50 protein-coding genes (1 of these 50 running past the window's edge) are annotated in these 56,810 nt (G+C 73.5%); 10 read left to right on the forward strand and 40 right to left on the reverse strand.

What is annotated here, in order from left to right; all coding sequences use genetic code 11:
- Positions 1–202: 202 nt before the first annotated feature.
- On the reverse strand, positions 203–1,024 hold the full coding sequence (locus ACIBW6_RS07970; RefSeq protein WP_399057885.1) for an ABC transporter ATP-binding protein: 822 nt from the start codon (positions 1,022–1,024) through the stop codon (positions 203–205).
- A gap of 224 nt (positions 1,025–1,248) precedes the next feature.
- Between ACIBW6_RS07970 and ACIBW6_RS07975 the strand changes: the two genes are divergently transcribed.
- Positions 1,249–2,445, forward strand: coding sequence for a helix-turn-helix domain-containing protein (locus ACIBW6_RS07975; RefSeq protein WP_399057887.1), 1,197 nt, complete (start codon positions 1,249–1,251; stop codon positions 2,443–2,445).
- Positions 2,446–2,871: 426 nt separating this feature from the next.
- Here ACIBW6_RS07975 and ACIBW6_RS07980 read toward each other — a convergent pair whose 3' ends face one another.
- On the reverse strand, positions 2,872–4,023 hold the full coding sequence (locus ACIBW6_RS07980; RefSeq protein WP_399057889.1) for a glycerate kinase: 1,152 nt from the start codon (positions 4,021–4,023) through the stop codon (positions 2,872–2,874).
- Positions 4,024–4,367: 344 nt separating this feature from the next.
- On the opposite strand from ACIBW6_RS07980, the gene ACIBW6_RS07985 reads away from it, so the two are divergent.
- Both ACIBW6_RS07985 and ACIBW6_RS07990 read left to right on the forward strand, forming a co-directional pair.
- Positions 4,368–5,336, forward strand: a complete 969-nt coding sequence (locus tag ACIBW6_RS07985; protein ID WP_399057891.1) for a nucleoside hydrolase — start codon at positions 4,368–4,370, stop codon at positions 5,334–5,336.
- A complete protein-coding gene (locus ACIBW6_RS07990; protein ID WP_399057893.1) occupies positions 5,333–6,775 on the forward strand; it encodes an MFS transporter in 1,443 nt (480 codons plus the stop codon). Before ACIBW6_RS07985 ends, ACIBW6_RS07990 begins: the two co-directional genes overlap by 4 nt.
- A 37-nt stretch (positions 6,776–6,812) precedes the next feature.
- Here ACIBW6_RS07990 and ACIBW6_RS07995 read toward each other — a convergent pair whose 3' ends face one another.
- From ACIBW6_RS07995 to ACIBW6_RS08060, 14 genes are all read right to left on the reverse strand, one after another.
- Positions 6,813–7,301, reverse strand: a complete 489-nt coding sequence (locus ACIBW6_RS07995; RefSeq protein WP_399057895.1) for a methylated-DNA--[protein]-cysteine S-methyltransferase — start codon at positions 7,299–7,301, stop codon at positions 6,813–6,815.
- A 12-nt stretch (positions 7,302–7,313) separates the two neighbouring features.
- The gene (locus ACIBW6_RS08000; RefSeq protein WP_399058778.1) at positions 7,314–8,780 is read right to left on the reverse strand and encodes an AlkA N-terminal domain-containing protein; all 1,467 of its coding nucleotides are present in this window, start codon (positions 8,778–8,780) and stop codon (positions 7,314–7,316) included.
- 200 nt (positions 8,781–8,980) lie between these two features.
- Positions 8,981–9,496, reverse strand: coding sequence for an O-acetyl-ADP-ribose deacetylase (locus ACIBW6_RS08005; RefSeq protein ID WP_399057897.1), 516 nt, complete (start codon positions 9,494–9,496; stop codon positions 8,981–8,983).
- Positions 9,493–10,914: a phytoene desaturase family protein gene (locus ACIBW6_RS08010; protein ID WP_399057899.1), complete on the reverse strand. Its 1,422-nt coding sequence runs from the start codon at positions 10,912–10,914 to the stop codon at positions 9,493–9,495. The genes ACIBW6_RS08005 and ACIBW6_RS08010 overlap by 4 nt, the downstream gene beginning before the upstream one ends.
- 101 nt (positions 10,915–11,015) lie before the next feature.
- On the reverse strand, positions 11,016–11,879 hold the full coding sequence (locus ACIBW6_RS08015; RefSeq protein WP_399057901.1) for an inositol monophosphatase family protein: 864 nt from the start codon (positions 11,877–11,879) through the stop codon (positions 11,016–11,018).
- Positions 11,880–11,983: 104 nt separating this feature from the next.
- Complete coding sequence (locus ACIBW6_RS08020) at positions 11,984–13,825, reverse strand: gamma-glutamyltransferase family protein (RefSeq protein WP_399057903.1); 1,842 nt, start codon at positions 13,823–13,825, stop codon at positions 11,984–11,986.
- Positions 13,826–13,833: 8 nt separating this feature from the next.
- A complete protein-coding gene (locus tag ACIBW6_RS08025; RefSeq protein ID WP_399057905.1) occupies positions 13,834–14,868 on the reverse strand; it encodes an ABC transporter ATP-binding protein in 1,035 nt (344 codons plus the stop codon).
- Complete coding sequence (locus ACIBW6_RS08030; RefSeq protein WP_399057908.1) at positions 14,865–15,902, reverse strand: ABC transporter ATP-binding protein; 1,038 nt, start codon at positions 15,900–15,902, stop codon at positions 14,865–14,867. The genes ACIBW6_RS08025 and ACIBW6_RS08030 overlap by 4 nt, the downstream gene beginning before the upstream one ends.
- A complete protein-coding gene (locus ACIBW6_RS08035; protein ID WP_399057910.1) occupies positions 15,899–16,783 on the reverse strand; it encodes an ABC transporter permease in 885 nt (294 codons plus the stop codon). Before ACIBW6_RS08035 ends, ACIBW6_RS08030 begins: the two co-directional genes overlap by 4 nt.
- Positions 16,780–17,733: an ABC transporter permease gene (locus ACIBW6_RS08040; RefSeq protein ID WP_399058780.1), complete on the reverse strand. Its 954-nt coding sequence runs from the start codon at positions 17,731–17,733 to the stop codon at positions 16,780–16,782. Before ACIBW6_RS08040 ends, ACIBW6_RS08035 begins: the two co-directional genes overlap by 4 nt.
- A gap of 104 nt (positions 17,734–17,837) precedes the next feature.
- On the reverse strand, positions 17,838–19,406 hold the full coding sequence (locus tag ACIBW6_RS08045) for an ABC transporter substrate-binding protein (RefSeq protein WP_399058782.1): 1,569 nt from the start codon (positions 19,404–19,406) through the stop codon (positions 17,838–17,840).
- Positions 19,407–19,749: 343 nt separating this feature from the next.
- The gene (locus ACIBW6_RS08050; RefSeq protein ID WP_399057912.1) at positions 19,750–20,151 is read right to left on the reverse strand and encodes a cold-shock protein; all 402 of its coding nucleotides are present in this window, start codon (positions 20,149–20,151) and stop codon (positions 19,750–19,752) included.
- Positions 20,152–20,211: 60 nt separating this feature from the next.
- On the reverse strand, positions 20,212–20,934 hold the full coding sequence (locus ACIBW6_RS08055) for a response regulator (RefSeq protein WP_399057914.1): 723 nt from the start codon (positions 20,932–20,934) through the stop codon (positions 20,212–20,214).
- The gene (locus ACIBW6_RS08060; RefSeq protein ID WP_399058784.1) at positions 20,931–22,079 is read right to left on the reverse strand and encodes a sensor histidine kinase; all 1,149 of its coding nucleotides are present in this window, start codon (positions 22,077–22,079) and stop codon (positions 20,931–20,933) included. Before ACIBW6_RS08060 ends, ACIBW6_RS08055 begins: the two co-directional genes overlap by 4 nt.
- A gap of 377 nt (positions 22,080–22,456) precedes the next feature.
- On the opposite strand from ACIBW6_RS08060, the gene ACIBW6_RS08065 reads away from it, so the two are divergent.
- The 3 genes from ACIBW6_RS08065 to ACIBW6_RS08075 all read left to right on the forward strand — a co-directional run bounded on the left by ACIBW6_RS08065 (position 22,457) and on the right by ACIBW6_RS08075 (position 25,006).
- Entirely contained in the window at positions 22,457–23,461 is a 1,005-nt protein-coding gene (locus tag ACIBW6_RS08065) for a carboxymuconolactone decarboxylase family protein (protein ID WP_399057916.1), read from the forward strand.
- Positions 23,458–24,246 carry a class I SAM-dependent methyltransferase gene (locus ACIBW6_RS08070; protein ID WP_399057918.1) on the forward strand — a complete coding sequence of 263 codons (789 nt, stop codon included), beginning with the start codon at positions 23,458–23,460 and terminating at the stop codon, positions 24,244–24,246. The genes ACIBW6_RS08065 and ACIBW6_RS08070 overlap by 4 nt, the downstream gene beginning before the upstream one ends.
- Positions 24,247–24,337: 91 nt before the next feature.
- Positions 24,338–25,006, forward strand: a complete 669-nt coding sequence (locus tag ACIBW6_RS08075) for a hypothetical protein (RefSeq protein WP_399057920.1) — start codon at positions 24,338–24,340, stop codon at positions 25,004–25,006.
- 60 nt (positions 25,007–25,066) lie between these two features.
- On the opposite strand, the gene ACIBW6_RS08080 is transcribed toward ACIBW6_RS08075, so the two are convergent.
- The 7 genes from ACIBW6_RS08080 to ACIBW6_RS08110 all read right to left on the reverse strand — a co-directional run bounded on the left by ACIBW6_RS08080 (position 25,067) and on the right by ACIBW6_RS08110 (position 33,170).
- Positions 25,067–27,421 carry a glycosyl hydrolase family 95 catalytic domain-containing protein gene (locus tag ACIBW6_RS08080; protein ID WP_399057922.1) on the reverse strand — a complete coding sequence of 785 codons (2,355 nt, stop codon included), beginning with the start codon at positions 27,419–27,421 and terminating at the stop codon, positions 25,067–25,069.
- A gap of 28 nt (positions 27,422–27,449) precedes the next feature.
- The gene (locus ACIBW6_RS08085) at positions 27,450–28,778 is read right to left on the reverse strand and encodes a glycoside hydrolase family 27 protein (RefSeq protein WP_399057924.1); all 1,329 of its coding nucleotides are present in this window, start codon (positions 28,776–28,778) and stop codon (positions 27,450–27,452) included.
- Between the two features lie 27 nt (positions 28,779–28,805).
- Positions 28,806–29,645 (reverse strand): carbohydrate ABC transporter permease, encoded by an 840-nt coding sequence (locus ACIBW6_RS08090; RefSeq protein WP_399057926.1) that lies wholly within the window; start codon positions 29,643–29,645, stop codon positions 28,806–28,808.
- Positions 29,646–29,649: 4 nt separating this feature from the next.
- Positions 29,650–30,627, reverse strand: a complete 978-nt coding sequence (locus ACIBW6_RS08095; RefSeq protein ID WP_399057928.1) for a carbohydrate ABC transporter permease — start codon at positions 30,625–30,627, stop codon at positions 29,650–29,652.
- A 5-nt stretch (positions 30,628–30,632) separates the two neighbouring features.
- A complete protein-coding gene (locus tag ACIBW6_RS08100) occupies positions 30,633–31,724 on the reverse strand; it encodes an ABC transporter substrate-binding protein (protein ID WP_399057930.1) in 1,092 nt (363 codons plus the stop codon).
- Between the two features lie 15 nt (positions 31,725–31,739).
- Positions 31,740–31,901, reverse strand: a complete 162-nt coding sequence (locus tag ACIBW6_RS08105) for a hypothetical protein (protein WP_399057932.1) — start codon at positions 31,899–31,901, stop codon at positions 31,740–31,742.
- 114 nt (positions 31,902–32,015) lie between these two features.
- Positions 32,016–33,170, reverse strand: a complete 1,155-nt coding sequence (locus ACIBW6_RS08110; protein ID WP_399057934.1) for an ROK family protein — start codon at positions 33,168–33,170, stop codon at positions 32,016–32,018.
- Between the two features lie 73 nt (positions 33,171–33,243).
- Between ACIBW6_RS08110 and ACIBW6_RS08115 the strand changes: the two genes are divergently transcribed.
- A complete protein-coding gene (locus tag ACIBW6_RS08115) occupies positions 33,244–35,316 on the forward strand; it encodes an alpha-galactosidase (protein ID WP_399057936.1) in 2,073 nt (690 codons plus the stop codon).
- A gap of 19 nt (positions 35,317–35,335) precedes the next feature.
- Here ACIBW6_RS08115 and ACIBW6_RS08120 read toward each other — a convergent pair whose 3' ends face one another.
- The 12 genes from ACIBW6_RS08120 to ACIBW6_RS08175 form a co-directional block, all read right to left on the reverse strand.
- Complete coding sequence (locus tag ACIBW6_RS08120; protein WP_399057938.1) at positions 35,336–36,055, reverse strand: aspartate/glutamate racemase family protein; 720 nt, start codon at positions 36,053–36,055, stop codon at positions 35,336–35,338.
- A 93-nt stretch (positions 36,056–36,148) separates the two neighbouring features.
- Complete coding sequence (locus tag ACIBW6_RS08125; protein WP_399057940.1) at positions 36,149–37,639, reverse strand: NCS1 family nucleobase:cation symporter-1; 1,491 nt, start codon at positions 37,637–37,639, stop codon at positions 36,149–36,151.
- A gap of 175 nt (positions 37,640–37,814) precedes the next feature.
- Positions 37,815–38,387, reverse strand: a complete 573-nt coding sequence (locus tag ACIBW6_RS08130) for a dihydrofolate reductase family protein (RefSeq protein WP_399057942.1) — start codon at positions 38,385–38,387, stop codon at positions 37,815–37,817.
- A 119-nt stretch (positions 38,388–38,506) separates the two neighbouring features.
- Positions 38,507–40,057 (reverse strand): NCS1 family nucleobase:cation symporter-1, encoded by a 1,551-nt coding sequence (locus tag ACIBW6_RS08135; RefSeq protein ID WP_399057944.1) that lies wholly within the window; start codon positions 40,055–40,057, stop codon positions 38,507–38,509.
- 39 nt (positions 40,058–40,096) lie between these two features.
- The gene (locus ACIBW6_RS08140) at positions 40,097–41,119 is read right to left on the reverse strand and encodes a TIGR03842 family LLM class F420-dependent oxidoreductase (RefSeq protein ID WP_399057946.1); all 1,023 of its coding nucleotides are present in this window, start codon (positions 41,117–41,119) and stop codon (positions 40,097–40,099) included.
- Between the two features lie 50 nt (positions 41,120–41,169).
- Positions 41,170–42,576 carry a dihydropyrimidinase gene (hydA, locus tag ACIBW6_RS08145; RefSeq protein ID WP_399057948.1) on the reverse strand — a complete coding sequence of 469 codons (1,407 nt, stop codon included), beginning with the start codon at positions 42,574–42,576 and terminating at the stop codon, positions 41,170–41,172.
- Positions 42,577–42,778: 202 nt separating this feature from the next.
- Complete coding sequence (locus ACIBW6_RS08150) at positions 42,779–43,621, reverse strand: nitrilase-related carbon-nitrogen hydrolase (RefSeq protein WP_399057950.1); 843 nt, start codon at positions 43,619–43,621, stop codon at positions 42,779–42,781.
- Positions 43,622–43,747: 126 nt separating this feature from the next.
- Entirely contained in the window at positions 43,748–45,304 is a 1,557-nt protein-coding gene (locus ACIBW6_RS08155; RefSeq protein ID WP_399057952.1) for a PucR family transcriptional regulator, read from the reverse strand.
- Positions 45,305–45,450: 146 nt separating this feature from the next.
- Positions 45,451–46,743, reverse strand: coding sequence for an aspartate aminotransferase family protein (locus ACIBW6_RS08160; RefSeq protein ID WP_399057954.1), 1,293 nt, complete (start codon positions 46,741–46,743; stop codon positions 45,451–45,453).
- A 251-nt stretch (positions 46,744–46,994) separates the two neighbouring features.
- On the reverse strand, positions 46,995–47,246 hold the full coding sequence (locus ACIBW6_RS08165; protein WP_399057956.1) for a helix-turn-helix domain-containing protein: 252 nt from the start codon (positions 47,244–47,246) through the stop codon (positions 46,995–46,997).
- Positions 47,247–47,313: 67 nt separating this feature from the next.
- Positions 47,314–47,976, reverse strand: a complete 663-nt coding sequence (locus ACIBW6_RS08170; protein ID WP_399057958.1) for a response regulator — start codon at positions 47,974–47,976, stop codon at positions 47,314–47,316.
- The gene (locus tag ACIBW6_RS08175) at positions 47,973–49,121 is read right to left on the reverse strand and encodes a sensor histidine kinase (protein WP_399057960.1); all 1,149 of its coding nucleotides are present in this window, start codon (positions 49,119–49,121) and stop codon (positions 47,973–47,975) included. The genes ACIBW6_RS08170 and ACIBW6_RS08175 overlap by 4 nt, the downstream gene beginning before the upstream one ends.
- Before the next feature lie 102 nt (positions 49,122–49,223).
- Here ACIBW6_RS08175 and ACIBW6_RS08180 point away from each other — a divergent pair, with 102 nt between their 5' ends.
- Positions 49,224–50,135: an ATP-binding cassette domain-containing protein gene (locus ACIBW6_RS08180; protein ID WP_399057962.1), complete on the forward strand. Its 912-nt coding sequence runs from the start codon at positions 49,224–49,226 to the stop codon at positions 50,133–50,135.
- Positions 50,132–50,941 carry an ABC transporter permease gene (locus ACIBW6_RS08185; RefSeq protein WP_399057964.1) on the forward strand — a complete coding sequence of 270 codons (810 nt, stop codon included), beginning with the start codon at positions 50,132–50,134 and terminating at the stop codon, positions 50,939–50,941. The genes ACIBW6_RS08180 and ACIBW6_RS08185 overlap by 4 nt, the downstream gene beginning before the upstream one ends.
- An 8-nt stretch (positions 50,942–50,949) precedes the next feature.
- Here ACIBW6_RS08185 and ggt read toward each other — a convergent pair whose 3' ends face one another.
- On the reverse strand, positions 50,950–52,767 hold the full coding sequence (gene ggt / locus ACIBW6_RS08190; protein WP_399057966.1) for a gamma-glutamyltransferase: 1,818 nt from the start codon (positions 52,765–52,767) through the stop codon (positions 50,950–50,952).
- 104 nt (positions 52,768–52,871) lie between these two features.
- Here ggt and ACIBW6_RS08195 point away from each other — a divergent pair, with 104 nt between their 5' ends.
- Entirely contained in the window at positions 52,872–53,630 is a 759-nt protein-coding gene (locus tag ACIBW6_RS08195) for a hypothetical protein (protein ID WP_399057968.1), read from the forward strand.
- A gap of 181 nt (positions 53,631–53,811) precedes the next feature.
- Here ACIBW6_RS08195 and ACIBW6_RS08200 read toward each other — a convergent pair whose 3' ends face one another.
- The 4 genes in view from ACIBW6_RS08200 to ACIBW6_RS08215 are tightly spaced (at most 18 nt apart) and all read right to left on the reverse strand, a layout consistent with a single transcriptional unit that may run on beyond the window.
- On the reverse strand, positions 53,812–54,681 hold the full coding sequence (locus tag ACIBW6_RS08200) for an amino acid ABC transporter permease (RefSeq protein ID WP_399057970.1): 870 nt from the start codon (positions 54,679–54,681) through the stop codon (positions 53,812–53,814).
- Complete coding sequence (locus ACIBW6_RS08205) at positions 54,678–55,322, reverse strand: amino acid ABC transporter permease (protein WP_399057972.1); 645 nt, start codon at positions 55,320–55,322, stop codon at positions 54,678–54,680. Before ACIBW6_RS08205 ends, ACIBW6_RS08200 begins: the two co-directional genes overlap by 4 nt.
- Positions 55,323–55,332: 10 nt before the next feature.
- Complete coding sequence (locus tag ACIBW6_RS08210; RefSeq protein WP_399057974.1) at positions 55,333–56,244, reverse strand: glutamate ABC transporter substrate-binding protein; 912 nt, start codon at positions 56,242–56,244, stop codon at positions 55,333–55,335.
- Between the two features lie 18 nt (positions 56,245–56,262).
- On the reverse strand, positions 56,263–56,810 hold the 3' portion of the coding sequence (locus tag ACIBW6_RS08215; protein ID WP_399057976.1) for an amino acid ABC transporter ATP-binding protein. The gene runs 196 nt beyond the window's last position; the window shows 548 of its 744 coding nt (coding positions 197–744); its start codon lies beyond the right edge, outside the window; its stop codon occupies positions 56,263–56,265.

The raw sequence follows: 56,810 nt of genomic DNA on the forward strand, positions 1-56,810 counted from the left end.
CGCGAGGCCGGGCCGCAGACGGGCGGCGAAACCGGGCCGTGTACGGGTGGCGGGACCGGGCCGCGCACCGGCCGCGAGGCCGGGCCGCAGACGGGCGGCGAAACCGGGCCGTGTACGGGTGGCGGGACCGGGCCGCGCACCGGCCGCGAGGCCGGGCCGCAGACGGGCTGGGGAGACGGGGTGGTCGTCGTGGGCGGTGGTTTCATCGGGTGCCTCCCCAGCGGCGCAGGACCGGGGCGTGCGTGGCGCCGCCGGAGGCGTCCGCGGCGGCGGTCTCGTCGACCACGCCCAGGTAGCGGCGGCGCACCTCGTCGGAGTCCGCGAGTTCGTCCGCGGGGCCGTGCAGGGTGATCTCGCCGACCTCCAGGACGTACGCGTGCGAGGCGAGCCGCAGCGCGAGCGCCGCGTTCTGCTCGACGAGCAGGACGGAGACGCCCTGGGCGTTGATCTCCCGGACGGTGTCGGCGATCCGGGCCGCCATCAGCGGCGCGAGGCCGAGCGAGGGTTCGTCGAGCAGGAGCAGGCGCGGGCCCGCCATCAGGGCGCGGGCGACCGCCAGCATCTGCTGTTCGCCGCCGGACAGCAGGCCGGCGCGCTGGTGGGCCCGGTCGGCGAGGACCGGGAAGAGTTCGTGGACGCGGCGCAGCGCCGCCGCCTTGTCGGCGCGCGAGCCGGTCGAGCCGAGCGCCCCGGCCCGCAGGTTGTCGGCGACGGTCATCCGGGCGAACACCCGCCTGCCCTCCGGTACCTGGCAGACCCCGGCGGCCACGACCCGGTCGGCGGAGTGGCCGCTGATCCGGCGTCCGGCGAACCGCACCTCCCCGGACGTGACCGTCCCACCGTGGAACCCCAGCGTGCGCGAGACGGCGCGCAGCAGGGTCGTCTTGCCCGCGCCGTTGCCGCCGAGCACGGCCACGACGGCGCCCTGCGGCACCTGTAGCGTCACGCCGCGCAGAGCGCGTACGGGACCGTAGCCGACCGACACGTCGTCGACGGCGAGGCCCTCCCTTTGTGCATCGGTCACTCTGTGTCCCTTCCTGGACCGGTGGCGCTCACGACAGCACCGCGCGGGCGGCCCGTCCACGGCCCGCCCGGGAATCGCTGCCTGGGCCCAGCGCCCGCCCGCCTCGGTTGTGCACGCGCACAAGACCCCGTGTCAGGGGCCTGCCCGGGACGGGCGCGGGGTGGCATCCTCCGCACAGGGACCGAGTCCTTTGCCGTCGCTTTACGGGCGCTTGAGGAGGAGCGATGGGCGGGCGCAGGCATCGCACCGGGCAGGACTGGAAGCTGCTGAAGGAGGCGTGCACGAGCCTGCTGGAGCGGGTGCCGGAGCTGGTCGACGAACACGTACGGCAGTTGTCGGCCTTCTCCGACGTCTACGCGCGGGTGCTCCCCCACGACGTGCAGTGGCGGGAGGCCGAGGAGGCCATGCGGATCGGCATCGAGACGATCTCGGCGCCGCGCGACTCACCCCGCCGCGACCTGGCCTACGCGGAGGAGGCGGGCCGGCGCCGGGCGGGCCAGGGCCTGCCGCTGGATCTGCTGGTGCACGCCTACCGCAACGCGGGCTACCTCGTCTGGGACGCCCTGATGGAGAGCGCGGGCGGCGAACCCGACCGGCTGTCGGCGCTGATGCGCTCCGCGACCATGGTGTGGGCGGCGGTGGACGCGCAGGCCGAGGCGGCGTCGGAGGCGTACCGGACCACGGAGCTGGAGCTGCGGCGGCGCACCGACGAACAGATGCAGGCGCTGCTCGACGCGCTCCTGGAGGGGCGTCCTGCGCCGGGGCTCGCGGCGCGGGCGGCGGCCGGGCTCGACCTGCCGGAGCACGGTCCGTACGCGGTGGTGGTGCTGCGGGCCGAGCGGCGCGACGGGCGGGAGTCGTTCCACCGGCGGGTGCAGGACCCCGGGTTCCGGTTCGTGTGGCGGATGCGGGCGGACTGCGAGGTGGGGGTGGTGGCGTTCGGGGCGGACCGGGAGCTGGACGAGCTGGCGGCGCTGCTCGACGGGCGCTGCCCTGGGCCCGGCGGGATGAGCCCCGTCGTCGCCGGGCTCGCCGAGCTGGGGCACGCGCGGCGCCTCGCCGAACTCGCGCTGCGTACGTGTCCGCCGGAGACCACGGGGGTCGTCCGGCTCGACCAGCGGATGCCGACGGCGCTCGTGGTGAGCCAGCCGGATCTGGCGCAGCGGCTCGTCTCGGGGGTCTTCGGTGAGCTGCTCGCGCTGGAGCCCGGGGATCGGGCGGTGCTGCTGGAGACGCTGGACGCGTGGCTGGCCTGTGAGGGGTCCGCGGGGCGGGCCGCCGGGCGGTTGTACTGTCACCGGAACACGGTCTTCAACCGCCTGCGACGGCTCGAACAGCTGACGTCCCGGTCGTTGTCCCGCCCCCGGGACCTGATGGAGATGACCCTGGCGCTTGACGCTTACCGCTTGACCCCGAGCTGACCTGGCCCGGGCCGGGTCCGGCGGGCGAAACAGCGCAGCCCTTCGCCTGCGGCCCGGTGGGGCTTCTCGCGCCGTCGTCCGGCTGACCCGCCGTGGGGGCTGGTCGCGCAGTTCCCCGCGCCCCTGAGAGGCGCACTGCGTGCGCCATCTCATCGCGCCCCTGGAGGCAGCGGCAAAGCCGCAAGCCTCCAGGGCGCGGGGAACGGAGGCAGCGGCGAAGCCGCAAGCCTCCAGGGCGCGGGGAACGGAGGCAGCGGCGAAGCCGCAGGCCTCCAGGGGCGCGGGGAACTGCGCGACCAGCCCCCACCGGGCCCGCACCCGAAGAACTACCCAGGGGCGCGGGGAACTGCGCGACCAGCCCCAACCGGGCCCGCGGACGAACAGGCCACGAGCCGACGCGGCGGCAGAACCCCGCCCCACCCAGGCTCAGGTCAGGAAATCCGTGCCGATCCGCTCAGCAACCGCCTCCAGAATGCCCCCCGCCTCCGTAATGCACCGCTCCACATCCGGCTCCACATCGGTCAACGCATAGGCCCGCCGAATCCCGGCCCGCCCCAGCACCGCAGGTGACAGCGCGAGCCGGCCGCACACCGCCACGACCTCGACCCCCGCGGCCCGCGCGGCCGCCGCCACCCCGGCGGGCGCCTTGCCGTGCAGGGTCTGCTCGTCGAGGGAACCCTCGCCGGTGATCACGAGCGTCGCCCCCTCCAGCGCGGGGGCAAAGCCGAGGACGTCGAGCATGACCTCGATCCCGGCCCGGAAGCTCGCCCCGAGCCCGACCAGGGCCCCGTACCCGATGCCGCCGGCGGCCCCCGCCCCCGGCGAATCGGCGTACTCCAGTGCCTTCGGGCCGACGCAGTCCCCCAGCACCTTCGCGAAGTGGGCGAGGGCGGCGTCCAGCGCGGCCACGTCCTCCGGCGTCGCCCCCTTCTGCGGGCCGTAGACGGCGGGCGCGCCCTTGGGTCCGGTGAGCGGGTTGTCGACGTCGCTGGCGAGGACGATCTCCACGTCGCCGAGGCGCGGGTCGAGACCGGACAGGTCCGCGGAGGCGAGCGCGGCGAGCGCGCCGCCACCGGGCCCGACGGGCGCGCCTGCGGCGTCCAGGAAGCGGGCGCCGAGCGCGGCCAGCATCCCCGCGCCGCCGTCGGTCGTGGCGCTGCCGCCGACGCCGAGGACGATCGAGCGGGCCCCCGCGTCGAGCGCGGCGGCGATGACCTCGCCGGAGCCGTACGTGGTCGCGGTGAGCGGGGCGAAGACGCCCTCGGGGAGCAGCTGGAGGCCCGAGGCCTCCGCCATCTCCACGACGGCCGTGCCCGCGCGCAGCGCGTACGCGGCCGTGACCGGTTCGCCGAGCGGCCCGGTCACCCGCACCTCGCGGCGCTCGAACCCGGCGGCGACCGCCGCCGCCACCGTGCCGTCGCCGCCGTCGGCGACCGGCACGGACGCGATCTCGACGCCGGGCGCGGCCCGGCGCAGTCCCGCGGTCACGTGCTCGGCGACCTGGACCGCGGTGAGCGATCCCTTGAACTTGTCCGCCGCGATCAACACGTGCCGCGCGGCCTGTGCAGCGTCCGCCACCTTGCTCCCCTTGCTGTTCTGGCCTTGCTCGCGTCAAGGCAGTCGCGCCGCTGCGACCTTAACCGCAGGAGGGGCCCGCTGCCCATGCCTGTCCGGCCCACGGGACGGACGGAGCGGGCCGGGAGGCGGGCGGCGGATGCCGTCCGAGCGGCGCCGGGCAGCGCCCCCGCGGGCGGCGGGAGTGTGGCGGATCACCCCAACCGGGGCATCTACGCGCGTTGACAAACCCGGGTCGCGAGAGGTGAGCTTGACCTGGACCGTTGTCCGGACCCGGGTCCGGACAGCCGCCCGCTCAGTATTTCCGACCGGAGCGACGGTGCTCCGGAGCAAAGGGGCTCATTCCGTTGGCCAGGAAGATCATTCTCGACTGCGACCCGGGGCACGACGACGCGATCGCCATGCTCCTCGCGCACGGCAACCCCGACATCGACCTGGTGGCCGTGACCACCGTCGTCGGGAACCAGACCCTGGAGAAGGTGACCCGCAACGCCCTGTCGGTGGCGGCGATCGCCGGTATCACCGGGGTGCCGTTCGCGGCCGGCTGCCCGCGGCCCCTCGTCCGCGAGATCGAGACCGCCGCGGAGATCCACGGCGACACGGGCCTGGACGGACCCGCCCTCGCGGAGGCCACCACCGAGCTCGACGACCGGCACGCCGTCGACCTCATCATCGACACCGTGATGGCGCACGAGCCGGGCGAGATCACGATCGTGCCGACCGCGGGCCTGACCAACATCGCCCTGGCCGCGCGCAAGGAGCCCCGCATCGTCGAGCGCGTGCGCGAGGTCGTCCTGATGGGCGGCGGCTTCCACGAGGGCAACTGGAGCCCGGTCGCCGAGTTCAACATCGTCATCGACCCCGAGGCCGCCCACATTGTCTTCAACGAGACGTGGCCGGTCACGATGGTCGGACTCGACCTCACCCACCAGGCCCTCGCCACTCCCGAGGTCGAGAAGAAGATCGCGGCCGTGGGCACGAAGCCCGCCGCGTTCGTCCTCGAACTCCTGGAGTTCTTCCGCGCGGCCTACCGCGAGAACCAGGGCTTCGAGCACCCGCCCGTGCACGACCCGTGCGCCGTCGCGTACGTCATCGACCCGGGCGTCATGACCGTACGCAAGGCGCCCGTCGACATCGAGCTGCGCGGCGCGCTCACCCTCGGGATGACCGTGACCGACCTGCGCTCCCCCGCGCCCGCCGACTGCCACACGCAGGTCGCCGTCGACCTGGACCACGGGCGCTTCTGGGACCTCGTCGTGGACGCCCTCGTGCGCATCGGGGACCCCACCGGGGAGACCGGAGAGAGCGCAGCATGACCGTCGCCGCCTCCCCCCACACCCCGGCCGGCGGCCCTCGCACGGGACGCCCGGCCCGGGTCGGCGCGCTGATGGCGGCGCTGCTCGCGGCCAGCTTCGCCTTCCAGCTGAACGCCTCGATGCTCAGCCCCGCCCTGACCACGATGGCCGACGAGCTGCACACGACGGCCTCGGCCGTCGGCGTCACGCAGACCGCCTTCTTCACGGCCGCGGCGCTCTTCTCGCTGTTCCTGCCGCGCCTCGGCGACCTGATCGGCCGCCGCAAGGTGCTCACCGCGATGATGGTCCTGATGGCCGTCGGCTGCGTGATCTCCGCCCTGGCCGGCTCCGTCGGCACGCTCGCCGTCGGCCGCGTCGTCCAGGGCGCCTCGGGCCCCACCATCCCGCTCGCGCTGATCATGCTGCGCGTCGAGGTGCCCGACCCGAAGCGGTACGGGACCCTGCTCGGCCTGGTCACGGCGGTCAACGGCGGGATCGCGGGCGTCGACTCGTTCGCGGGCGGCTCGCTGGCCGAGCACCACGGCTACGCGTCGATCTTCTGGGTCATGACCGCGTTCGCCGCGCTCGCCGCCGTCCTCGTGCGCCTTTTCGCCTCCGAGTCGCGGGCGGCGGAGCGGCCGCCCATGGACTGGCCGGGCGTCGCCCTGCTGGTCGTCTCCGTCGGCGCGCTGCTGATCGCCTTCAACGAGGCGGGCAAGCTCGCCGACGCCGACTGGGCGCTCGCCGTCGGCCTCCTCGTCCTGGCCGCGCTCGCGTTCTGGGCGTTCTGGCGGACGGAGACCCGCGCCCGCACCCCCCTGGTCGCCACGCACCTGCTGAAGCGGCGCGCCACCTGGTCGCTGCTCCTGTCGACCATGCTGACCATGACCGGCGTCTTCGCCATCATGAACGGCCTGCTGCCCGGCTTCGCCCAGGACACCGCGGCCGGTCTCGGCCTCGGCGCCGAGGGCGCCACCTGGTGGACGCTGACGCCGTACGCGCTCGCGGGCCTCGCCATGGGCCCGCTGGCCGGACGGCTCGCGGCGAGCTTCGGCTACGGCCGCGTCCTGCGCATCGGCCTCGTCGCGACCGCCGTCGCCACGGTGCTCGCCCTGCTGACCCTGCAGACCGACTCGTCGGGGCTGCTGCTCGCCTCGTCGATCCTGCTCGGCGCGACCTACGCGGGCACGGTCAACATCATGCTCAACGGCCTCGGCATCCTGCTGTCCCCCCAGGAGAACCCGGGCTTCCTGCCGGGCCTGAACGCGGGCTGCTTCAACCTGGGCGCGGGCCTGAGCTTCGTCGTCCTGTACGCCGTGATGGACGCGGTCACCCCCGACGGCGGGGCCTCCGTCGGCGGTTACAGCGCCGGTGTCGTGGCGGGCCTGGTCCTGATCGTGGCGGCCCTGTTCGCCTCGCTGCTCATCCCGAAGCCGGTGGACGCGGAGGCGACCTCGTAGCCACCCGCTCCGGCGGCGCCTGCTCGCCGGACGCGGCCTAGAACAGGGCCGCGCCGCGTTCGAAGTCGAGCAGGCGCCGTTTGCGTTCCAGGCCGCCGCCGTACCCGGTGAGGCCGCCGCCCGCGCCGATCACCCGGTGGCAGGGCACGATGACGCCCACCGGGTTCTTGCCGTTGGCCAGGCCCACGGCGCGGGAGGCCGCCGGGTTGCCGAGGGCCGCCGCGAGCTCGCCGTAGGTGCGGGTCTCGCCGTACGGGATGTGCCGCAGCTCTTCCCAGACGCGGCGCTGGAAGGGCGTGCCGCGCAGGTTCAGCGGCAGGTCGAACGTCGTCAACTCGCCCTGGAAATAGGCCGTCAGCTGGTCGATCACCGCGCCGAAGGGACGCTCGTCGCGGACGCCGAAGGTCTCCTCTGCGGGGCGGTGGCGCTGCTCGGTCATGTAGAGGCCGCACAGGGCGCCGTCGGCGGCGACCAGGGTGAGCGGGCCGTACGGGCTGTCGATGAGGGTGTGCTGCATGTGTTCCATGGTTCTGCGTCCTCAGGCGGGCAGGGAGTTGATGGGGTGGCTGTCGGTGGCCCACAGGTACTGGACGGCGTACGCCCGCCAGGGGCGCCAGGCCGCGGCGCGCGCGGTCAGGGCGGCCGGGGTGTGCGGCAGCCCCAGCTCCCGCGCGGCGCGCCGGATACCGAGGTCGGTGGGGAGGAAGGCGTCCGGGTCGCCGAGGGCGCGCATCGCGATGGCCTCGACCGTCCAGGGCCCGAAGCCGGGCAGCGCGGCGAGGCGGGCGCGGGTCTCGTCCCAGTCGGACTCGGGGCCCAAGGTGAGCTCCCCGTCGGCCAGTCGGCGTACGAGCGTGGTCAGCGTGGTCCGGCGGCTGCGGGGCAGGGCCAGGCTCTCCGGGTCGAGCGAGGCGAGCGCGGCGGGTGCCGGGAAGAGGTGGGTGAGGCCCCCCTCGGGGTCGTCGACGGGTTCGCCGTGGGCGGCGACGAGCCGGGCGGCGTGCGTGCGGGCCGCCGCGGTGGAGACCTGCTGCCCGAGCACCGCCCGGACCGCGAACTCGGCCTCGTCGACGGTGCGCGGCACCCGGCGGCCCGGCGCCGCGTCGACGTGCGGCGCGAGCAGCGGGTCGGCGCGCAGCCGGCCGTCCACCGCGACCGGATCGGCGTCGAGGTCGAGCAGGCGGCGGCAGCGGCTGATGGCGACGGTCAGATCGCGCCGGTCGCTGAGGACCAGCCGGCAGCCGATGTGCGTGGCGCCGGGCGTCAGGGCCACGACCCCGTGCCCGTACGGGAGCCGGAGCGTGCGCCGGTAGGCCCCGTCGCGCCACTCCTCGACGCCCGGGACGGCGGTCGCCGCGAGGTGGCCGAATAGGTTGTCGGGGGTGAGGGGCGCGCGGAACGGCAGCCGGAGCGTGAGCGCGCCGGGTGCGCTCGGCAGGCCCCGGGGGGCGCGGGTGCGCAGTTCGCTCGGGGAGAGCGCGAAGACCTCGCGGACGGTGTCGTTGAAGGTGCGGATCGAGGCGAACCCGGCGGCGAACGCGATGTCCGCCATCGGCAGCCCCGTGGTCTCGATGAGCAACCGGGCGGTCCCCGCGCGCTGCGACCGGGCGAGCGCGAGCGGTCCTGCGCCCAGCTCGGCGAGCAGCTGCCGCTCGATCTGCCGCGCGCTGTACCCGAGCCGGCGGGCCAGGCCCGGGACGCCCTCGCGGTCGACGGTGCCGTCGGCGATGAGCCGCATGGCGCGGGCGGTCAGGTCGGCTCGCTGGTTCCACTCCGGCGAGCCGGGGCTGGTGTCGGGCCGGCACCGCTTGCAGGCCCGGTACCCGGCCTGCTGGCAGGCGGCGGCGCTCGGGTAGAAGACCATGTTCCGCGGTTTGGGCGGCACGACGGGGCAGCCGGGCCGGCAGTAGATGCGGGTGGTCACGACGGCGGTGAAGAACACCCCGTCGAACCGGGTGTCCTTCGCCTGCACCGCGCGCACGCACCGCTCGGTGTCGGTGTGCATGCCGGTGGCGCGGGGCGCGCTCTCGGTGATGGGCATGATTCCAGGATCGGCCATGGTGAGCGGGGCGGCTGGCGGGAATCCGACATCATGGTGTCACGGCGGTGCCGGGCTCGGCGGCCCCCGGTGCGCGCCGGGACCGGCCGCGCGCGTGAGCCGGGGGCCGCTGAGTCCCGCCGCGTCCGGTGGGCAGCGGAATGCCGCTACTTCAAGGCCCGCGCGAACACCTCATGAGCCCGTTCGTCGAAGACCACGAAGCGGATCTCCTCGATGCCGGGCGCGGCCTCGGCGCGGACCGTGCGTACGGCGATCCGCGCACCGTCGTCCAGCGGCCAGCCGTAGATGCCGGTGGAGATCGCGGGGAACGCCACCGTACGGGCGCCCAGCTCGACGGCGGTCCTCAGGGACTCCCGGTAGCAGGAGGCGAGGAGGTCGGAGCGGTCCTCGGTGGCCGACCAGCGGGGGCCGACCGTGTGGATGACGTGGCGGGCCGGGAGGCGGCCCGCGGTGGTGGCGACCGCCTGGCCGGTGGGCAGCCCCCTGCCGTAGTGGGAGGCGCGCAGCGCGCGGCAGGCGGCGAGGATCTCGGGGCCGCCGGCGCGGTGGATGGCGCCGTCGACCCCGCCGCCGCCCAGCAGCGAGGAGTTGGCCGCGTTCACCACCGCGTCCACGTCCTGCCGGGTGATGTCGCCCTGGACCAGGACCAAACGGGCGCTCACCCGGCCGCCCGCAGCCGGCGCCAGACGGCCTTCGCCGCGTTGTGCCCGGGCATGCCGTGGACGCCGGGCCCCGGCGGGGTCGCCGACGAGCAGATGAAGACGGCCGGGTGCGGGGTGGTGTACGGGGAGAGGGAGAGCTTGGGGCGCAGCAGCAGCTGGAGGCCGCTGACGGAGCCGCAGGAGATGTCGCCGCCCACGTAGTTGGGGTTGCGCGCGGCCAGTTCGGGCGGGCCGGCGGTGGCGCGGGCGAGGACGAGGTCCCTGAACCCCGGTGCGAAGCGCTCCAGTTGGCGTTCGACGGCGTCGGTGAGATCGCCGCTCCAGCCGTTCGGTACGTGGCCGTAGGCCCAGAAGGTGTGCTTGCCCGCGGGCGCGCGGGTGGCGTCCACGACGCTCGGCTGCACGGTGATGAGGAACGGCGCGGCGGGGGCGCGGCCGCGGGCCGACGCGGCGCGCAGGGCCTCGTCGATGTCGGAGCGGTGGGGGCCGATCTGCACGGTTCCGGCCCGCCGGGCCTGCGGCGCGGTCCACGGCACCGGGCCGTCGAGGGCGTAGTCGAGCTTGAAGACGGCGGCCCCGTAGCGGAACCGGTCGTAGTAGCGGCCGAGGCCCGCGATCCGGGCGAGGGCGGTGGGCGAGGTGTCGAAGACGTAGGCGCGGGCGGGCGGCAGGTCGTCGAGTCGCTTGACCGCGTAGTCGGTGTGGATCGCGCCGCCGAGGTCCTTCAGGTACGCGGCGAGCGCGTCGGAGAGGGACTGGGAGCCGCCGCGGGCCACCGGCCAGCCGCGCGCGTGGGCGGCGAGCGCGAAGACGAGGCCGATCGCGGAGGTCGCGGGACCGCCGAGCGGGGCGATGGTGTGGGCGACCAGACCGGAGAAGAGGGCGGGGGCCCGCTCGTCGCGGAAGCGGCGCATCAGCCAGGTGGCGGGCGGCAGTCCGCGCAGGCCGAACCGGGCGAGCGTGACGGGGTCCCGGGGCAGCGCGCTGAGCGGCAGGGACATGAAGTCCCGGACGAGGGCGTCCCAGCGCGGCAGGAGCGGTTCCACCAGGCGCCGGTACGCGCCCGCGTCGCGCGGCCCGAAGGAGGCGGCGGTCTCGGCGACGGAGCGGGCGAGGACGGCGGCCGTGCCGTCGGGGAAGGGGTGGGCCATGGGCAGTTCCGGGTGGGCCCAGTCGAGTCCGTAGCGCTCCAGCGGCATCGCCCGGAACGCCGGGGAGTTGACGGCCAGCGGGTGCGCCGCCGAGCAGGGGTCGTGGCGGAAGCCGGGCAGCGTCAGCTCCTCGGTGCGGGCGCCGCCGCCGACGGTGGACCCGGCCTCGAAGAGGGCCACGGACAGGCCTCGCCTGGCCAGTTCGACCGCGGCGGTCAGCCCGTTCGGTCCCGCACCCACCACGACGGCATCGAGCATCGACGGCACCTTCGGACTCCTTTGTCAGCCGACGGCCACTGCCCGCACAGGATATGCCGGAGCACGGGCGACGCCGGGCCGGGGTGCCCCCGTCCGGCGCGCGGGTGCGGTCAGCCGCCGGCCGCGAGGAGGGCGGCGATCCGGCGCGCGGTCGCGGCGTCGCGCGCGGCGGTGAACGGCAGTGCGTTCCCACCGGTCAGCGCGAAGGGGACGCCGTCGCGGGTGAGGTGCGCGCCGCCGGTCTCCTCGACGAGGAGCAGGCCGGCCGCGTGGTCCCAGGCCAGCTCCCAGCCGAAGGCGACGGCGTCGAGGTCGCCGCGGGCGACCGCGAGGTACTCCAGGCCCGCCGAGCCGCACGGGCGCGGCGCGACGCCGTCCGTGCGCAGGCCGAGCAGGGTGCGCTTCTGCGCGTCGGTGGTGAAGTCGGGGTGCGAGGTGGCGACGCGCAGGTCGCGGCCGGGTGCGGGGCTGCCGGCGGGCAGGACCCGGCCGTTCAGCCGGGCGCCCCGGCCGCGCACGGCCACGGCGAACTCGCCGCGCGCGGGCGCGTACGTCCAGGAGGCGAGGACGACACCGTCGAGCGCGAGGGCGACGAGGGTGCAGAAGCCGGGGTCGCCGTGGACGAACTGGCGGGTGCCGTCGACCGGGTCGACGATCCAGACCGGGGCGGTGCCCCGGATCGCCTCGTACGTCGCCGGGTCGGCGGCGACGGCTTCCTCGCCGACCACGACGGAGCCCGGCAGCAGCGCGGGCAGTTCCCGGGTGAGGTACTCCTCGGCGCGCCGGTCGGCGACGGTGACGAGGTCGTGCGGGGCGCTCTTCTGCTGGATCTCGTGGGCGGCGAGCTGCCGGAAGCGCGGGGTGATCTCGGCGGCGGCAGCGGCGCGGACGGCGCGCTCGACGTCGGTGAGGAGCTGGTCGGTGACGTGACGGGTCAGAAAGTCATCGATGCTTTCTGTGACTGTTTCGATCATGCCTCCATGAGAACACGCCCCACTGACAACGCGGACTCATCGGATGAACTGTGGGTGGAATCACCGTGAAATCGGCGATTCCACAGTGATTCCCCCCACAGCGGTCACCGGCCGACCGCGTACCCCTGCATGCCGCGCGGGTTGGCCGCCGCCGACAGGACGCCGGTGCGCGGGTCGCGGGCGACGGCGCACAGGCGACCCTCGGACCAGGCGTCGCCGACGGTCACGTCGTGGCCGCGGCGGCGCAGCTCGGCGACGACCTCCCCGGCCGTGCGCGCCTCGACGGTCACCGAGCCGGGCCGCATGCCGCGCGGGAAGAAGGAGCCGGGGAAGGAGTCGTTGTGCCAGTTCGGGGCGTCGATGGCGCCCTGGAGGTCGAGGCCGCCGCGGACGGGGGCGCGCAGCGCCACCGCGAGGAAGAAGTGCAGCTGCCACTGGTCCTGCTGGTCGCCGCCGGGGGTGCCGAAGGCCAGCACGGGGACGCCGTCCTTCAGGGCGAGGGAGGGGGTCAGCGTGGTGCGCGGGCGGCGGCCGGGGGTGAGCGAGTTCGGCAGGCCCTCCTCCAGCCAGGCCATCTGCAGCCGCGTACCGAGCGGGAAGCCCAGTTCGGGCACGACGGGGTTGGACTGGAGCCAGCCCCCGGACGGCGTCGCGGCGACCATGTTGCCCCAGCGGTCGACGATGTCGAGGTGACAGGTGTCGCCGCGGGTGGTTCCGTCGGCGTCGACCTCGGGCTCGCCCGGCACCGGGGACGCGGGGCTCTTGGCGACCGTCGGCTCGCCCGCGCCGGCCACGCCCATGGCGTCGAAGCCCGGCTCTCCGGCGGCGACCGCGGTGGCGTGCGCGCTGAGCCGGGGCGCGGCGCCGAGCGGGCTGCCGGGCCGCAGGTCGTGCGAGGCCTTCGCCGGGTCGATCAGGGCGCGGCGCGCGGCGTTGTAGTCGTCCGACAGCAGGGCGTCGACGGGGACGTCCGCGGCGTCGCCGTACCAGGCCTCGCGGTCGGCCATGGCGAGCTTGCAGCCCTCGACGAGCAGGTGGACGTAGTCGGCGGAGCCGTAGGCGGGCAGTTCGGGCGGGAGCAGGGCGAGCTGCTGGAGGAAGGCGGGGCCCTGGCTCCAGCCGCCGGCCTTGCACAGGGTCCAGCCGTTCCAGTCGTAGGTCGCCGGGGCCTCGTACGTCGCTTCCCAGGCGGCCAGGTCGGCGTGGGTGAGGGTGCCGGTGTGCCGTTCGCCGCTGGTGTCCAGGGTGGGGCGGGCCGCCTGGCGGACGAGGGCGTCGGCGATGAAGCCCTCGCGCCAGACGCGCCGCGCCTCCTCGATCTGGGCGGTGCGGTCGTCGCCGGCGGCCTCCGCTTCCGCTATGACGCGCTTCCAGGTGGCGGCGAGCGCCGGGTTGCGCAGGAGTTCGCCGGGGGCGGGGGGCCTGCCGTCGGCCAGGTAGATCTCGGCCGACGAGGGCCACTCGGTCGTGAAGAGCTCGCTCACGGTCGCGACGGTCTCGCCGACGCGCTCGACGGGGGCGTGCCCGTCCTGCGCGTAGCCGATGGCGTACGCGAGGACCTCGGCGAGGGACTTCGTGCCGTGGTCGCGCAGGAGGAGCATCCAGGCGTCGAAGGCGCCGGGGACGGCGGCGGCGAGGGGGCCGGTGCCGGGCACCAGGTCGAGGCCGAGGTCCTTGTAGTGGGCGACGGTGGCGCCGGCGGGCGCGACGCCCTGGCCGCACAGCACCCGCACCTCGCCGCCGGCCGGGGCGAGGAGGATCGGCACCTCGCCCGCGGGCCCGTTCAGGTGCGGTTCGACGACGTGCAGCACGAAGCCCGCGGCGACCGCGGCGTCGTAGGCGTTGCCGCCGGACTCCAGGACCGCCATGGCGGACTGGGAGGCGAGGTAGTGCGTGGAGGACACCATGCCGAAGGTGCCCTGGAGGGTCGGCCGGGTGGTGAACAAGGGGGCTCCTAGCGGGTGGCGGTGCGGTTGTCCGGGATCGTACGAGAGGTCGGTGGAGGGGCTGTGGCGGCGTCGGGGGCCGTGCCGTCGTCGGTCACGAGGTGGCAGGAGACCTCGCGGCCGCCGGGCAGGGTGCGCAGGGCCGGCACCTCCGTGCGGCAGCGGTCGACGGCGAGCGGGCAGCGGGTGTGGAAGCGGCAGCCGGGTGGCGGCGCGAGGGGGCTGGGCAGTTCGCCGCTGAGGACGATGCGTTCGCGGGTGCGCTGGGTGACCGGGTCGGGGACGGGCGCGGCCGACAGCAGGGCCTGGGTGTAGGGGTGCTTGGGGTCCGCGAACAGCTCGGCGGTGGGGGCCTGTTCGACGATCTGGCCGAGGTACATGACGGCGATCCGGTCCGCCAGGTACTCGACGGCGGCCAGGTCGTGCGTGATGAACAGGCAGCCGAAGCCGCGGTCGCGCTGGAGGTCGGCGAGCAGGTTCAGGACGCTGGCCTGCACGGAGACGTCGAGGGCGGAGGTCGGCTCGTCGGCGACCAGGAGGTCGGGGTCGACGGCGAGCGCGCGGGCGATGGAGATGCGCTGGCGCTGGCCGCCGGAGAGTTCGTGCGGGTGCCGGTCGGCGTGCTCGGGGCGCAGCCCTACGTGGGCGAGGAGTTCGGCCACGCGCGCGCGGGCGGCGTCCTTCTTCGCGATGCCGTGCAGGAGCAGCGGCTCGGCGATGATCCGGCCGACGGTCATGCGCGGGTCGAGCGAGGACGAGGGGTCCTGGAAGACCAGGTGGAAGTCCTTGCGCAGGGGGCGCAGGGCGCGGCGCGACATTGTGGTCACGTCGGTGCCGTTGATGTGGACGGTGCCGCCGGTGGGGTCGTCGAGGCGCACGGCGCAGCGTCCGACGGTCGACTTGCCGCTGCCGGACTCGCCGACGAGGCCGACGACCTCGCCGCGGCCGACGGTCAGGGTGACGCCGTCGGCGGCGCGCACGGTGCCGCCGGCACTCGCGAAGTGCCGCTCCAGGCCGCGCAGTTCCAGTACCGGGGTGCTCATGGGGCGGTCGCCTCCTGAAGGGTGTGCGGGTGCCAGCAGGCGGCGCGGTGGGCGGCGTCGGCGCCCGCCTTCGCGGCGACGGCCTTGAAGCCGGGGCGGCTGGTGGTGCAGGTGGCGTCGGCGCGGGCGCAGCGCGGCGCGAACGTGCAGGCGTCGGGCTGCGCGTCGAGGCTCGGCACGAGCCCGGGGATCTCCGGCAGCCGCTCCTTGGCGGCGCCGGGGCGCAGTACGGCGGAGAGCAGGCCGCGGGTGTACGGGTGCCGGGGCGTGGCGAACAGCTCGGCCACCGGAGCCTGTTCGACGGGGCGGCCGGCGTACATGACGAGGACGCGGTCGGCGATGTCGGCGACGACGCCGAGGTCGTGCGTGATGAGCACGATGGCGGTGCCGAGGCGGGTCCGCAGCGACTGGAGGACTTCGAGGATGCCCGCCTGGACGGTGACGTCGAGGGCGGTGGTGGGTTCGTCGGCGATGAGGACGGCCGGGTCGCAGGCGACCGCGATGGCGATCATGACGCGCTGGCGCATGCCGCCGGAGAGCTGGTGCGGGTACTCGTCGACGCGCTGGGCGGGCGCCGGGATGCCGACGAGGCCGAGGAGGTCGACGGCCCGCGCGCGGGCCTGCTTGCGGCTCAGGCCCTGGTGGTGGCGGAGCACCTCGCCGATCTGCCGGCCGATGGTGAGCACCGGGTTCAGCGAGGTCATCGGCTCCTGGAAGATCATCGCGATGTCCTTGCCGCGGACCGTCCCGTACGCCGTGTCGTCGGCGCCCGCCAGCTCGCGGTCGCCGAGCCGGACGGAGCCGGTCACGTGCGCGGTGGGCGGCAGCAGCCCCATGACGGCGGTCGAGGTGACGGACTTGCCGCAGCCCGATTCGCCGACCACGGCGAGGACCTCGCCGGCCCGCAGGTCGAAGGAGAGGTGGTCGACGGCGTGCACGGTGCGGGTGCCGGAGGGGCCGGTGCGGAAGGTGACGGACAGGTCGCGCACGCTCAGCACGGGTGCGGCGGCCGGGGACGGGCTCGGCTGGCTCATCGGGTCGCTCCACGGGGGTCGAGGACGTCGCGCAGGCCGTCGCCGAGCAGGTTGAACGCCAGGGTCGCGGCGACCACGGCGAGGCCGGGGAAGACCGCCATCCAGGGCGCGGGCGCGAGGAAGGACTGGGCGGAGGAGAGCATCACGCCGAGCGAGGGCTCGGGCGGCTGCACGCCGAGGCCGAGGAAGCTGAGCAGGGCCTCGCCGAGGATGGCGGCGGGGATGCCGACGGTGGCCTGCACGGTGAGCGCGGAGGTCGCGTTGGGCAGGATGTGGCGGAACAGGACGGTCCCGTCGCCGCCTCCGTTGGCGACGGCGGCGGCCACGTAGTCGGCGTGCTTGAGGCGCAGTGTCTCGGCGCGGGTGATACGTATGACGGCCGGGATCTGCGAGATGCCGATGGCGATGGTCGCGTTGGACAGCGACGGGCCGAGGACGGCGGCGAGACCGACCGCGAGCACCAGGAAGGGGAAGGCGAGCATGGTGTCGGTGACGCGGGAGACGACGCTGTCGGTGAGGCGTCCGTAGAAGCCCGCGAGCAGGCCGAGCGGGACGCCGATGACGAAGGCGAGGACGACCGCGAGGACGCCGACCTGCATGGAGGCCCGTGCCCCGTGGACGACGCGGGAGAGCTGGTCGCGGCCGAGGTCGTCGGTGCCGAGCCAGTGGCTCCAGCTCGGCGCCCCCAGGACGTGGTCGAAGTCCGGCCGCGCGGGGTCGTAGGGCGCGATGAGCGGGGCGAACAGCGCGGCGAGCACGAAGACCGCGGCGATGACGGCGCCGGTCATGGCCAGCTTGTTGTCGCGCAGGGCGCGCAGCTTGGGGCTGCGTGCGCCCTTGAGCACCTGGGTGCGGATGCCTGACAGAGCCGGTGTGGTCACCGGGCACCTCCGAGCCGGATGCGCGGGTCGATGACCGAGTACGCCACGTCGACCAGCAGGTTGATGAAGATGTACGCGGCGGAGGTGCACAGCACCACGCCTTGCAGGGTCGCGTAGTCACGCGTGAAGACGGCGTCGATGGTGAGCTTGCCGAAGCCGGGGAGGACGAAGATCTGCTCCGTGACGACCGCGCCGGAGACCAGGTGGCCCAGTTGCAGGCCGAGCACGGTGACCACGGTGACCAGGGAGTTGCGCAGCGCGTGGCCGCCGATGACGGCGCGGCGGGTGAGCCCCTTGGCGCGGGCCGTGCGCACGTAGTCGGCGGAGAGGGAGTCGAGCATCGCGGCGCGGGTCTGGCGCATGACGACGGCGGCGAGCCCGGAGCCGAGGACGATCGCGGGCAGCACCATGCGGCGCAGGTTGTCGAGCGGGTCGGTGGCGAACGGGACGAAGCCGGAGGCGGCGAAGACGGGCAGGGCGATCGCGAAGGCGAGGACCAGCACGATGCCCAGCCAGAAGGTGGGGATCGACAGGCCGAGCAGCGCGAGCCCGTTGGCGATCCACTCGGCGGGGCGGCCGCGCCGCACGGCCGCGACGATCCCGGCGCCGATGCCGAGGACGATCGCCAGGAGCAGGGAGAGCGCGGCGAGTTCGAGGGTGACGGGCAGGGCCTGGCCGATGGCGTCGGCGACCGGCAGGCCGGTGCGCGAGGAGGTGCCGAGGTCGCCCTGGAGGGCGTGGCCGATGAAGCGCGCGTACTGGATCACGATGTTGTCGTCGAGTCCGTACTCGGCGCGGATCGCGGCGAGCGCCTTGGGGCTGCGCTCCTCGCCGGCGAGGGCGAGCGCCGGGTCGCCGGGCAGGGCGCGGATCCCGGCGAAGACGACGACGGAGACCAGGAAGAGGGTGATGACGGACTGGCGCAGGCGGGTGAGGACGTACCCGGCCATGGGGTGGCCGGTGAACCAGCCGGTCCGGGCGGCGGCCGGCTTCGCCGCCGGCCCGTCCGGGGTGGCCGGGCCCGGCCGGGCGGCTTGGGCGGTCTGGGCGGTCGTCACTTGGCGTACCCCGCCTTCTTCACGCGCACGAGACCGTCGCCGTAGACGCGCACGCCCGCGACGTCCTTCCCGGCGACGACGTAGTTCTTCTGGCGGTAGAGGTAGATCAGCGCGTGCGCGTCGTTGACGCGGCGGGTCACCTCGTCGTAGATGCGGGTGCGTTCGGCCGGGTCGGCCTCGGTGCGGCCGCGCTCGACGAGGGCGTCGATCCTCTTGTCGGAGAGGCCGTAGGCGTTCATCGCGCCGCGGGTCTGCAGGAAGCTGGCGATGTTGCCGTCCGGGTCGAGCCGTCCGGACCAGCCGCTGTTGAAGGCGGTGTAGTGGCCGTCGTCGGTCTCTTCGAGCATGGTGGCGTACTCGGTCGGACGCAGGGTGACGGCGAAGCCGGCGTCCTTGGCCATGGCCTGGACGACCTGGCCGATGCGGCTCCACTCGGGGGTGGTGGAGATCTTCAGCTCGACGGGCACCGGGGTGTCGACGCCCGCCTGCCTCAACAGCCGCTTGGCGGCGCCGACATCGCGCTTGGGGCACCGGGAGGCCGGGACGCCCGGGGCGAGGGCGGACTCCGGTGAAACGGGGCCGCAGGCCGGCTCGTACATGCCCTGGAAGACGACCTTGTTGATGAGGTCGCGGTCGATGGCGAGCTCGAAGGCCGCGCGGACGCGGACGTCGCGGGCCATCGGGGTGTCGATGCGGCCGGGCCGCTCGCCGAGCCCCTTGACGTTGCCGACGTTGATGCCGATGCCCTGGTAGCCGAGCGAGGGTGAGTTGAACAGCTGGAGCTTGTTGTCGGTGAGGGCGCTCTTCACGTCGACCGGCGCCATCTGGTCGCCGACCTGGAGGTCGCCGGAGCGCAGGTTGGCGAGGCGGACGCTGCCGTCGGGGATCGGCTTGTAGACCACCTTGTCCAGGTGGACCGCGTCCGCGTCGTAGTAGTGCGGGTCCCTGGTGAGGACGATGCGGTCGCCGCCGACGCGTTCGGCGAACTTGAACGGGCCGACGCAGGACGGGTGGTTGGTGAAGTCCTTGCCGTACTTCTTCAGCGCGGCCGGGGACATCACCATCCCGGCGCGGTCGGCCAGGACCGCCGTGAGCGGGACGTAGGCCTGCCTGAGGGTGAGCCGCACCCGGTACGGGCCGACGGCCTCGGCGTCCTTCAGCGGGGCGAGTTCGGTGGCCCGGGCCGAACCGGCGAGGTCGCGGTGGCGCAGCAGGGAGGTGGCGACGGCGGCCGCGTCGAGCTTCGTGCCGTCGCTGAACCGCGCGTCCTCGCGGACGTCGAAGGAGACGGTGCGGCCGTCGGCGGAGACCTCGGGCAGGGCGGTCGCCAGCTGGGGCACGACCTCGCCGTCCGCGGCCACGTCGTAGAGCTTCTCGCACATCCCGGCGAAGACGGTGCGGCCGACGAGGGTCTGGGCGAGGGTCGGGTCGAGCTTGTCGGGGTCCGCGTTGAGGGCGACCGTGAGGGTGCCGCCGTCCCGGACGGGCCGGTCGTCGGTCATCCGCTCCCCGCCGACCTCGGTGGCCGAGGACTGCAGGGAGCCGCAGCCCGCCGTTGTGGACATCACCAGGGCAACTGCCGCGAGGGCAAAGGCTGTTCGGCGCACGAGGGCATACCTCCGCCAGGAAAATGGCTCCGCGGGTCCCTGCCCGGGGCACGGAAACCTGTGGGCGATCAAGGAATACCGCAGAACGTATTTCGCATACAGTCCGCAGGACAAGGGGGTTGTCCGGATGCCGGACGGGAAACGATGAAGATTGAATAACTGGACGCGACATAGAGGGACGGGCGGGGCAGAACGCTCCGGCGGGCCCGGACCCCGGGACGCGCCCCCCTACAACGCCGCGGGGCCCGGGCCGAGTGCGTGACTCGGCCCGGGCCCCGGGGGTCCTCCTCCTACGCGACGGTCAGCTGTCCACCCAACCGTGCTTGCGACCGCTCTGCACCAGTTCGCGGCGGACCGCGAGGATCTGCTCCCCGGTCAGTGAGGGAGCGGCCCGCAACAGCAGTTCGGTGACCTCGTTCGTGAACTCGTCGACGCGCAGCACGTCACACATCACGTCGTCGCCGTCGACCGCGCCCCGGCCGGGCGCGGGCGCGGTGGCCCCCTCGGCGAGCTGCACGGACGAGGCCTTGGGGCCCCGCTCGCCCTCCTCGATGTCGAAGGCGACCTTCAGCCCGGTGCGCAGGTACGACTCGGGGATGAGGAGGTCGTTCACGTGCAGGAAGACGTCCTCACCTCCGTCGTCCGGCGCGATGAATCCATATCCGCGCGCTCCGTCGAAGCGCACCACACGACCAGCGACCACGCCGACCCCCAACCACCACGGCGGACCCGTGTCCGCACCCTCCAGCAACTGCTGCGGATACTAGAGCCTGTCCGCCCGGCGCCGGGCCGTGGTCCCGTCCGGGGGCGCCGCGCCGGCGCTCCGCGGGGCCCGTGCCGTGACCAGACCGGACTCGTAGGCGAACACGACGAGCTGGGCCCGGTCGCGGGCGCCGAGCTTGGTCATGGCACGGCTGACGTGGGTCTTCGCCGTGAAGGGGCTGATCACCATGTGCGCGGCGATCTCCTCGTTGGTCAGGCCGCGTGCGGCCAGCGCGGTGACCTCGCGCTCGCGCGGGGTGAGGCACTCCAGTCCCGGCGCGGTGGCGCGGTCCGGGGGCCGCGCCACGAACGCGCCGATGAGGCGGCGCGTGACCGACGGCGAGAGCAGGGCGTCACCACGCACGACGACCGCGATCCCGGTGAGCAGGTCCGCCGGTTCGCTGTCCTTGAGCAAGAAGCCGGAGGCACCCGCGCGCAGCGCGTCGAAGACGTACGCGTCGAGGCCGTAGTTGGTGAGCATGACGACGCGGACCGCGGCCAGGGCGGGGTCCGCGGCGATCCGCCGGGTCGCCTCGATGCCGCCGGTGCCGGGCATCTGGACATCCATCAGCACCACGTCCGGGACGCGCCGGCGGACGACTTCGACACCGGCGTCCCCGTCCACCGCCTCCCCCACTACCTCGATGCCGTCCTCCGCGTCCAGCAGCGCCCGGAAGCCCGCGCGCATCAGCGCCTGGTCGTCGACGAGCACGACGCGGATCACGGGGCGGCCCCCGGGACGGCGCCGTACCCGGTGTGCCGGTCGTGCGGGGCGAGCGGTCCTGCGGGCGGGCCCGCGGCCGGTGTCCCGGTGAGCGGCAGCCGCGCGTGCACCTCGAAACCGCCGTCCGCGCGCGGCCCCGCGGCGAGCGTGCCGCCGAGCGCGGCGACCCGCTCGCGCATGCCGGTCAGGCCCGTGCCCTCGGTGACCGGCCGGGCCGGGGACGCCCCTCCGGTGTCCGTCACCCGGACCGTCAACGCGGCCTGCTCGTAGCCGAGTCGGACCTCCGCCCCGGCTCCGCGGCCCGCGTGCCGCGCGACGTTCGTGAGGGCCTCCTGCACGATGCGGTACGCCGCCCGGTCCAGCGGGGCGGGCAGCGGGCACTCGGCGCCGGTCACGGTGAGGGCGACCGCGATGCCGGCCGAGCGCGCCCGTTCGACCAGCAGCGCCGGGCCGCCGGTGGGTTCGTCCGTGCGCAGCACGTCCAACGTGGAGCGCAGTTCGCGCATCGCCTCGCCGCTCGCCTCCTGGATGGCGAGGAGCGCGGGCGGTACCTCCTCGCCGCGCTTGCGCGCGAGGTGGACGGCGACCCCCGCCTGGAGTTTGACGATCGAGATGGAGTGGGTCAGCGAGTCGTGCAACTCGCGGGCGATCCGCAGCCGTTCCTCGCCCGCGCGGCGCGCCGCCGCCTCCTCCCTGGTGCGCTCCGCCTCCAGGGCGCGTTGCTCCGTCTGGTGCAGATAGGCCTGCCAGTTCTTGTCGGCGAGCCCCGTCACGACCGCGCACAGGAACCAGCCCGCGAGCAGCGTGCCGCGCGTCGCGGCGCCGTCCCCCGCGAGTGCGTCCCGCAGGACGTACGTGGTGAGGAAGGCCCCCGCGGCGGCGGCCGCGAGACCCCGGTGCCCCGCCCGGGCCGCCGCGTGCACCGCGCCGAGCACGGGGAACGCCGCCCAGGGCCCGGGGTGGGCGTGCACCACGTACGCGGTGGCGAGGGCGGTGGCGGCGAGCAGCACGGCGCGGGGCGCCCGCCGGTAGCCCGCCAGGGCCACCGCCGACGCCGTCATCAGGACGTGGTCCAGCGGAGTCGGCCCCTCGTTCCCGAGCGCCGCGGCGAGAACGACGACGACACAGGCCACGCCGGCCAGCACGCCGTCGCCGAGGTACCCGCGCCAGGAGGACGGGGGCCCGGCGGCCTGAGCCGAGGGGACCTGGACCCTTGTGGCCTGCCCCGCGTTACTCAGCCCCACAGCGCCCTGCCCCGCCGAGGCCCGTCTCGTCCCGCCCGGCACCGACGCGCCCGGGCTCGCCGCGTCGCCCCGTGTCGTCCCCGCGTCCCCCGTCATGTCCCGAAGGCTAGGTGGCGGCGGCCGGGGTGGGCGTCCGTCGTGAGGACGGCTCGGGGGGCGTGGGTACTCCCCCGGGAGTAGCCGGAGGTGGGCTCCGGCGGACGACGCCCGCGGCCGGGGCGCCGGGTGAGGCTGGACGGGTCCGCGCAACCCTGGCACCACCGGCCCGAGGAGCCCGCATGTCCGGCCCGTACCGCTACACCCGACCGCCCTCCCCCGCCACCGCCACCGGCACCGCCGCCGCGGTCTGGGCGCAGACCGCGACCGACTTCGGCATCGCCCGCCCCTCGACGCTCGTCGTCCTCTCCTCGGCGCCCGAACTCCTCGCCCCTGCCTGGGCGTTGCTGCGGGAGTCGCTCATCGCGGGCAGCGGCGCGCGCGCCGACCGTGAGCTGGTCGCGGCCGGCGCCTCCCAGGCGAACCGCTGCCCGTTCTGCGTCGACGCGCACGCCGTGCTGCTGCACGCCACCGGCGACCACGCGCTCGGCGAGGCGGTGGCGGCCGGCGCGGCCCCGCGCGACGAGCGGGCGGCGCAGCTCCTGGCCTGGGGGCGGGCCACCCGTGTGCCGGGGGCGCCGGAGCTGGCGCCGCCGCCGTTCGCCGCCGCGGATCTCGCCTCGCACCTCGGTACCGCGCTGGCCTTCCACTTCATCAACCGGATCGTCTCCGCGCTGTGCGACGAGAACCTGCTGCCCGGGGGCGCCCAGCGGCTGCGGGCGGTCCGTTCCCTGGCCGGCCGGAGCGTCTCCCGCGTGGTCCGCGCCGCGCACACCCCGGGCGCGTCACTGCCGCTGCTCGACGCGCCGGGGCCCGGCCCGCACTGGGCGGCCGGCACCCCGGTGGGCCCGGCCTACGACGCGCTGCGCACCGCGGCGACGGCGGGCGCGGGTCTGCTGACCGACGCCGACCTCGGCCTCGTCCAGCAGACCGTCGCGCGCTGGGACGGCTCGCATCCGGCGCCCGGCCCCGGCGGGCTGCCGGACCGGGCGGCGCGGCCGGGGGCGCGCCTTGCCCTGCTCGCCGCGCTCGCGCCGTACCGGATCACGGACGAGGACGTCGCGGCGTGGCGCGGCCCGCGGACCACCGACGGCGACCTGGTCCGGCTGATCGCGTACGGGGCGTTCGCGGCCGTCGACCGGATCGAGTCGGCGCTGCCCGCGCCGGCGCCGCGGGAGTCGCGGTGACCACCGCCGAACCCCGCAAGGTGCAGGCCTGGAACGGTCCGTCCGGTCACCCCTGGGCCACCCGTCACCGCCGCTTCGACGCGCTGCTCGGCGAGGCCGACGAGGTGCTGTTCGCGGCCGCCGCGCTCGCCCCGGGCGACCGGGTCCTGGACCTCGGCTGCGGCGCCGGGGCCACCACCCGCACGGCGGCCCGGCTCGCGGCGCCGGGCCACGCGCTGGGCGTGGACATCTCGGTGCCGCTGATCGAGCGGGCCCGCGCCCGCGCGGCCGAGGAGGGGGTGCCGGGGGCGGCCTTCGAGGCCGGGGACGCCCAGAAGCATCCGTTCGCGCCGGGCGGCTACGACGTCGCCATCAGCCTCGGCGGGGTGACGTTCTCCGGGGACCCGGTGGCGGCGTTCGCGAACGTGGCGCGCGCCCTGCGCCCGGGCGGCCGGCTCGTCCTCGTCTGCCCGCGCCCGCCGGACGCGGCGGCACAGGGGAGCACGGCGCTCACCGGGTTCACCCTGGGGCCGGCCACGGGCGCACGGGACGCGGCGCCCACCGCGCCCGACCCCGCCGCGCGCGCCGCCGGCGCCGCGATGTCCTCCCTGTCCGAGCCGTACCGGATCAACGCCGTGCTGCACCGCGTCTTCGAGCGGATCGCGGTCCGCCCGGTGGACGTCCGCACGTGGTGGGGCGACGCGCCCGCCGACGCCGACGCCACGACGTCCACCCTCGCGCGGGCCCCGGCCCGCGCCGGGGTGTGGCTGGTGCAGGCCGTACGCCGGGACGATGCCGGTGCGTGATGCCGGGGTGACGGAAGTGGCGGTATCGCGGCACAGGAACTCATGTGACACTGGCGTCCCCCACTCCGCTGCTACGTAAGGGACGTACTGCGTGCGTTCTCTCCCGCTGCCGGTCACCCTGACCGCCCGGCTGCTGCCGGTCGCCGTGCTCGCCTGCGCGGGCTGGGCCTGGTCCTCGGGGCCGATGTCCGACACCGCCCCGGAGCACAAGGAGCCGGCGCCGCAGCCGTCCGCGTCGCGCGGCCCCAGCGAGAGCGTCGCCGCGAAGACCTACGCGAAGCCGCCCGCCCCCTGTGCCACCGTCACGGCCGGCACCGTCACGGCGCTCGTGCCGGGCGCGAAGGCGGCGGGCAAGGAACTCGCGGCGACCGACGAGTCGGTGCGCCGCGGCTGTTCCTGGAGCGCGCTCAAGGAGTACGACTACCGCTGGCTCGACGTCTCCTTCGAGGTCAAGGGGACCGACGCCCTCGCCAAGGAGGACTTCGCCTCCGGCGCGGACGCGGGCGGCACGGCGCAGGACCTCGGGGACCAGGCGCGGCTGACCACGGGGATCACCACCAAGGACAAGCAGCAGACCCGGGAGGCCGTGGTCACGGTCCGGGTCGCCAACGCCCTGGTGACCGTCACCTACAACGGCAGCGACTTCGAGTCCAAGGGCGCGCCGTCCGCGGCGACCGTGACGAAGGGCGCCCTGCGGGCCGCGGGCGACGCCGTGACCGCGCTGCGGGCGGCGGGCAAGGACGCGGCGCAGGCGTCCTGACCTGTACGCGGCGCAGGCTTTTGACCCGCGCGCCGTGCGCGGCGCCGCGTCCCGGACCGGTCAGCGCCCGCGCAGCGTCACCGCCTCCCCCGGCTCCAGCACCACGTCCCGGGTGCGGCCGTCGAGGACGACGCGGGTGCGGCGGCCGCCGACGCTGCGGATCGTCGCGGTGCGCACCCGCCCGCGCCGCCATGCCACGTCGACCGTGAAGCCGCCGCGCGCTCCCGCGCCGGTGAGGGAGCCGGACGCGGCCCAGGCGGCGGGGAGGGCGGGCAGCAGCTCGATGTGGCCGGGGCGCGAGTGGACCAGCATCTCCAGCATCGCCGCCGGGGTGCCGAGGTTGGCGTCGATCTGGAAGATGGCCCGGGTGTCGGAGACCCGGTACATGTCGAAGAGGTTCATGGCGGTACCGGTGTCGCCGCCCGACCAGGGGCGCAGGTTGGTGAGGACCAGCCGGTAGGCCTTGTCGGCGTCCTTCAGGCGGGCCCAGCACGCCGCCCGCCAGGCGCACGCCCAGCCGTAGCTCTCCATGCCGCGCGAGGCGAGCAACTCCTGTGCGCCCGCCAGGAGTTCGGGGTCACCCGCGTCGGGGCGGATGCGGTCGCCGGGGAACAGGTTGATGAGCGGCGACAGGTGGCGGTGGGTGGTCTCGCCGAGGTCGTCCGCGCCCATCCACTCCTCCAGGCGGCCCGAGTCCGGGCTGACCCGCGGGAGGTGGAGGCGCTCGCGCAGCCCTCGTACGCGAGCGGCGTACGCGGCGTCGCGGCCGAGCACCCGGCACGCCTCCTCGTACTGGCCGAAGAGGGTCCACAGGAGTTCCTGGGCGTACGTGATGCCGCGGGCGTCCTGGGGGCCGTGCTCGGGCGACCAGTCGTGGTCGTCGACCAGCACCTCGCGGCCGTCGACCGTCATGGTGACCAGGCGCGCCTCCCAGAACTCACAGGCACCCTTCAGGAGCGGCATGATCCGGGCGAGGTAGGCGCGGTCCTGGGTGAACTCGTAGTGCTCGTACAGGGAGGCGCACAGCCAGGCGTTGCCCGCGGGGTGCCACCACCAGCCGAGGCCGCCGTAGGGGTTGGTGGAGAAGGCGACCGTCCAGCCGGCGACCTTCCCGCTGGTGTTGCGGTAGCGGTTGCGGGGGTCGTTGAACTGCTTCTGGGTGACGTCACTCCAGGCGGGGAGCTGGGCCAGGCAGTAGTCGGCGAGGGCGGGGAAGGTGGCGCCGAGGCCGGCCCGGTCGGCCAGCCAGTAGTTCATCTGGATGTTGATGTCGGTGTGGTAATCCCCCATCCAGTCCGGGGTGTTGCCCTCCAGCCAGAGCCCCTGGAGCCCCATGGGCAGCCCGTCGCGCGAGCCGCAGATGGTCAGGTAGCGGCCGAACTGGAGGTAGCTCGCCTCCAGTTCGGGGTCGGGCCGTGCGCCGTCGGCGGCGCGGGCCTTCAGGCGTGTCCAGGTGTCGAGCCGGCGCTGTCCGCCGCCGGAGCGGCCGAGGTCGAGGGTGAGCCGGTCGTAGCGGGAGCGGTAGTCGGCGACGTGGGTGTCGCGCAGCTGCCCGGCCGGTGTCCGGGCGGCGGCGCGGGCCTTGTCCCGGGCGAGGGCGAGCGGGTCGGCGGCCGGGTCGCGCCAGCCCGCGGCGTGGTCGGGCGCGTAGTCGGTGCCGCCGCTGACGACGAGCGTGACCTCGGTGCAGTCGGTGAAGGTGACGCGGGTGCCGGTGGCGGCGATCCTTCCGTCCCCGGCGGCGGTGACGGCCGCGGCGTAGCGCAGCCCGTTGCCGAGCGCGGCGGAGAAGGAGGCGAGGTCGCGGTCCTTGTCGACGCCGGTCGTCTCGCCGTGGGTGCCGGAGAGGATGACGGCGCCGGTGAGGGAGCCGCCGCCGCTCTGGCGCAGCCGGACGACGATCGTGTCGTCGGGGCCGCTGGCGAACATCTCCCGCACGTAGCGGACCTTGTCCTTGGTGTACGCGGTGGTGACGAGGCCGTTGCTGAGGTCGAGGGTGCGGCGGTAGCCGGTGACGGCGGAGCGCTCGTGGCCCGGGAGGCTGATCATGACGCGGGCGAGGAGGGTGAAGCTGCCGAAGTCCTCGCGTCCGTAGGGGAACTGGCCGTCACCGTCGAGGGTGGTGTTGGCGCCGCCCGTCCACAGGGTGGCGTCGGTGACGTGCAGGAGTTCGCGGGCGGGGTCGGCGCCGACGAGCGCGCCGAGCCGGCCGTTGCCGAGTGGCAGGCCCTGCTCGATGAGGAGGTCCTCGTCGGCGGGTTCCGGGTACCACAGGGTCGTCGCCTCGGCCGCGGGGACGAGGGGTGAGGTGGCCGGGCGGTGCGGCGCGGCGTGCGCGGTGAAGGCGGGCAGCGTGTTCAGGGCGAGGGCGGTGCCGAGTCCGAGAACCAGGCGCCGGGACGGTCCGTTGCTCATGTGCGGGGCTCCTCAGTGCTGCGGGCGGTCAGGAGAGCTTGACGAGGCGGGAGCCGTGGGCGGGGACGTCCGTCGCGGTCCAGGAGCGGGTGGCCGCGCCGAGGTCCTCGCGGGCGACGACGTCCCGCAGCCGCTGCTTGCCGTGCACGCCCGCGGAGCCGAGGTCGACGGTGATGTCGGTGGCGGTGGAGCCGAGGTTGTAGACCGCGAGGTAGGTGGCGCCGCCGACCCGCTTGGTCCACACCTGCGTGTCGCCCGCGCGGAGCTGCTTCGGCAGGACCGCCGCCTGGTCGACGGCGATGACCTCGGGGTTGGTGAGGATCGCCCTGGCCTTGTCGTCGAGGAACCAGATGTCGCCGCCGACGTAGAGCGGGGACGAGGCCATCGACCAGAACGTCATGACGGTCTGCCGCTCGGTGTCGGTGAGGCCGTCCTGGAGGCCGCTGCCGGTGTTGTTGTTGACCGGCATGGAGTCGAGGTCGGGCAGGTAGCCGGGGGCGCGGAGCTTGGGCAGCCAGCTCGGCAGGTCGGCGAAGCGGTCGTCGACGGAGCTGGTCCAGCTGCTCGTCGTCGCGCAGTAGCACTCGATGTCCGTGTCGACGCGCACGCCGTTGGCGTAGGGCCGCAAGTCCTCGCCGGCCTCCAGGTCGACGGGCCAGGCGCTGGCGGAGAGCCACATGCTGCGGCCGCCGTGGTCGATCGCGGTGGACCAGGCCTTGATGTCGGCGACGTTGTCCTTGGTGACGCCGTCGATCTTGATGAAGTCGACGCCCCAGGAGGCGTACCGGGCGACGATGGAGTCGATGTACTCCTGCGCGCAGGAGTTGCTGTAGTCGATCTTCCAGCTGCCGCCCCACTTGTTGGTCGGGGTCAGCGGCTTCACCGCGATGTCCTGCGCATGACAGTCGGTGCCGAGGATCGGGGCGTTCTTGTCGTAGACCTCCTTCTCCAGTCCGGCGGCGCCGTACAGGCCGAGCTTGAGGCCCTTGCCGTGGACGTAGTCGGAGAGGGAGACCATCCCGCTGGGGAAGCGTTCCTTGTCGGCGTCGGGGATGCCGTGGGCGTCGGTGTGGAAGTTCCAGTCGTAGTCGAAGTTCCAGCCGGCGTCGATGTTCAGGTTCTTGTACCCGGCGGAGGAGAGCTTGCCGCTGAGCGAGTCGGCGGCGTTCTTGATGTTGCCCTCGTTCAGCCAGTGCGTGCCGTAGCCGTCGCGGGTGGCGGACTCCACGCTCCAGCTGCTCCAGCCCATGAAGGGCTTGACGTACGGGGTCTTCGCCTCGGCGGCGGACGGGAGGGCGAGCGTCAGGGGCAGCGCGCAGGCGGCGGCGAGGGCTGCGCGGCGGGTGGATCTGATCACTGGACGTACCTCCAGGAAAAGGGGTGTTCAGGACTTGAGGCCGGACATGGCGATGCCCTGGACGATGTGGCGCTGGGCGACCAGGAACATGACGACGAGCGGGAGGATCGCCACGGCCGTGCCCGCGAACAGCTGGGGCAGGTCGACGGTCTGCGAGGTGAGGAAGCTGGACAGGGCGATCTGCACGGTCCAGCTGCCGGGGTCCTGGCCGATCATCAGCGGCCACAGGAAGGAGTTCCACGCCTCGATGAAGGAGAGCGCCCCGAGGGAGGCGATCATGGTGACGGAGTTGGGCAGGATGATCCGTCCGTAGACGCCGAGGTAGCTCAGGCCGTCGATGCGGCCCGCCTCCTCGATCTCGGCGGGGAAGGACAGGTAGAAGCTGCGGAAGAGGACGACGGCGAACGCGTTGAAGAGGCCGGGCGCGATCAGCCCCCACATCGTGTTGACGCCGCCCATCGAGCCGACCACGACGAAGGTCGGCAGGAAGGTGACGGCCTGCGGGATCATCAGCGTGCCGACGATGAGGGAGAGCACGACCGCCCGTCCTGGCACGGCGATCCGGGCGAGCGCGTAGCCGGCCATCGAGGCGAGCAGCGTGGAGACGGGCGCCGAGACCACCGCGATCAGCAGCGAGTTGACCAGCGACCGGCCGAAGGGGCGCTCCGGGTTGTCGAACAGGGACGTGAAGTTCGCCCAGTTCAGGGAGGACGGCAGCCAGTGCCAGTCGGTGGCCGTGACCTCCGGCGTCGTCATGAAGGCGTTGCGCAGCAGCACGTAGAACGGGATCAGGAAGACCACGGCCATCAGGCACAGCGCCAGGTACGTGGCGGCGGAGCCGAGGACGCTCCCTCGGAATCGGTTCATCGGTTCAGTCCTTGTCGCGGGCGAACCCGAGGATCCGGCCCTGGAGGAGCGTGACCAGCACGATCAGCAGGGTGAGCAGGAAGGCTCCGGCGGAGCCGACGCCGTAGTCCTGGTCCTGGAGCGCGACGCCGTACAGGTGCATGAGTGGGGTGCGCACGGGTTCACTGCCGAGCGAGGCGCCGGTGGAGAAGATCGCGTAGAACTCGTCGAAGGCCTGGAGCGCGGCGATGAGCATGAGCAGCAGGATCGCGACGGAGGTGTTGCGCAGCAGGGGGAAGGTGATGCTGCGGAAGGTGCGCCAGGGTCCGGCGCCGTCGAGGGACGCGGCTTCGTAGAGCTGCGGGGGGACGGACTGGAGACCGGCGATGAAGAGGATCATGTAGAGGCCGACCTGGAGCCACAGGCGCAGGGTGACGAGCACGATCCAGTACAGGGGCGGGCTCTGCGTCTGGATCCACGGGGTGGGGTCGGCGCCGAAGAGCGCGCCCAGGGTGTTGGCGAGGCCGGACGGTACGCCGCTGAACAAGGCCATCTTCCAGATCATCGCGGCGGCGACATAGCTGACCGCCGCCGGCAGCAGGAACGCGGTGCGGAAGAAGGCGCGGCCGCGGCGGACCCGGTTGACGAGGACGGCGAGGCCCAGCGAGGCGGCGAAGGTGAGGGGCACGATGAGCGCGGTGAACAGCACGATCATCGTGAGCGAGTCCCGGAACCGCTCGTCGCTCAGCAGCTCGCGGTAGTTGTCGAGGCCGACCCAGTTCCCGAGGGAGATGGTGCGGCGCGCCTCGCTGAAGCTGAGCAGGAAGCTCCAGCCGATGGCGACGTAGCGGAACAGGCCGAGGCCGAGCAGCATCGGGGCGGTCAGGACGGCGAAGGCGAGCGCCTTGGACTGCCGCTCGGTCAGCCGTCTGCGGCGCGGTGGCGGGACGGGCGCCGGGCGGGCGGCACGCTCGCGGACGGGCGCGGTGCCGGTGGCGGTCATCCCGGTCAGCCCCTCTGCTTGTCGAGGTCGGACTGGGCCTTGGACTGCGCCTTCTTCAGGGTCCGCTCGGCGTCGGCGCCCTTGGCGATGTCCGCGGCGGCGGCGATGAACTCCGCCTGCATGGCCTGCGTCCACTCGGCGGGGAAGGAGATGCCGTTCTTGTTGGCGATGGCGACGGCGTCCTTGGCCGCACCCTTGCTCAACTCCGGTGTTTTGGCCGCCACTTCGGCCTGCGGCGGGACGTGGAAGCCGTACTTGACGGCCCAGTCGATCTGGATGTCGGCCTGCTTGACCCACAGCCACTGGAGGTACTTCTTGGCCTCGGCGACGTGCTTGCTCTTGGAGTGGATCGCCTGCGTCCAGCCGCCGAGCCGGGCGACCGCCTTGCCGGAGGAGTCGTACGCGGGCCAGGGCACGACCCCGAAGTCGGCGCCGAGGGCCTTCTCCACGGCGGGCAGCGCCCACAAACCGCACCACTGCATGGCGGCGGCGCCCTGCGTGAAGGCGCCTGGGTCGTACCAGTCGGTGGTGAAGCCCAGCAGCACCGACTTGTCGGCGTGCAGGTCGCGCAGGCCGCCGATGGCCCGGGCGGCGTCGGCGTAGACGACCTTCGTGCCGTCGATGAGGTCGGCGCCCTGGGACCAGGCGAGGAGGTAGGGGCTGTCGCCGATGCCGTCGTTGCCGATGAACAGGCCCTTGGCGCCGCCGGTCGTCAGCTTCTTCGCGGTGTCCGCGAGTTCGGTGAAGGTGGTGGGCGGGGTGACACCGGCCTTCTTCAGCAGCGACTTGCGGTAGTACAGGACCATGATGTCGTCGATGGTCTTGATGCCGTAGAGCTTTCCGTCGACGGTGAGGTAGTCGAGGTCGGCTTTGTTGAAGCCGTCCCTGGCCGTGCCGTACACGTCGTCGAGCGGTTCGAGCTGTCCCTTGCGGGCCATCTCGGCGCGGAAGTCGCCGAGTTCGAAGAGGTCGGGAGCGTCCGCGCCGAGCAGGGCGGCGTTGAGCTTGGTCTCGTACTGGGAGACGTCCGCGCCCCACACCACGTTGACGGCGATGTCCGGGTTGGCCTTGGTGAACTCCTCGGCGTACCGCTTCACCGCGGCCTGGGTGCCCTACTCCCCGTACTGGTGGTACCACTGCGTGAGAGTGACCTTGGCGCCCTTGGCCGCGGCGGTCTCCTGCGGGTTGCTGGAGCAGGCGACGGCGGCGCCGGCGACGAACAGCAGGGACGTGCCGAGGAATCCCCGGCGGGACAGGGCGGAACTGGCAGTCATGACAGGGTCCTTCCGGGGGCGGGGTCGTGCGGGGGCGGGTCCGCGCGGCTCGGGGCGCCGCGGTGTGCGGGGGCTCTTGCGGGCGTGCGGCGCGCGGGTGCGCGGTCCTCGGGGTCAGGCGGCGAAGAGGGACTGGATGCTGGCGGCGGCGGCTCCGCGCGCCCACTCCTCCCACGGCAGCGGGCGTACGACGAGCGGGCAGCGGGCGGCGGCCCCGAAGGCCTGGGTGGTGAACGCGGCGCGGATCTGCTCCTCGAAGAGGTCGTAGGCGGCCACGCCCTCCCCGGAGACCACGACCCGCTCCGGCCCGACGAGGTTGACCATGGCCGCGAGGCCGAGCCCGATGGCCTCGCCCGCCTCGTCGAACACGGCCCGGACCGCGGCGTCCCCGCCGTGCGCGCGGTCGATCGCCCCGCTCATGTCGAGGCCCGGATCACCGGCCGCCCGGCGGGCCCGCTCGACGATGGCCGCCTCGGAGGCGATCGCCTCGACGCAGCCGCGAGCGCCGCAGTGGCAGTCGGACCCGGTCCCGGCGGCGACCGGGATGTGGCCGATCTCGCCGGCCACCCCGTAGCCCCCCGCCACCAGACGGCCGTTGACGACGAGCGCGCAGCCGATGCCGGCGCCGACCGTGGCGAGGGCGAAGGAGTCGGCGCCCACCCCCTCGCCGAACCACTGCTCGGCGACGGTCAGCGCCTTCACGTCGTTCTCGACGGTGACCGGGGAGCCGGTCGCCTCGGCGACGAGTGCGGCCAGCGGCACGTCGTGCCAGCCGAGGAAGGGCGAGTACCGCACGGTGCCGCCGGGCCGGTCCACGTCGCCGGAGACGGAGACCCCGACGTGGTGGGTGCGTCCGGCGTGGGCCGGGGCCAGCTCCGCGACGAGCTCGGCGAGCGCGCGGACCACGTGCGGCACGGACCGGTCGGCGAGGGGCCGGCGCCGGGCGGCGCGCACCTGGGCCCGCAGGTCCGTGACGACGCCGATCAGTTCGCCGTCGGTGACCTTGACGCCGACGAAGGACTCCCGGTCGGCGCGGACCGCGAGGGGGTGCGCGGGACGCCCCGCGCCCTCCACGGTCCGCGGGCCGCCCGGGAGTTCCTCCAGGTATCCGGCTTCGATCATCGGCTTGACCGCCTTGGTGACGGCGGCGGAGGAGAGACCGGTGATCCGGGCGATCTCGGGGCGGACGACCGGACCACGGGTGAGCACCGTCGTGAAGACCGTGGTGGCCGCCGGGGACGCGAGCAGCTTCGCTCGGTTCAGCAACATGGGGGAAACGTAGGGGCAATAATTTCCTTCGTCAATATTTAAATTCGAGGAGTTCGGACCTAGGCTCCGGCTCATGTCTCAGGTCTCCTACGACGAGCCCAGTCGCACGTTCCTGCTCACGACCCCCGCCACGGCGTACGCGCTGCGCGTCGGCGCCGACGACAGTCCGCGGCACGTGCACTGGGGCGCCCCGCTCACCCTCCGCCAGGCCGCCGCGCTGCCGACGTACGACGGGGAGCGCAGCAGTTTCGCCTCCACGTCGGGCGAGGAGCTGGCCGCCGAGGGCGGCCCCCGGTTCGGGGTGCCGTCGCTGCTCGTGCGGTACGCGGACGGGGCGCGCGGCGTCGAGTGGGCGTACGAGGGCCACGAGATCGAGGGCGGCTCGCTGCACGTGCGGCTGCGCGACCGGCACTATCCGCTGGGCTGCACCCTGCACTACGCGGTGCACCCGGACAGCGACGTCATCGAACGCCGGGTCACGCTGCGGCACTTGGGCACCGCGAGCGCGGACGGCGCGGACGGCGACCCCATCGAGGTGCTGCGTCTGGACTCCGCGAGCTGGTCCGTGCCCGCCGCGTCGGCGGCGCGGCTGAGCCACACCGTCGGCGAGTGGTCGGGCGAGACGCAGCTGCGGCGCGTCGAGGCGCCGTACGCCGAGACCGTCTTCACCAGCCGCCGCGGGGTCTCGGGCCACTTCGCCAATCCCTGGCTGATGGTGGACGCGGGCGACGCGGACGAGACCCGCGGCGACGTGTGGAGCATGGTCCTCGCCTGGTCCGGGAGTTGGCGGATCACCGCGCAGCGCGACCACGGCGGTGGCCCGTTCACCGTGACGGGCGGCGCCGGGCACGAGGGCATCGGCTGGCGCCTCGCCCCCGGTGAGCGGCACGAGACCCCGGTCTTCGCGGGGCAGTTCAGCACCGGCGGGTTCGGCGCGACCAGCCGCGGCTGGCACGGGTACGTCGCCGCGCACGTGCTGCCGCGCCCGGACGAGGTGCGGCCGGTGGTCTACAACAGCTGGGAGGCGACCGGCTGGGACGTCACCCTGGAGGGGCAGCGGGCCCTCGCCGAGCGCGCCGCCGCGCTGGGCGTCGAGCTGTTCGTGGTCGACGACGGCTGGTTCGGCCGGCGCACCAGCGACCGGGCCGGCCTCGGCGACTGGCGGCCGAACCCCGAGCGGTTCCCGCACGGGCTCGGCCCGCTCGCCGACGAGGTGCGCCGGCTCGGGATGCGCTTCGGCCTGTGGGTGGAGCCGGAGATGACCAACCCGGACAGCGACCTGTACCGGGCGCACCCCGACTGGGTGCTGCACCAGCCGCACCGCCGCCGGACCGAGCTGCGCCACCAGCTCGTCCTGAACTTCGCCCGCGCCGACGTCACCGAGTGGGCGTTCCGGTGGCTGGACGAGCTGGTGGCCACGTACGCCGTCGACTTCCTGAAGTGGGACATGAACCGGGCGTTCACCGAGGCGGGCTGGCCGGGCCGGCCCGACGCCGAGCGGCTGTGGAGCGGGCACACCCGCGGGGTGCACGCCGTGCTCGACCGGCTGCGCGCCGCCCACCCGGCCCTGCGGATCGAGGGCTGCGCCGGCGGCGGGGGCCGCGCCGACCTCGGCATGCTCGCCCGGACCGACCAGACGTGGATCTCCGACAACACGGACGCCGACGACCGCATCGCCATCCAGCACGGCTATAGCCAGATCTACCCGGCCCGCACCATGTCCGCCTGGGTCACCGACAGCCCCAACCAGCACACCGGCCGGGGCACGCCGCTCCCCTACCGCTTCCACGTCGCCATGGCCGGCGCGCTCGGCATCGGCGGCGACCTCTCCCGCTGGCCGGAGTCCCAACTCGGGGAAGCCCGCGATCTGGTGGAGCTCTACAAGGAGATCCGTCCGGTCGTGCAGTTCGGCGAGCAGTACCGGCTGCCGGACGCGGTGCAGTACCGGTCGGGCGACCGGGTCGTCGTCCTCGCGTGGGGCCGCGACCGTTCCGTGCGCCTGGCCGGCCTCGACCCCTCTGCGGTCTACGTGGACGACGCCACCGGCACCGTGCACGACGCTGCGGTCCTGCTGACGCACGGGCTGCCCTTGCGCCTGCCCCCGGGCGACCGGCCGAGCACGGTGGTGCGGCTCACGCGTGCCTGAGCCGTGTCCGTCAACCGGCTTACTTCAGCGGCCAGTTGCGGAACGCCTTGGGTCGCGGTGGCGCGTACGTACGCACCTTGGACGTGGTGAGGCCGAGCCGGACGAGCGACTCGGCGACGGTCACGGCGGCGGCGACGCCGTCGACGACCGGGACTCCGGTGCGCTTGGTGACGCGTTCGGCGAGTTCGGCCATGCCGCCGCAGCCCAGGCAGATCACCTCGGCCCGGTCGTCCTCCACCGCGCGCGCCGCCTCCTCGACGATGGCCTCCACCGCGGCGTCCGGATCGCGTTCGAGGTCGAGGACGGCCATGCCGCTGGCCCGCACGGAGGCGCACCGGTCGGTGAGCCCGGCGAGCTTGAGCCGGTCCTCGATGAGCGGCACGGCCCGGTCCAGGGTGGTGACGACGGAGTAGCGGTGGCCGAGGTACTGGGCGGTGGACGCGGCGGCCTCGGTGATGTCGACGACCGGCACGTCGAGGAGTTCTTGCAGCCCCTCGCGCCCGTGCTCGCCGTACCCGGCCTGGACGACGGCGTCGTAGGGGCCGGGGTAGGCGCGCACGGTCTCCATCACGGCGATCGCGGCGAGGTAGCTCTCGTAGTTGCCCTCGACGGACTCGGCGCCGAACGCGGGGGTGAGGGCCACGATCTCGGTGCCGGGCGCGGCGACGGCCCGGGCCTGCGCGGCGATGGCCTCGGTCATCGACTCGGTGGTGTTGACGTTGCAGACGAGGATGCGCATGGCGGTGAGGGTGCTGCTTTCTGTACGGCGCCGCGGCGTTCTCGCCGCCGCGGGCGGGGGTGGTGCGGGTCCGGGGCCGGGCCCGGCGGGTGGTCAGGCGGCGTCGACCGCGATGGCCTCGCCGTCGATGTCGTGCGCGGTCCTGCTGCGGTCGGCGAGCACGACGTAGAGCAGCGCGGCGAGTCCGGCCCCGATGAACCAGGAGAAGCCGGAGACCGCGGTGAAGGCGGGGACCAGGGCGACGACCACGGCCACGGCGGCGGCGGGCCCGAAGGCGCCGACGGCGCGCAGGTGGAAGCCGGAGCGGTAGTGGTAGTCGCCGTCGGTGGCGTCGGTGTAGAGGGCGGGGACGTTCACCCGGGTCCTGCGCACCAGCCAGTAGTCGGCCATCACGACGCCGAAGGCCGGGCCGAGCAGGGCGCCGAGTCCGCCGAGGAAGTAGTTGACGACGGTCGGGCTGTTGTAGAGGTTCCACGGCAGGATGACCAGGCCGATGGCGGCGCTGACCAGGCCGGCGCGGCGGAAGTCGAGCTTGCGCGGGAAGAGGTTGACCAGCGCGTAGATGGGCGCGACGAAGTTCGCGAGGAGGTTCACGGCGATGGTCAGGGTGAGGAAGGCGAGGGAGGCGAGCACCATCAGCGGCGTGCTGGGGATGGTCGCGACGATGTCCTCGGGCCCGGTGACGACGCTGCCGTCCAGCTTGAACTGGCCGCCGGACAGCACCACGACGATGCCGGCGAAGAAGAGCATGTTCAGCGGGATGCCGACGAGGTTGCCGACGACGATGGCGCGGCGGCTCTTGGCGGAGCGGGTGAAGTCGCAGAAGTTCAGGACGAACGTGCCGTAGATGACGACCCACAGGGCGGCGCTCTCGAAGACCTGCCGCCAGGCGTCGAGCCCGGTGGGGGCGGAGCCGGTCGACAGGGCGATGGACAGGTCCGTCCTGGTGAGGATCCACACGGCCAGCGAGCACATCGTGATGAGGATGGCGGGCGCGGCGAACGCCATGTACTTGCGGATCAGCTCCATGCCGTAGCTGACGATCACGACCTGGACGATCCACAGGGCGACGAAGGTGATCCAGCCGAGCGTCGACAGTCCGAGGACCGAGTTGTGGTCGAGGGAGGCCGCGCCCGGCGCGAGCTTCTTGACGACCGCGCGCAGCACGGACGACGCGAGGTAGGTCTGGATGCCGAACCAGGCGATGGCGACGACGCCGCGGACGGCGGCCGGGAGCTGGGCGCCGCGGGTGCCGAAGGAGATCCGGCTCATCACCGGGAACGGGACGCCCGTCTTGTGCCCCATGTAGCCGGAGAGCGTGAGCAGGCCGAAGAGGAGCGCGGAGGCGATCGCGAAGGAGATGAGGATCTGCCAGACGCTCATCCCGAGCGCGAACAGACCCATGGCGAAGGCGTAGTTGCCGAGGCTGTGCACGTCGTTGCCCCAGAGCGTGAAGACGTTGTACGCGCCCCAGCGGCGGCCGGTCCTGCGGGTGGGGGCGAGGTCCGGACTGTAGAGACCGGGACTGGTCCCGTCCGGCCCCGCGGCCGCGGCGGTGGAGGTCTGTTCGTGCACGGCGACCATGACGCGCTCCTAAGTTCGAATGCGCCCAACTCGCCCACAGAAAACGGGCATTTGGGCGCACACCTCCGCGGAGCGACGGCGCGCTCCGACGTCTTTGGTATACCAATATCGACGCGCGGAGGGCATCCGTCAATGGAATGCGTCATTCAGTTGAAGGCCGGACGACGGTCCGGCGTCAGCGCACGACGTCGAAGACGTTCTTCTGGAGCCCGTTGGCGTAGGCCTCGTGCTCGACGAGCTCGAGCCGCTGGGCGTCCTTGTCCGCCGCGCTGAACAGGCGCTTTCCCGCGCCGAGCAGCAGCGGGAAGACCAGCAGGTGGTAGCGGTCGATCAGGCCGGCGTCGGAGAGGCCGTGGTTGAGGGTGGCGCTGCCGTGGACGATGATCGGCCCGCCCTCGGTCTCCTTCAGCGCGGCGACCTCGTCGAGCGAGCGCAGGATCTCGGTCGGCCCCCACCCGTCGACCAGGGACTCCTCGCCGAGCGTCGTCGACACGACGTACTTGGGCATCGCCTTGTAGCCGGCGAACTCCGGCATCCCCGGCCAGACCGGGCTGAACGCCTCGTAGCTGACCCGCCCCAGCAGCATCGCGGCGGCCTCCTGCTGCTCGCGCCCCTTGATCTCGAAGGCCTCGGGCAGGAACTCCACGTCCTTGTAGGTCCAGCCGGCGTTGCGGTACCCGGCCTCACCGCCGGGCGCCTCGACGACGCCGTCGAGCGAGACGAAAGCGGTGCTGATCACTGTGCGCATCGGGGGCTCCTGAAGCTGGAAGGCGATCTCGTCGTCGGTCCGCACCGGCCCACTCACCGGCGTACCCGTCCCGACCACTCTCTCGACCCCAGAACGCGGCGAAACTCATCGCCGCGCCGTCACTTCGCACCATCCGGGAGTGCCGCGCCGCCTTGATGCGGCGCCGGACGCTCCCGGCGCGGGGCCATCAGCGCCAGATACACGCACAGCGACGCGCCGAGACCGACCGCCCAGCCGTAGTCCGCCAGCGGCTTCAGGAACGGGACGAGGCCGTCCGCCGGGAACGGTCCCGCCTTCTCGCCCCGCGCGTCCAGCGTCGAGTACGAGCCGCCGACCGCCAGCACGCCGCCGATGACGAACGCGGCGACGGCCCGCCCGTTCCAGCCGCGCCAGTACCAGTAGCGGCCCTCGGCCACGTACAGCTCGGCCAGGTGCAGCACGGTCCTGCGGACGATCCAGTAGTCGGCGATGAGGATGCCCGCGACCGTGCCGAGCAGCCCGCCGACCACGCCGAGCCACGTGAAGATGTACAGCTCTGGCGTCGACGTCAGCTTCCACGGCATGACCAGCACCCCGACGACGCCGGTGACGACGGCGCCGGTGCGGAAGGAGATGAACTTCGGGGCCAGGTTCGCCAGGTCGTAGGCCGGGGAGACCACGTTCGCGGCGATGTTCACCGAGATCGTCGCCACGAATACCGTGACCAGGGCGAAGAGCAGCCCGAAGACGTTGTCGGTCTTGCCGGCCAGCGCGACCGGGTCCCAGATCGCCACCCCATAGACCCGCTCGGAGCCCGCCGTCACCAGGACCGACATCAGCGCGAAGGCCGTCATGGTGGTCGGGAGGCCCAGCGCCTGGCCGAGGACCTGGGCCCGCTGCCCCTTGCCGAACCGGGTGAAGTCCGGGATGTTCAGCGACAGCGTCGACCAGAACCCGATCATGCCCATGAGGCCGGGGAAGAAGACCTTCCAGAAGTCCGCGCCCCAGCCGACTTTCGACGGCTCGTGCAGCAGCGGGCCGAAGCCGCCCGCCTTGTGCGCGATCCAGACCAGCAGCACCACCGCGCCGACCAGCACGAACGGCGCCGCCCAGTTCTCGAACCGGCGCAGGGTGTCCATCCCCCGGTAGATGAGGGCGAGTTCGAGCGCCCAGAAGACAACAAAGCACAGCCACAGGGTCCACGGATAGCCGCCGACGCGGGTGGCGTCCGCCCACCCCCCGAAGATCTTTCCCAGCAGCACGAAGATCCCCTGGCCGCCGATCCACGTCTGGATGCCGAACCAGCAGCACGCCACCGCGGCCCGCACCATCGCGGGCAGGTTGGCGCCCCGGATCCCGAAGGCGGCGCGGGCCAGGACCGGGAAGGGTATGCCGTACTTCGGTCCGGCGTGTCCCGTGAGCAGCATCGGCAGCAGCACGATCACATTGGCCAGGCCGATCGTCAGGACCGCCTGCTTCCAGTCCATGCCGAGGGCGACCAGCCCCGAGGCGAGCGTCCAGGACGGGATGCAGTGGGCCATGCCGATCCACAGGGCCACGAAGTTGTACGTGGTCCAGCGGCGCTCGGCGAGCGGGACGGGACGCAGGTCCTCGTTGGCGTAGCGGCTGTCGCCCGGGAAGGCGTCGGGTGACAGGTCGGCCGCGCGGACGGGCGGGGCGGTGTCGGTCATGGGCGGTCCGTTCTGCTCGCGGGGAACGGTCGGGAACAGTCAGGGAGCGAGCGCCGGGATCACGTCCCGGCCGTACCGGTCGATCACCGCCTCCCGCGCGTCGTGCATGGCGTACACGGCGAACTGGTCGACGCCCAGCTCCTGGAGCGCGCGCAGCTTCTCGAGGTGGGCGGTGGGCGAGCCGATGAGGCAGAAGCGGTCCACGATCTCGTCCGGCACGAACGCCGTGTCCGGGTTGCCCGAGCGGCCGTGGTGCGCGTAGTCGTACCCCTCGCGCGCCTTGATGTACTCGGTCAGCTCGTTGGGGACCATGCCGGAGTGCGCGCCGTACTTGGCCACCAGGTCCGCGACGTGGTTGCCGACCATGCCGCCGAACCAGCGGCACTGTTCGCGGGCGTGCGCGAGGGCCTCCGGCGAGTCGTCGTCGGTCACGTAGGCGGGCGCCGCGACGCAGATCTTCACGTCCTCGGGGGCGCGGCCCGCCGCCACCGCCGCGTCCCGCACCGCCTTCACCATCCACTCCGTCAGGAACGGGTCGGCCAGCTGGAGGATGAAACCGTCCGCCAGCTCACCGGTCATCCGCAGCGCCCTGGGCCCGTACGCGGCCATCCAGACGGGCAGTTCGGCGCCCTCGCGCACCCACGGGAAGCGGACCACCGTGCCGCCGCCGAGGTCGGCCTCCTCGCCGCGGCCGAGCGCGCGGATCACCCCGATCGCCTCGCCGATCCGGGCGAGGGTGTTCGGCTTGCGGCCGGCGACCCGCATCGCGGAGTCCCCGCGCCCGATGCCGCACACCGTGCGGTTGCCGTACATGTCGTTGAGCGTCGCGAAGGTCGAGGCCGTGACCTCCCAGGTCCGGGTCCCCGGATTGGTCACCATCGGGCCGACGACCAGCCGTTCGGTCTCGGCGAGGACGCGGCTGTAGATGACGAACGGCTCCTGCCACAGCACGCACGAGTCGAACGTCCAGCCGTGCGTGAACCCGGCCCCCTCCGCCCGCTTCATCAACTCCACGACCGCCGAGGCCGGCGGGTCGGTCTGCAGGACGAGTCCGAAATCCATGAGGGCCCCTCAGTTACGTGTGGACGGTGCGCTGTTCGGTGGGCGCGTGCTCAGCCCAGGTACTGACAGGTGCCGCGTGGGGTGTACGCGCCGTGCCCGGCCCGCCCGGTGAACTCCCGCTCGGTGATGACCGGTTCGCCGCGCGACAGGACCGTCTCCACCCGTCCGGTCAGCCGCCTGCCCTCGTACGCCGAGTAGTCGACGTTCATGTGGTGCGTGGCGGCGCTCACGGTCTGCTGGGCGTGCGGGTCGTAGATGACGATGTCCGCGTCCGCGCCCGGCGCGATGGTCCCCTTCTTCGGGTACAGGCCGAACATCCGGGCCGGTGCCGCGCAGGCGATCTCGATCCAGCGGCGGCGGGTGAGGTGCCCGTCGACGACGGCCTGGTGGAGCAGGTCCATGCGGTTCTCGACGCCCGGCATCCCGTTCGGGATCTTCGAGAAGTCGCCGCGCCCCAGCTCCTTCTGGCCGGTGAAGCAGAACGGGCAGTGGTCGGTGGAGACGACCTGGAGGTCGTCGGTGCGCAGGCCCCGCCAGAGCGCGGCCTGGTGGTCCCGGGGCCGCAGCGGGGTCGAGCACACGTACTTCGCGCCCTCGAAGTCCGGCTCGGCGAGGTTGTCCGTCGACAGGAACAGGTACTGCGGGCACGTCTCGCCGAAGACCGGCAGGCCCTCGTCGCGGGCGCGGGCCAGCTCCGCGAGGGCCTCCCGCGCGGAGACGTGCACGACGTACAGCGGCGCGCCCGCGACCTGCGCCAGTCTGATCGCGCGGTGCGTCGCCTCCGCCTCCAGCAGCGCCTTCCTGACCTCGCCGTGGTGGCGCGGGTCGGTCTCGCCGCGGGCCAGCGCCTGCTGGACCAGGACGTCGATGGCGATGCCGTTCTCGGCGTGCATCATGATCAGCCCGCCGTTGTCGGCGGCCCGCTGCATGGCCCGCAGGATCTGCCCGTCGTCGGAGTAGAAGACGCCCGGGTACGCCATGAACTGCTTGAAGGACGTCACGCCCTCCCCGACCAGCAGGTCCATCTCCTTGAGCGTCTCGTCGTGCACGTCGGAGACGATCATGTGGAAGCCGTAGTCGACGGCGCACTGCCCGTCGGCCTTGGCGTGCCAGGCGTCGAGCCCCTCGCGCAGCGAGTGGCCGACCGACTGGATGGCGAAGTCGACGATGGTCGTGGTGCCGCCCCAGGCCGCCGCCCGGGTGCCGGTCTCGAAGGTGTCGGCGGCGAAGGTGCCGCCGAACGGCATCTCCATGTGCGTGTGCGCGTCGACGCCGCCCGGGACGACGTACTTCTGGCTCGCGTCGATGACCCGCGCGTCCGTCCAGGACGCGGCGGTGTCGCTGCCACTGGCCGCGAGGGCCACGACGCGCCCGTCCTCGACGAGGACGTCGGCGTGCATCTCGTCGGCCGCGGTGACGACGAGTCCGCCGCGGACGACGGTACGGACGGCGCTCATGTTCTCCTCCAGGTACGGGACGTCGGGCTAGGGCCTGTCTGACAATTCCCGTCGTCGCCCGGAGGGCGGCCCTGCGGCGTCTGGTGCGTGCTCTCGGCGTGCCGGGGGCAAGGCCTCGTACTGGATGTACTTGGCCTTGTGCCCGGTGCGGCGAGAGTACGTGCCAGGCGTCGTGGGGCAGACGGCAATTGTCAGACGGGCCCTACGGGCGGGTCAGCGGCTCGTACGCCCCCGGGGCGCGGTCCCGGTAGAACTGCCAGCGGTCGCGGACCTCGCGCAGCTTGGCGATGTCGAGGTCGCGCACGACGAGCTCGGGCGCCTTGTCGTCGGCGACCTCGCCCACGAACTGGCCCTCAGGGTCGGCGAAGTAGGAGGTGCCGTAGAAGTCGTTGTCGCCGTAACTCTCGACGCCGACGCGGTTGATGGCACCGACGAAGTACTCGTTGGCGACGGCGGCGGCCGGCTGTTCCAGCTGCCACAGGTACCGGGACAGGCCCCGGCTCGTCGCGGACGGGTTGAAGACGATCTGCGCGCCTTCGAGGCCCAGCGCGCGCCAGCCCTCGGGGAAGTGCCGGTCGTAGCAGATGTAGACGCCGATCTTGCCGACGGCCGTGTCGAAGACGGGCCAGCCGGAGTTGCCGGGCCGGAAGTAGAACTTCTCCCAGAACCCCTTCACCTGGGGGATGTGGGTCTTGCGGTACTTGCCGAGGTACGAGCCGTCGGCGTCGACCACGGCGGCCGTGTTGTAGAGGACGCCGGGCTGCTCCTCCTCGTACATGGGCAGCACGAGGACGATGCCGTGCTCGCGGGCAAGTTCCTGGAAGCGGCGCACCACCGGCCCGTCCGGGATCGCCTCGGCGTACTCGTAGAACGCCGCGTCCTGGACCTGGCAGAAGTACGGCCCGTAGAAAAGCTCCTGGAAGCAGAGGACTTGGGCGCCCTGCGCGGCGGCGTCACGAACGGCCTGTTCGTGCACCTCGATCATGGACTCCTTGTCGCCGGTCCATGCGGTCTGGAAGATCGCGGCGCGGATCACGGGGCTCATCGGGGACCTCCGGCTGAGGGGGGTGCGCGGTGCGGGGAACGCGGTGTGCTGACGACGATAGGAACACCGGGCGCGGTGGCCGAGTCACACCGTGTCACGTCGTGGGCCGCGCGGCGATGCACGCTGTCACGTGGCGCGCTGGGCGTCGTGCGCGAGAAGCGCGATGTGGACGGAGGCCGCCTGCTCGAAGTCGTCGAGCGCGACGCCGAGCAGCGTCTCGATCGTCTCCAGGCGGCGGTAGAGGGCGGGCCGGCTCATGTGGTGGAGCTGGGCGGTACGGGACTTGTTGCGGCCGGTGGCGAGGTAGCTGCGCAGCACGGGCAGCAGTCCGTCGGCGTCGGCGGCGCCCAGCAGCCCGGACAGCTCCCGTTCGGCGAAGGACTGCACGTGCGGGTCGTCGCGCAGCAGCCGCACCAGGCCGCGCAGCCGCACGTCGCGCAGGCGGACCACGGCCGGCAGGCCGGGCGGCGCCCCGGTGACGGCCTCGGCGACGTGCAGGGCCTCGCGCAGCGCGCCGGGCACGTCCTCCCAGCCGGTGCGGGCGGGTCCGGCGGCGACGGGGGCGGGCGCTCCCGTCTCGGCGCGCAGCCGCGCCGCGAAGTGCGCGGTGAGCGGCTCGGGGGCCTGGTCGCGGGCGAGGCTGAGCAGGACGGCGGTGGCGTTCTCGGCGAGTTCGGCGACGAGCCCGGAGAGCCCCAGCAGGCGCAGGACGCGGTCGATCCGGGCCACTCCGAGGTCGCGGACGACGAGCGGGACGAAGGTGCGCAAATTGACCGGGAGGCCCGCGGCCCTGGCCCGGGGCAGCAGTTGCCGGGCGGGCACGACGCCGGAGACCAGGTCGGCGAGGAGGCACTGCGCGGACTGCTCCTCCCAGCTCGCGGCGGAGCCGGCCAGCATGCGGTGGAGCACGAGCGCCTCGGCGGCGCGGTCGGCGAGCAGCCGCCCGGACGCCTCGTCGCCGCGGTAGCCGCAGAGCACGACGGAGCCCCACTGCTCGCCGCGGCCGCCGAGCCCGGCCCTGAGCCAGCCCTCGCCGTCGCTCTCGCCCGGCCTGCGGGCGATCCGGTCCCAGTCGCGCAGCACGTCGTCGACGGCGGGCCGCTCCCCCGCGGTGGCTAGGACGCGGTGCGCGAGGTTGGTGACGACGACCGGGCAGGCGCTGTGGGCCGCGATCTCGTCGAGCAGGCTCTGCAGCGGGGCGCCCGCGGTGATCAGGCCGGTCAGTGCCGTGCGGATCGACTCCGACAGGCGCACGGCGGCGAACTTGCGCCGGACCAGCCGCGACTGCACCTCCTCGGTCAACTCGGCGAAGGGGAAGGGGCGGTGGAGCACCACCATGGGCAGCCCGTACCGCTCGGCGGCGCGCCGCATGCCCTCCGGCGGGGCCGGGAAGGCGCGCCCGAGCCCGAGGACGAGCGCCGCCGCCTCGGCGCGGTGCAGGGACTCGATGTAGGCGCTCTGCCCGGGTACGTCACCGGCGAGCAGGACGCCGGTGGTGAGGACCATCTCGCCGCCGCTGAGCATGACACCGACGTCGGCCGCCTCCGCCACGTGCACCCAGCGGACGGGGTTGTCGAGGTGGTGCGCGGCGGCGACCACCTCGGGTTCGCCGGCCGCGACGCGGTCCAGGGCGAGGATCTGGCGTACCGAAAGGGCGTACTCCTGGGCGGTCCCGAGGGGCATGAGGTGTCCTCTCCTGCTGCGGGCCACGCGCCGGGGAGCGTGCCTGTCGTCGCCGACTGCGGGCCGGTGGTGGCCGGTCGCGCCCGCGTGGCGGAGCCGCATGTCGATACCGTCCCGCGCCCCTGACGGGGTGCTCGTGCCGCCCCCTAGGAGAATTCCCGCAGCGCCCGCTCCAGGATCGCCGCGCCCTCCTCGGCCTCGGCCACCGTCAGGGTCAGCGGCGGCGCGATGCGCAGCACGCTCGTGTCGTGGCCGCCGCCCTTGCCGACGAGCAGGCCTTCGGCGCGGCAGGCCTCCAGGACAGCGGTGGCGGCGTCGGGCGCCGCCTCGCCGGTGCCGGGACGGGCCAGCTCGACGCCGATCATGAGGCCACGGCCGCGCACCTCGCGGACGCCGGGGGTGTGCGCGGCGATCGCGCGCAGCCGCTCGATGAGGAGGCCGCCGACGCGGCGCGCGTTGCCCTGGAGGTCGTGTTCGAGGAGGTAGGAGAGGTTGGCGAGACCGGCGGCCATGGTGACGGGGGAACCGCCGAAGGTGGAGATGGAGTTGGCGTCGAGGCAGTTCATCACCTCGGCGCGGGCCACGACGCCGCCGATGGACATGCCGTTTCCGATGCCCTTGGCGAAGGTGAGGATGTCCGGCGGCCCGGACCGCGCGTGCGCCTGCCAGCCCCAGAAGTGGTCGCCGGTGCGGCCCCAGCCGGTCTGCACCTCGTCGGTGATCCACAGGATGCCGTGCTCCTGGAGGACGTCGCGGAAGCGCGCGTACAGGCCGTCGGGCGGCGAGGTGAACCCGCCCACGCCCTGCACCGGTTCGGTGATGAGGGCCGCCACGTCGCCCCGGGTCTGGCCGAGCATGTCCCGCAGGTCCGCGACGCAGGCGTCGGCGAACGCGGTGTCGGACAGGTGCGCGTAGGGGCCCCGGGTGCGGACGCCGCCGTGCACGTACAGGGTCTGGAGCGGGGACAGGCTCGTCGGCGACCAGCCGCGGTTGCCGGTGATGCCGACGGCCGAGAACGAGCGGCCGTGGTAGCTGTTGCGCAGGGCCAGGACCTGGTTCGAGCGGCGGTGGGCGGTGGCGAGCAGCAGGGCCGCGTCGTTGGCCTCGGTGCCGGACGTGGTGAAGAAGACGCGGGCGTCGGGGATGCCCGAGAGCCGGGCGATCCGCTCGGCGAGGTCGACCATGGGGCGGTTCAGGTAGAGCGTCGAGGAGTGGATGAGGCGGCCGGCCTGCTCGCTCACCGCCTTGGTGACCTCGGGCAGCGCGTGCGCGGTCATCGTGGTGAGGATGCCGCCGAAGAAGTCGAGGTACTTGTTGCCCTCCGCGTCCCAGACGTGGCGGCCCTCGCCGTGGGTGAGCTCGATCGGCTCGGCGTAGTACAGCGCCAGCCAGTCCGGCAGAGCGGCGCGGTGGCGGGCATGCAGATCGCGTGACGGCACGGCAGCGGTGTCCCTTCGTCGGACGGCACGGCTGGGGATCTACGCCCGTAGACCCAGTCGTAGAGGGACGAACGTAAGCCCACCCGGGAGGCTTGCCAAGACCATCGTCGGCAACCCGCTGGTTCGGTCCCGATTCGCACCCTTGCGGGTGACCGCGCCGCTCATACCCGCGGGCACACCCGCCCCTGCGGCCCCGGGCACACCGGCCCACGTGGCCGCACGGACGGGGCCAGGGCACCCGCCCCGCGGGCTCAGGCGGGCACCAGCGCGCAGCTCACCACCAGCTCGTCCATCGACAGCCCCAGCTCGCGCGCGATGGCGGCGACGGTGAAGAAGGCGGGGGTCGGCGCCCGGCCCGTCTCGATCTTGCGCAGCGTCTCCACGGAGACCCCCGCGGCGGCGGCGACCTCGGTCATGCTGCGCCCGCGCCGCGCCTCGCGCAGCAGCCGGCCGAGACGCTCGCCGCGTTCGCGCTCTTGCGGGGTCAGAGGGGTTCGCACCATGCCCCCAGCCTACCCGAGACACCCATTCCTATACCGGATACAAATACCGGTCCGTCGGCGGGCGCGGTCAGGAGGACGGCGCCACGAGCCCGGACTCGTACGCGGTGATGACCAGGTGGACGCGGTCGCGGGCGTCCAGTTTGGTGAGGAGGCGCGCCACGTGGGACTTGGCGGTGGCCATGCTGATGACCAGCTCGTCGGCGATCTCCTGGTTGGAGCGGCCGAGGCCGATCAGGGTCAGCACCTCGCGCTCGCGCCGGGTGATCCCCTCCACCGGCCGCCGCGGGCGCGGCGCGGCCGGTTCCGGCCGGCCCACGAAGTCGGCGATGAGGCGGCGGGTGACGCCGGGGGCGATCAGGGCGTCGCCCCCGGCGACCACGCGGACGGCCGCGAGGATCTCCTCCAGCTGCATGTCCTTCACGGCGAACCCGGCCGCGCCTGCCCGCAGCGCCCCGTACACGTACGCGTCCTCGTCGAAGGTGGTGAGCACCAGGACCCGGCTGCCGGAGTCCGCCGCCGTGATCCGCCGGGTCGCCTCGATGCCGTCCACGCCGGGCATCCGGATGTCCATCACCACCACGTCGGGCCGCAGCCGCGCGGTCAGCTCGACGGCCTCGGCGCCGTCCCCCGCCTCGCCGACGACCTCCAGATCGGCCGTGTCGGCGATGAGGACCCGCAGCCCGGAGCGGACCAGCGGCTGGTCGTCGACGAGCAGCACCCGTACGGTCATCGCGCCCCTCCCGGCAGCGGTATCCGGGCCGCCACCCGGAAGCCGCCCTCCGGCCGCGGCCCGGCGCTGAACTCGCCGTGCAGCAGGCTCACCCGCTCCCCCATCCCCGTGATCCCCGTCCCCGGCACGGCGTCCGGCGCGCCCGCCCCGGCGTCCACGACCTCCAGGCGCAGCGCGTCGTCGGCGTACGCGACCAGGACGCGGCAGGAGTCGGTGGCCGCGTGCCGGACCACGTTGGTCAGGGACTCCTGCACGATCCGGTACGCCGACAGGTCGATGTCCGGCGGCAGCGGGCGCGGCGCGCCTTCCTGAACGACCTCGACGCGCACGCCCGCGTGCCGTGCGGTGCCCTCGGCGAGCCGCCCGAGGTCGGCGAGCCCGGCGGCGGGCGCGAGCGGCGCCGCCGTGCCCGGCTCGGCCCCGCGCAGCGCGACGAGCGCCCGGCGCAGCCCCCGCAGGGTCTCGCGGCTGGTCGCCTCGACCGCCTCCAACGCCTGCCGCGCCTCCAGCGGCTGGGTCTCGATGACCCGGCTCGCGACCCCCGACTGGATCGCCACGACCCCGAGCCCGTGCGCCACCATGTCGTGCAACTCCCGGGCTATGCGCAGCCGTTCGGCGGTCACCGCCTCGGTCACGGCGCGCTCGCGCAGGGTCGCGGCGTGCGCGCGCCGTTCCCGGCCGAGCAGCCCCACCATGCAGGCGACGAGCAGCACGAGGACGGCGACGACCCCGAACGCGAGGAGGTTCTCCGGGTGCACGAACGAAAGGACGGCCCCGGTCTGGGCGAGGACGCACAGGGCGAGGCCGGTGGCCCACTGGCGGGGCGGGCGGGTGGCGACGAGGCACGCGAGCACCACGTCCGCCGAGACGAAGGCCGCCACCGTCGTCTGCCGCGCCTCGTCGGCGGGTCCGTGCGTGGGCAGCAGGGCGATCGCGAACAGGGAGCCGAGCAGCACGGTGATCAGGGCGAGCAGGGGCGCCCGGCGGACGACGCCCGCGAGCAGCACGGCCGCCAGCGCCACCCCGAGCGTGCGCACCGGCGGCAGCACCGCGGAGGAGCCGAACAACAGCAGCCCGCCCGTCGGCGGATACAGCGCGAGCCCGGCCCAGGCGGCGGCGCGGCGCGCGGTAGGTGTGATGTGCACACCGGTGAGCGTACGAGGGCGGGGCGCGCGGGGGCATCGTTCCGTGGGATGCATTCCCCGGGCCGATGTGCGCCCGTGGTCCCGCCCGGCACGGTGGACCGCATGATCGACGTCAGCGCAGTGACCAAGCGGTACGGGCGGCGGACGGCCGTCGACGACCTGTCCTTCACGGTGCGGCCCGGGGTCGTCACCGGGTTCCTGGGCCCGAACGGGGCGGGCAAGTCCACCACCCTGCGGGTGATCCTCGGCCTGGACGCGCCGGACGCGGGCGGCACCACGGTGTGCGGGGTGCCGTTCGCCTCGCTCCCGCGCGGCCTGCGGCACGCCGGAGCGCTGCTCGACGCGCAGCAGGTGCACGGCGGCCGCACGGCCCGCGCCCACCTCGCGGCGCTGGCCCGCTCCAACGGGCTGCCCGCCCGGCGGGTCGCCGAGGTGCTGGGCGAGGTCGGTCTCGACGAGGCCGCCGGGCGGCGCGTCGGCGGCTTCTCGCTCGGCATGAAGCAGCGGCTCGGCGTGGCGGCGGCGCTGCTCGGGGACCCGCCGGTGCTGCTGTTCGACGAGCCCTTCAACGGCATGGACCCGGAGGGCGTGCGGTGGCTGCGCCGCCTCTTCCGGCACCTCGCCGCGGAGGGCCGCACGGTCTTCCTCTCCAGCCATCTGATGTCCGAGATGGAGTCCACCGCCGAGGAGCTGATCGTGATCGGCCGGGGCCGGCTCGTCGCGGCCGAGCCGCTGCGGGCGTTCGCGGCGCGCGCCCCGCGGACCGGCGTGGTGGTGGGCGCCGTGCGCGCCGGTGAACTCGCCGGCCCCCTGACGGCGGCCGGGGCCGCGGTGACGGCGGAGGGCGGCGAGCGCCTCGTGGTGACCGGCCTGCCCGCCGCGCGGATCGGCGCCCTCGCCCTGGAACACGGCATCGGCCTGCACGAACTGACCACCCGGACCGCCTCGTTGGAGGAAGCCTTCATGGAACTGACCGCCGACCGCGTCGAATACCCGGCGAGGGCCGCCCGGTGACCGGCGTCGCCCGTGCCCGCTTCCCCGACCTGCTCGCCGCCGAATGGATCAAGGTGCGCTCGCTGCGGTCCACCCCGTGGATCCTGGCGGCCGTCACCCTGACCGTGCTCACCACCGCGGCGCTGGCCGCGTGGAGCGACCATCAGGACCTGCCCCGCCTCGGCGCGCGGGCCCGGCGCGAGCACGTCTTCGCCCTGGGCGACGCGTTTCCCGCCGAGGGGTACCTGACGCTGATGCTGGCGGCGGGCAGCGTCGGCGCGATCGTCGTCGTCAGCGAGTACGGCAGCGGCCTGATCCGCACGACGACCGCGGCGGTACCCGCGCGCCGGGCGGTCATGCTGGCCAAGGCGGCCGTGACCGCGGGGCTGTGGGCGGGGGTCGGAGCCGTCTGCGCCCTCGGTTCGTTCGCCGTGTCCCAGGCGATCCTGAGCGACGGGGGCGCCGCCGCCCGGTTCACCGAACCGGCCTCGCTGCGGGCCGTCGCCGCGTCCGCGCTGCTCGCGCCGGTCTGCGCGCTCGTCGGGTTCGGTCTGGGCGTGCTGCTGCGGCACGGCGCCACCACGATGGTGGCGACGGCGTTCGTGCTGCTGATGCTGCCGCTGTTCCTCGGCGGGGACCGCCCGTGGACCGAGCGGGCGCGCCACATGATGGTGCAGCACGCCTGGCAGCGGCTGGTCACCCTGTACGGCTGGGGACCGGACGCCTACGGCGGCGCGACGGTCGCCGGGGCCTGGGCGGTTTTCGCCGCCTGGCCCCTGGTGGCCGTCGCGCTCGCCCTGGTCGTCGTGGGCCGCCGGGACGTGTGAGGGCCTGCTCAGTGGGCGGGATCGACCACCCGCGCGGAGCCGCCGCCGCGCCGCACCGTCTCCGCGGCGGCGAGCCACTTGCCGCCCGGCAGGCGCTGGATGCCGGTGGTCGCGCCGATCTCGGGGTTGACCTTGAAGGAGTGGCCGATCGCCTCGAGCCGGCCGCGCAGGGCGCTGTCGTAGAGGGCGGGTTCGAGTTCGGTCTGGGCGGCGTTGCGCTGGCTGGCGCGCGGCGCCGCGATGGCGTCGACGAGCGGCAGGCCCCGGTCGAGGAAGCCGGTCAGGGTCTGCAGCACGGTGGTGATGATGGAGGCGCCGCCGGGCGAGCCGAGTGCGACGACGGGCCGTCCGCCGCGGTCGAGGACGATCGTGGGCGCGATCGAGGAGCGCGGGCGTTTGCCGGGGCCCGGCAGGTTCGGGTCGTGCACGGCGGGGTTGGCGGGCGCGAAGGAGAAGTCGGTCAGCTCGTTGTTGAGCAGGAAGCCGCGGCCGGGCACGGTGATGCCGCTGCCGCCGGTCTGCTCGATGGTGAGGGTGTAGGAGACGACGTTGCCCCACTTGTCGGCGGTCGTCAGATGCGTGGTGTTCTCGCCCTCGTACGTCGTCGGGGCAGCCTTGTCACCGGTCGTGCCGCAGGTGCCTGGGTGGCGGGGGTCGCCGGGCGCGAGCGGGCTGGTGAGCACGGCGTCGTCCTTGATGAGGCATGCGCGCGCGTCCGCGAACCGCTGCGCGAGCAGCTGCCGGGTGGGGACGGACTCGAAGGCCGGGTCGCCCACCCAGCGGCCCCGGTCGGCGAACGCGATCCGGCTCGCCTCGATGAACCGGTGCAGGTACCGCGTCTGCGACGCCTTCGACAGGTCGGTCCGCTCCAGGATGTTGAGGGCCTCGCCGACGGTCGTGCCGCCCGAGGAGGACGGCGCCATCGAATAGACGCCGAGGCCGCGGTACGAGGTCTTCGAGGGGGCCCGGAAGAGTGCGTCGTACGCCTTGAGGTCCCGCGCGGAGAGCCTGCCGGGCCGCGCCGTGTACGACGAGCCGGGGTCCACCGGCGGCTTGTTGACGGTCCGCACGACGTCGGCGCCGATGTCCCCGTGGTACATCGCCCCGGCGCCCTCGCGGGCCAGCTCCCGGTACGTGCGGGCCAGGTCGGGGTTCTTGAACGTCGAGCCGACGACGGGCAGCCGGCCGTCCGGCAGGAAGAGCCGCGCGGTGTCGGGGAAGTTCCGGAACCGCGCCTCGTTCTGGGCGGTCTGCGCGCGGAAGGTGGCGTCGACGGTGAAGCCGCGGCGGGCCAGCCGCTCGGCGGGCGCGAGCACGGCGGACAGCCGCTTGGTGCCCCACGCGTCCAGCGCGGACTGCCAGGTGGCCGGGGTTCCGGGTGTGCCGACGCTCAGGCCGCTGGTGACCGCGGCGTCGAAGGGCAGCGGCTTGCCGTCCTCCAGGAACAGGCCGGGGCCCGCCGTCAGCGGCGCCGTCTCGCGGCCGTCGAGGGTGTGGACCGTGCGCGACCTGGCGTCGTAGGCGACGAAGTAACCGCCGCCGCCGACGCCGGAGGAGTACGGCTCGCTCACGCCGAGCGCGGCGGCGGTGGCGACGGCGGCGTCCACCGCGTTGCCCCCGGCGCGCAGCACCTCGATCCCGGCGGCCGAGGCGTCGGCGTCGACGCTCGCCACGGCGCCGCCGTACCCGACGGCGACGGGGACCTTCCCGGGTGCGCCGCCGGAGCCGCCCGGGGCGGCGGCGGAGGGAGGCGCCGCGGCCCCGACCGCCACCATCGACGCCGTCACCGCGCACAGTGCCAGCTTCCGCGTGACTGAACCCCTCATCAGTACCTCCGGGTCAACGGGCGTCTGCGCAGCGTAACTTGAGTTCGGGCGAGCGTCAGGACCCCCTCGAACACCGGTGCGTCCGTTGGCTAGAGTGCGCGCCCATGACTGACGACGTGCGCACCATCGTCCTCGGCCTGATCGCAGCGGGCGCCGGCGCCGCGCTGGGCTGGCTCGTCCGCGGTCACCTGTGGAAGCGCAGGCTCCGCCGCAAGCAGGCGTTCTTCGGGCTGCCCGACAACTCCGAGTCGCTGCTGGTCGTCAACCGCGACGCGGGCGGCCCCGAGCTGGCCGTGAAGCGCCACGACGTCTTCGCGCTCCTCGAACTCTCCGCGCTCGTCAAGGACTGCGGCGCCCACGCCCAGATCGTCGCCCACGACACGGCCCGGCAGGGTTTCGGCGAGCGCACCGAGTTCTGTGTCGGGGGCCCGGCCGCGAACCGGCGCATGGCCGCCCACATGGTGAGCCTGCTACCCGGCATCCGCGTCAACACCGACCCCGAACCGGGCCCGGACCGCGGCGCCTTCCAGGTCGGCCCGGAGCGCTACCGGCTGGAGCCCGGGATCGCCGAGCACGTGGTCCTCGCGCGGCTGACGGCGGGCCAGGCCGGGGAGGCCCGGCCGGTGTTCCTCTTCTGCGGTCAGCTGCCCATCACCCATCAGGCGGCCACCCGCTACCTCGCCCGGCACCACGAGCGCCTGGCCCGCAAGCACGGCAGCGGCTCGTTCGTGCTGCTGCTGAAGGTGGTCAACTCGGGCGCGTACGGGCCCGACGTCGTCGAGCTGGTGGCCGATGTCACCCGGGCCGCGCAGGCCCCGCTGCCCGCTCCGGCGACGCAGCGCACCTCGCACCGCGCGGGCTGACCGTTCCGTCGGGTGGTCCCCGGAAACCAAGGGGAGCGGTGCCCCTGCCGCGTACGAATGCGACAAGGGCCCGCTCGGCCTCGGCAAGCAGGCGCGTCCCGTTCCGCGCGCAGCTGACCTTCTCCGCACGGTGCGTGCGGAGTGATCTCCGGCTGCTGGGCGGGGACTGCCCATGCTCCGCCTACTGCACCCCTGGCAGCAGCGTCCCCGGTTCGGCCGGGGCGACGTCCGCGGCGTCCGTCTTGGGGTTGCGCCGCTGGCGCTTGGACACCCACCGGGCGAACCACGACAGCACCATGCACATCCCGATGTAGATCGGCGAGATCACCATCACCACGGGGATGAAGGGCAAATCGTAGTCGAGGTTCGACGCGATGAGCTTCCCGGCATGGAGGAACTCCTCATAGGTGATCAAATAGCCGAGCGAGGTGTCCTTCAACGCCACCACCAGCTGGCTGATGATGGCGGGCAGCATGGCCCGTACGGCCTGCGGCACGAGGACGTGGGTCATGACCTGCGTCTTGCGCATGCCGAGCGCGTACGCGGCCTCGTGCTGCCCGCGCTCCACGGCGTTGATGCCGGAGCGGAACACCTCGGCGAGCACGGAGCCGTTGTAGAGGGTCAGACCCGCCACGAGCGCGGACAGCGGCTCCATCTTCAGGGCCACATAGATGAAGAAGATCATCACGAGGACCGGCATGGCGCGGAAGAACTCGACGAACAGCGTGGCGAGCCAGCGCACCGGCGCGTGGTCCGAGAGGCGGCCCACGGCGAGCAGGGTGCCGAGCACGAGCGAGAGGACGGCGGCCAGGCCGAAGGCCTTGAGCGTGTTGCCGAGCCCGCGCAGCAGCAGCTCCTGGATGCCCTTGTACTCGAACGGCGTCCACTTCGTGGCGGTGAACTGGTCGGTGTCGAACAGGAGGTAGAGGACCCAGCCGATGAGCGCGAGCACGAGCAGCGTGGAGATCAGCCCGTACAGGCGGTGGCGGCGCTCGGTCCTGGGGCCCGGGATGTCGTAGAGGGCGGTGGCGCCGTGGTCGAGGGCTTTCATCGGGCGACTCCCCAGCGCTTCTCGAGGATGTTGAAGACCGCGCTGATGGCGAGCGTGATGATCAGGTAGCCGAGGGCGATCCAGACGAACGTCCAGATGATGTTGTAGCCCAGCTCGCTGAGCGTCTTGTACGTGCCGAGCAGTTCGACGACGCTGAACGCGCCCGCGATCGCCGAGTTCTTGGCGAGCGCGATCAGGGTGGAGCCGACCGGCGGGATCACGGACCGGAAGGCCTGCGGCAGGATCACGTGGGTCAGTGTCTGACCGAACGTCATGCCGAGGCTGCGGGCCGCCTCGCCCTGCCCCCGCGGCACGGTGTTGATGCCGGAGCGCAGCGCCTCGCAGATGAAGGCGGAGGTGTAGCAGCCGAGTGCCAGCACCGCGAAGACGGTGAAGGGCAGCACGAGCCCGAAGCGGGGCAGCCCGAGCAGGACCGCGAAGAAGAGGAGCGTCAGCGGGGTGTTGCGCAGGACGGTGACCCAGGCGGTGCCGAGCGCGCGGAAGGAGCCGACGGGCGCGACCCGGAAGGACGCCATGACGAAGCCGAGCACGAGGGCGAGGATCGAGGCGTAGACGGTGAGCTCGACGGTACCGAGGAAGCCCTTCCAGTACGTCGAGATGTTGTCGGTCAGGACGTTCACGTAACGCTCCTCAGCTCGCCGGGTAGCGGTCGACGGGCGGCGGCTTCGGGGCGGGGGTGCCGGACAGGCCGAGCGTCGCCTGGAACGCCCGTTTCCAGTCGCCGTTCTTCTGGCGGGCCTCCAGGGCGTCGTTCATGGCGGAGCGCAGGGCGTCGTCGCCGCGCGGGAGGCCGATGCCGTACGGCTCCTGCGAGAACGGCCGGCCGGCCAGCTTCATCTCGTCGGGCGCCTTGGCGGCGAAGCCGAGCAGGATCGCGTCGTCGGTGGTGACGGCGTCGACCTGGTAGGTCAGCAGGTTGTCGACGCAGATCGAGTACGTGTCGTAGGCGACGAGCTCCGCCTTGGGGTGGTCGGCCTGGATGCGCTGGTACGGGGTCGAACCCGCGGCAGAGCAGACCCGCTTGCCGTCGAGGTCGTCCGGCCCGCCGATGTCGTCCTCGTCGGTGCGGACGAGCAGCGACTGGCCGGCCATGTAGTAGGGCCCGGCGAAGCCGACGAGCTTCTTGCGGTTGTCGTTGATGGTGTAGGTACCCACGTAGTAGTCGATCTGGCCGTTCTGCAGGGCCGTCTCGCGGTTGGCTGAGGCGATCGTCTTGAACGTGATCTTCTTGGGGTCGAGGCCGAGCGAGGCCGAGACCATCTTGGCGATCTCGATGTCGAAACCGGAGTAGACGCCGTTCGCCGGGTTCTTCTCGCCGAGGTAGGGCTGGTCCTCCTTGGCGCCGACGACGAAGTGGCCCCGGCGCCTGGCCTTCTCCCACGTGCGGGAGGCGGGCAGGGTGAAGCCGCGCGCGACCGCGTACCGGGGAAGCTGGTCGCCCGAGGGGCCCTTGACGGGCGGGCTGCCGTCCTTGCCGCAGGCGGTGGCGGCGAGCGCGGTCACCGCCAGGGCGGTGAACAGCCGTAGTGACGTGCGCATCATGGGTGCTGCACTCCCCCGTCAGTGCTTGAGGATCTTGGAGAGGAAGTCCCGGGCGCGCTCGCTCTCGGGGTGGGTGAAGAAGTCCTCGGGGGCGCGGTCCTCGACGATCCTGCCGTCGGCCATGAAGACGACGCGGTCGGCGGCGGTGCGGGCGAAGCCCATCTCGTGGGTGACGACGACCATCGTCATGCCCTCGCGCGCCAGTTGCTGCATGACCTCCAGGACCTCGTTGATCATCTCGGGGTCGAGGGCCGAGGTCGGCTCGTCGAAGAGCAGGGCCTTGGGGTCCATGGCCAGGGCGCGGGCGATGGCGACGCGCTGCTGCTGGCCGCCGGAGAGCTGGGCGGGGAACTTGTCCGCGTGCGCGGCGAGGCCGACGCGGTCGAGGAGTTCGCGGGAGCGCTTGTCGGCCGCGTCCTTCTTCCGCTTCCTGACCTTGACCTGGGCCAGCGACACGTTCTGCAGGACCGTCTTGTGCGCGAAGAGGTTGAAGGACTGGAAGACCATGCCGACTTCGGCTCTGAGCTGGGCGAGCGCCTTGCCCTCCGCGGGCAGCGGCCGGCCGT

Source organism: Streptomyces sp. NPDC049813, from assembly GCF_044465085.1.
Lineage (GTDB): Bacteria > Actinomycetota > Actinomycetes > Streptomycetales > Streptomycetaceae > Streptomyces.

Excerpts from the sequence above, each read along its gene's own strand:
- ACIBW6_RS07975 (WP_399057887.1), top strand. The coding sequence starts at position 1,249 with ATGGGCGGGCGCAGGCATCGCACCGGGCAGGACTGGAAGCTGCTGAAG.
- ACIBW6_RS07990 (WP_399057893.1), top strand. The coding sequence starts at position 5,333 with ATGACCGTCGCCGCCTCCCCCCACACCCCGGCCGGCGGCCCTCGCACG.
- ACIBW6_RS07995 (WP_399057895.1), bottom strand. The coding sequence starts at position 7,301 with ATGGAACACATGCAGCACACCCTCATCGACAGCCCGTACGGCCCGCTC.
- ACIBW6_RS08000 (WP_399058778.1), bottom strand. The coding sequence starts at position 8,780 with ATGCACACCGACACCGAGCGGTGCGTGCGCGCGGTGCAGGCGAAGGAC.
- ACIBW6_RS08015 (WP_399057901.1), bottom strand. The coding sequence starts at position 11,879 with ATGATCGAAACAGTCACAGAAAGCATCGATGACTTTCTGACCCGTCAC.
- ACIBW6_RS08025 (WP_399057905.1), bottom strand. The coding sequence starts at position 14,868 with ATGAGCACCCCGGTACTGGAACTGCGCGGCCTGGAGCGGCACTTCGCG.
- ACIBW6_RS08030 (WP_399057908.1), bottom strand. The coding sequence starts at position 15,902 with ATGAGCCAGCCGAGCCCGTCCCCGGCCGCCGCACCCGTGCTGAGCGTG.
- ACIBW6_RS08040 (WP_399058780.1), bottom strand. The coding sequence starts at position 17,733 with ATGGCCGGGTACGTCCTCACCCGCCTGCGCCAGTCCGTCATCACCCTC.
- ACIBW6_RS08045 (WP_399058782.1), bottom strand. The coding sequence starts at position 19,406 with ATGTCCACAACGGCGGGCTGCGGCTCCCTGCAGTCCTCGGCCACCGAG.
- ACIBW6_RS08065 (WP_399057916.1), top strand. The coding sequence starts at position 22,457 with ATGTCCGGCCCGTACCGCTACACCCGACCGCCCTCCCCCGCCACCGCC.
- ACIBW6_RS08080 (WP_399057922.1), bottom strand. The coding sequence starts at position 27,421 with ATGAGCAACGGACCGTCCCGGCGCCTGGTTCTCGGACTCGGCACCGCC.
- ACIBW6_RS08090 (WP_399057926.1), bottom strand. The coding sequence starts at position 29,645 with ATGAACCGATTCCGAGGGAGCGTCCTCGGCTCCGCCGCCACGTACCTG.
- ACIBW6_RS08095 (WP_399057928.1), bottom strand. The coding sequence starts at position 30,627 with ATGACCGCCACCGGCACCGCGCCCGTCCGCGAGCGTGCCGCCCGCCCG.
- ACIBW6_RS08105 (WP_399057932.1), bottom strand. The coding sequence starts at position 31,901 with ATGACTGCCAGTTCCGCCCTGTCCCGCCGGGGATTCCTCGGCACGTCC.
- ACIBW6_RS08110 (WP_399057934.1), bottom strand. The coding sequence starts at position 33,170 with ATGTTGCTGAACCGAGCGAAGCTGCTCGCGTCCCCGGCGGCCACCACG.
- ACIBW6_RS08115 (WP_399057936.1), top strand. The coding sequence starts at position 33,244 with ATGTCTCAGGTCTCCTACGACGAGCCCAGTCGCACGTTCCTGCTCACG.
- ACIBW6_RS08120 (WP_399057938.1), bottom strand. The coding sequence starts at position 36,055 with ATGCGCATCCTCGTCTGCAACGTCAACACCACCGAGTCGATGACCGAG.
- ACIBW6_RS08125 (WP_399057940.1), bottom strand. The coding sequence starts at position 37,639 with ATGGTCGCCGTGCACGAACAGACCTCCACCGCCGCGGCCGCGGGGCCG.
- ACIBW6_RS08130 (WP_399057942.1), bottom strand. The coding sequence starts at position 38,387 with ATGCGCACAGTGATCAGCACCGCTTTCGTCTCGCTCGACGGCGTCGTC.
- ACIBW6_RS08135 (WP_399057944.1), bottom strand. The coding sequence starts at position 40,057 with ATGACCGACACCGCCCCGCCCGTCCGCGCGGCCGACCTGTCACCCGAC.
- ACIBW6_RS08140 (WP_399057946.1), bottom strand. The coding sequence starts at position 41,119 with ATGGATTTCGGACTCGTCCTGCAGACCGACCCGCCGGCCTCGGCGGTC.
- hydA (WP_399057948.1), bottom strand. The coding sequence starts at position 42,576 with ATGAGCGCCGTCCGTACCGTCGTCCGCGGCGGACTCGTCGTCACCGCG.
- ACIBW6_RS08150 (WP_399057950.1), bottom strand. The coding sequence starts at position 43,621 with ATGAGCCCCGTGATCCGCGCCGCGATCTTCCAGACCGCATGGACCGGC.
- ACIBW6_RS08155 (WP_399057952.1), bottom strand. The coding sequence starts at position 45,304 with ATGCCCCTCGGGACCGCCCAGGAGTACGCCCTTTCGGTACGCCAGATC.
- ACIBW6_RS08165 (WP_399057956.1), bottom strand. The coding sequence starts at position 47,246 with ATGGTGCGAACCCCTCTGACCCCGCAAGAGCGCGAACGCGGCGAGCGT.
- ACIBW6_RS08170 (WP_399057958.1), bottom strand. The coding sequence starts at position 47,976 with ATGACCGTACGGGTGCTGCTCGTCGACGACCAGCCGCTGGTCCGCTCC.
- ACIBW6_RS08180 (WP_399057962.1), top strand. The coding sequence starts at position 49,224 with ATGATCGACGTCAGCGCAGTGACCAAGCGGTACGGGCGGCGGACGGCC.
- ggt (WP_399057966.1), bottom strand. The coding sequence starts at position 52,767 with ATGAGGGGTTCAGTCACGCGGAAGCTGGCACTGTGCGCGGTGACGGCG.
- ACIBW6_RS08195 (WP_399057968.1), top strand. The coding sequence starts at position 52,872 with ATGACTGACGACGTGCGCACCATCGTCCTCGGCCTGATCGCAGCGGGC.
- ACIBW6_RS08200 (WP_399057970.1), bottom strand. The coding sequence starts at position 54,681 with ATGAAAGCCCTCGACCACGGCGCCACCGCCCTCTACGACATCCCGGGC.
- ACIBW6_RS08210 (WP_399057974.1), bottom strand. The coding sequence starts at position 56,244 with ATGATGCGCACGTCACTACGGCTGTTCACCGCCCTGGCGGTGACCGCG.